At 71.9% G+C, this 56,533-nt stretch carries 51 protein-coding genes and 3 pseudogenes; 31 read left to right on the plus strand and 23 right to left on the minus strand.

Annotation, left to right across the window (positions count from 1 at the left end; genetic code table 11):
* Positions 1-7: 7 nt before the first annotated feature.
* The 3 genes from E4N62_RS10185 to E4N62_RS10195 all read left to right on the plus strand — a co-directional run bounded on the left by E4N62_RS10185 (position 8) and on the right by E4N62_RS10195 (position 4,134).
* Complete coding sequence (locus tag E4N62_RS10185) at positions 8-1,972, plus strand: heavy metal translocating P-type ATPase (protein WP_230214077.1); 1,965 nt, start codon at positions 8-10, stop codon at positions 1,970-1,972.
* A 165-nt stretch (positions 1,973-2,137) separates the two neighbouring features.
* On the plus strand, positions 2,138-3,694 hold the full coding sequence (locus E4N62_RS10190; protein WP_308184887.1) for an AlkA N-terminal domain-containing protein: 1,557 nt from the start codon (positions 2,138-2,140) through the stop codon (positions 3,692-3,694).
* The gene (locus tag E4N62_RS10195; protein WP_184901392.1) at positions 3,643-4,134 is read left to right on the plus strand and encodes a methylated-DNA--[protein]-cysteine S-methyltransferase; all 492 of its coding nucleotides are present in this window, start codon (positions 3,643-3,645) and stop codon (positions 4,132-4,134) included. Before E4N62_RS10190 ends, E4N62_RS10195 begins: the two co-directional genes overlap by 52 nt.
* Positions 4,135-4,155: 21 nt before the next feature.
* On the opposite strand, the gene E4N62_RS10200 is transcribed toward E4N62_RS10195, so the two are convergent.
* The 4 genes from E4N62_RS10200 to E4N62_RS10215 all read right to left on the minus strand — a co-directional run bounded on the left by E4N62_RS10200 (position 4,156) and on the right by E4N62_RS10215 (position 9,468).
* Entirely contained in the window at positions 4,156-4,890 is a 735-nt protein-coding gene (locus E4N62_RS10200; RefSeq protein WP_230213605.1) for a Sir2 family NAD-dependent protein deacetylase, read from the minus strand.
* A 60-nt stretch (positions 4,891-4,950) separates the two neighbouring features.
* Positions 4,951-7,206, minus strand: coding sequence for a PQQ-binding-like beta-propeller repeat protein (locus E4N62_RS10205; RefSeq protein ID WP_308184947.1), 2,256 nt, complete (start codon positions 7,204-7,206; stop codon positions 4,951-4,953).
* A gap of 608 nt (positions 7,207-7,814) precedes the next feature.
* Positions 7,815-8,306: an NUDIX hydrolase gene (locus tag E4N62_RS10210; RefSeq protein WP_230213606.1), complete on the minus strand. Its 492-nt coding sequence runs from the start codon at positions 8,304-8,306 to the stop codon at positions 7,815-7,817.
* Between the two features lie 64 nt (positions 8,307-8,370).
* Positions 8,371-9,468, minus strand: a complete 1,098-nt coding sequence (locus tag E4N62_RS10215) for an ADP-ribosylglycohydrolase family protein (protein ID WP_230213607.1) — start codon at positions 9,466-9,468, stop codon at positions 8,371-8,373.
* 324 nt (positions 9,469-9,792) lie between these two features.
* Between E4N62_RS10215 and E4N62_RS10220 the strand changes: the two genes are divergently transcribed.
* Complete coding sequence (locus E4N62_RS10220) at positions 9,793-10,911, plus strand: glycerate kinase (protein ID WP_230214079.1); 1,119 nt, start codon at positions 9,793-9,795, stop codon at positions 10,909-10,911.
* Positions 10,912-10,914: 3 nt separating this feature from the next.
* On the opposite strand, the gene E4N62_RS48635 is transcribed toward E4N62_RS10220, so the two are convergent.
* From E4N62_RS48635 to E4N62_RS10265, 10 genes are all read right to left on the minus strand, one after another.
* Entirely contained in the window at positions 10,915-11,688 is a 774-nt protein-coding gene (locus E4N62_RS48635) for an alpha/beta hydrolase (RefSeq protein WP_308184888.1), read from the minus strand.
* Positions 11,685-12,113: a hypothetical protein gene (locus E4N62_RS48640; protein ID WP_308184889.1), complete on the minus strand. Its 429-nt coding sequence runs from the start codon at positions 12,111-12,113 to the stop codon at positions 11,685-11,687. Before E4N62_RS48640 ends, E4N62_RS48635 begins: the two co-directional genes overlap by 4 nt.
* Positions 12,114-12,323: 210 nt before the next feature.
* Positions 12,324-13,145 carry a CDP-diacylglycerol--serine O-phosphatidyltransferase gene (gene pssA / locus E4N62_RS10230; protein WP_184903917.1) on the minus strand — a complete coding sequence of 274 codons (822 nt, stop codon included), beginning with the start codon at positions 13,143-13,145 and terminating at the stop codon, positions 12,324-12,326.
* 40 nt (positions 13,146-13,185) lie between these two features.
* Positions 13,186-13,842 carry a phosphatidylserine decarboxylase gene (locus tag E4N62_RS10235; protein WP_078531507.1) on the minus strand — a complete coding sequence of 219 codons (657 nt, stop codon included), beginning with the start codon at positions 13,840-13,842 and terminating at the stop codon, positions 13,186-13,188.
* 191 nt (positions 13,843-14,033) lie between these two features.
* Complete coding sequence (locus E4N62_RS10240; protein WP_184901404.1) at positions 14,034-15,239, minus strand: acyl-CoA dehydrogenase family protein; 1,206 nt, start codon at positions 15,237-15,239, stop codon at positions 14,034-14,036.
* Between the two features lie 2 nt (positions 15,240-15,241).
* Positions 15,242-15,754 (minus strand): MaoC family dehydratase, encoded by a 513-nt coding sequence (locus tag E4N62_RS10245; protein ID WP_230213608.1) that lies wholly within the window; start codon positions 15,752-15,754, stop codon positions 15,242-15,244.
* A 4-nt stretch (positions 15,755-15,758) separates the two neighbouring features.
* Positions 15,759-16,718 (minus strand): CoA ester lyase, encoded by a 960-nt coding sequence (locus E4N62_RS10250; protein ID WP_230213609.1) that lies wholly within the window; start codon positions 16,716-16,718, stop codon positions 15,759-15,761.
* Entirely contained in the window at positions 16,715-18,763 is a 2,049-nt protein-coding gene (locus E4N62_RS10255) for a protein meaA (RefSeq protein ID WP_230213610.1), read from the minus strand. Before E4N62_RS10255 ends, E4N62_RS10250 begins: the two co-directional genes overlap by 4 nt.
* An 8-nt stretch (positions 18,764-18,771) precedes the next feature.
* The gene (gene ccrA, locus E4N62_RS10260; RefSeq protein WP_184901410.1) at positions 18,772-20,109 is read right to left on the minus strand and encodes a crotonyl-CoA carboxylase/reductase; all 1,338 of its coding nucleotides are present in this window, start codon (positions 20,107-20,109) and stop codon (positions 18,772-18,774) included.
* A gap of 435 nt (positions 20,110-20,544) precedes the next feature.
* Complete coding sequence (locus tag E4N62_RS10265) at positions 20,545-21,354, minus strand: TetR family transcriptional regulator (RefSeq protein WP_230213611.1); 810 nt, start codon at positions 21,352-21,354, stop codon at positions 20,545-20,547.
* Between the two features lie 36 nt (positions 21,355-21,390).
* Between E4N62_RS10265 and E4N62_RS10270 the strand changes: the two genes are divergently transcribed.
* Positions 21,391-21,570 carry a hypothetical protein gene (locus E4N62_RS10270; RefSeq protein WP_230213612.1) on the plus strand — a complete coding sequence of 60 codons (180 nt, stop codon included), beginning with the start codon at positions 21,391-21,393 and terminating at the stop codon, positions 21,568-21,570.
* Positions 21,571-21,828: 258 nt separating this feature from the next.
* Here the strand turns inward: E4N62_RS10270 and E4N62_RS10275 are convergent, their stop codons facing one another.
* Complete coding sequence (locus E4N62_RS10275; protein WP_230213613.1) at positions 21,829-23,652, minus strand: 3-hydroxyacyl-CoA dehydrogenase family protein; 1,824 nt, start codon at positions 23,650-23,652, stop codon at positions 21,829-21,831.
* A gap of 399 nt (positions 23,653-24,051) precedes the next feature.
* Between E4N62_RS10275 and E4N62_RS10280 the strand changes: the two genes are divergently transcribed.
* A complete protein-coding gene (locus E4N62_RS10280; protein ID WP_184901415.1) occupies positions 24,052-24,627 on the plus strand; it encodes an adenylosuccinate lyase in 576 nt (191 codons plus the stop codon).
* A gap of 82 nt (positions 24,628-24,709) precedes the next feature.
* Here E4N62_RS10280 and E4N62_RS10285 read toward each other — a convergent pair whose 3' ends face one another.
* The 3 genes from E4N62_RS10285 to E4N62_RS10295 all read right to left on the minus strand — a co-directional run bounded on the left by E4N62_RS10285 (position 24,710) and on the right by E4N62_RS10295 (position 28,072).
* On the minus strand, positions 24,710-25,240 hold the full coding sequence (locus E4N62_RS10285) for a GNAT family N-acetyltransferase (protein WP_230213614.1): 531 nt from the start codon (positions 25,238-25,240) through the stop codon (positions 24,710-24,712).
* Positions 25,241-25,307: 67 nt separating this feature from the next.
* On the minus strand, positions 25,308-26,879 hold the full coding sequence (locus E4N62_RS10290) for an alpha/beta hydrolase (protein ID WP_230213615.1): 1,572 nt from the start codon (positions 26,877-26,879) through the stop codon (positions 25,308-25,310).
* A gap of 149 nt (positions 26,880-27,028) precedes the next feature.
* Positions 27,029-28,072, minus strand: a complete 1,044-nt coding sequence (locus tag E4N62_RS10295; RefSeq protein WP_230213616.1) for an Rv2578c family radical SAM protein — start codon at positions 28,070-28,072, stop codon at positions 27,029-27,031.
* Between the two features lie 254 nt (positions 28,073-28,326).
* Here E4N62_RS10295 and E4N62_RS10300 point away from each other — a divergent pair, with 254 nt between their 5' ends.
* From E4N62_RS10300 to E4N62_RS10350, 11 genes and pseudogenes are all read left to right on the plus strand, one after another.
* Positions 28,327-28,770 (plus strand): SRPBCC family protein, encoded by a 444-nt coding sequence (locus E4N62_RS10300; RefSeq protein ID WP_012999610.1) that lies wholly within the window; start codon positions 28,327-28,329, stop codon positions 28,768-28,770.
* Between the two features lie 177 nt (positions 28,771-28,947).
* Positions 28,948-31,339 (plus strand): annotated as a pseudogene (locus E4N62_RS10305) (MFS transporter).
* A 175-nt stretch (positions 31,340-31,514) separates the two neighbouring features.
* Positions 31,515-33,977: a SpoIIE family protein phosphatase gene (locus E4N62_RS10310; RefSeq protein WP_230213617.1), complete on the plus strand. Its 2,463-nt coding sequence runs from the start codon at positions 31,515-31,517 to the stop codon at positions 33,975-33,977.
* A 110-nt stretch (positions 33,978-34,087) separates the two neighbouring features.
* Positions 34,088-34,813 (plus strand): class I SAM-dependent methyltransferase, encoded by a 726-nt coding sequence (locus E4N62_RS10315; RefSeq protein WP_230213618.1) that lies wholly within the window; start codon positions 34,088-34,090, stop codon positions 34,811-34,813.
* Between the two features lie 124 nt (positions 34,814-34,937).
* Positions 34,938-35,771 (plus strand): M55 family metallopeptidase, encoded by an 834-nt coding sequence (locus tag E4N62_RS10320; RefSeq protein WP_230213619.1) that lies wholly within the window; start codon positions 34,938-34,940, stop codon positions 35,769-35,771.
* Positions 35,764-37,095, plus strand: coding sequence for a M20/M25/M40 family metallo-hydrolase (locus tag E4N62_RS10325; RefSeq protein WP_230213620.1), 1,332 nt, complete (start codon positions 35,764-35,766; stop codon positions 37,093-37,095). The genes E4N62_RS10320 and E4N62_RS10325 overlap by 8 nt, the downstream gene beginning before the upstream one ends.
* 27 nt (positions 37,096-37,122) lie before the next feature.
* Complete coding sequence (locus tag E4N62_RS10330) at positions 37,123-39,105, plus strand: LpqB family beta-propeller domain-containing protein (RefSeq protein ID WP_230213621.1); 1,983 nt, start codon at positions 37,123-37,125, stop codon at positions 39,103-39,105.
* Between the two features lie 32 nt (positions 39,106-39,137).
* A complete protein-coding gene (locus E4N62_RS10335) occupies positions 39,138-40,067 on the plus strand; it encodes an LD-carboxypeptidase (protein ID WP_230214080.1) in 930 nt (309 codons plus the stop codon).
* Between the two features lie 79 nt (positions 40,068-40,146).
* A complete protein-coding gene (locus tag E4N62_RS10340) occupies positions 40,147-40,395 on the plus strand; it encodes a lipopolysaccharide assembly protein LapA domain-containing protein (protein WP_230213622.1) in 249 nt (82 codons plus the stop codon).
* A gap of 26 nt (positions 40,396-40,421) precedes the next feature.
* Positions 40,422-40,993: pseudogene (locus E4N62_RS10345) on the plus strand (GNAT family N-acetyltransferase).
* A gap of 46 nt (positions 40,994-41,039) precedes the next feature.
* Positions 41,040-41,936: an arginase family protein gene (locus tag E4N62_RS10350; protein ID WP_230213623.1), complete on the plus strand. Its 897-nt coding sequence runs from the start codon at positions 41,040-41,042 to the stop codon at positions 41,934-41,936.
* A 3-nt stretch (positions 41,937-41,939) separates the two neighbouring features.
* Here E4N62_RS10350 and E4N62_RS10355 read toward each other — a convergent pair whose 3' ends face one another.
* Positions 41,940-42,293, minus strand: a complete 354-nt coding sequence (locus E4N62_RS10355; RefSeq protein WP_230213624.1) for a VOC family protein — start codon at positions 42,291-42,293, stop codon at positions 41,940-41,942.
* Positions 42,294-42,382: 89 nt separating this feature from the next.
* Here E4N62_RS10355 and E4N62_RS10360 point away from each other — a divergent pair, with 89 nt between their 5' ends.
* Complete coding sequence (locus tag E4N62_RS10360) at positions 42,383-42,871, plus strand: phage holin family protein (protein ID WP_230213625.1); 489 nt, start codon at positions 42,383-42,385, stop codon at positions 42,869-42,871.
* A 180-nt stretch (positions 42,872-43,051) separates the two neighbouring features.
* Here E4N62_RS10360 and E4N62_RS10365 read toward each other — a convergent pair whose 3' ends face one another.
* Positions 43,052-44,008 carry an LLM class F420-dependent oxidoreductase gene (locus E4N62_RS10365; protein WP_230213626.1) on the minus strand — a complete coding sequence of 319 codons (957 nt, stop codon included), beginning with the start codon at positions 44,006-44,008 and terminating at the stop codon, positions 43,052-43,054.
* A 166-nt stretch (positions 44,009-44,174) separates the two neighbouring features.
* On the opposite strand from E4N62_RS10365, the gene E4N62_RS10370 reads away from it, so the two are divergent.
* The 13 genes and pseudogenes from E4N62_RS10370 (at position 44,175) to E4N62_RS10430 (ending at position 53,860) form a co-directional block, all read left to right on the plus strand.
* Positions 44,175-45,596 carry an NAD(P)/FAD-dependent oxidoreductase gene (locus E4N62_RS10370; RefSeq protein WP_230213627.1) on the plus strand — a complete coding sequence of 474 codons (1,422 nt, stop codon included), beginning with the start codon at positions 44,175-44,177 and terminating at the stop codon, positions 45,594-45,596.
* Complete coding sequence (locus tag E4N62_RS10375; RefSeq protein WP_230213628.1) at positions 45,593-47,440, plus strand: transketolase; 1,848 nt, start codon at positions 45,593-45,595, stop codon at positions 47,438-47,440. The genes E4N62_RS10370 and E4N62_RS10375 overlap by 4 nt, the downstream gene beginning before the upstream one ends.
* Before the next feature lie 74 nt (positions 47,441-47,514).
* On the plus strand, positions 47,515-48,435 hold the full coding sequence (gene ligD, locus E4N62_RS10380) for a non-homologous end-joining DNA ligase (RefSeq protein WP_230213629.1): 921 nt from the start codon (positions 47,515-47,517) through the stop codon (positions 48,433-48,435).
* Between the two features lie 69 nt (positions 48,436-48,504).
* The gene (locus tag E4N62_RS10385; RefSeq protein WP_230214081.1) at positions 48,505-48,870 is read left to right on the plus strand and encodes a gas vesicle protein; all 366 of its coding nucleotides are present in this window, start codon (positions 48,505-48,507) and stop codon (positions 48,868-48,870) included.
* Between the two features lie 47 nt (positions 48,871-48,917).
* A complete protein-coding gene (locus E4N62_RS10390; protein ID WP_230213630.1) occupies positions 48,918-49,343 on the plus strand; it encodes a gas vesicle structural protein GvpA in 426 nt (141 codons plus the stop codon).
* Positions 49,340-50,098, plus strand: coding sequence for a GvpL/GvpF family gas vesicle protein (locus E4N62_RS10395; protein ID WP_230213631.1), 759 nt, complete (start codon positions 49,340-49,342; stop codon positions 50,096-50,098). Before E4N62_RS10390 ends, E4N62_RS10395 begins: the two co-directional genes overlap by 4 nt.
* A 29-nt stretch (positions 50,099-50,127) precedes the next feature.
* Positions 50,128-50,391: a gas vesicle protein GvpG gene (locus E4N62_RS10400; protein WP_230213632.1), complete on the plus strand. Its 264-nt coding sequence runs from the start codon at positions 50,128-50,130 to the stop codon at positions 50,389-50,391.
* The gene (locus E4N62_RS10405; RefSeq protein WP_230213633.1) at positions 50,388-51,005 is read left to right on the plus strand and encodes a DNA primase; all 618 of its coding nucleotides are present in this window, start codon (positions 50,388-50,390) and stop codon (positions 51,003-51,005) included. Before E4N62_RS10400 ends, E4N62_RS10405 begins: the two co-directional genes overlap by 4 nt.
* Positions 50,998-52,265 (plus strand): annotated as a pseudogene (locus E4N62_RS10410) (SRPBCC family protein). The gene E4N62_RS10405 and the pseudogene E4N62_RS10410 overlap by 8 nt, the downstream one beginning before the upstream one ends.
* Positions 52,262-52,627: a gas vesicle protein gene (locus tag E4N62_RS10415; protein ID WP_045556595.1), complete on the plus strand. Its 366-nt coding sequence runs from the start codon at positions 52,262-52,264 to the stop codon at positions 52,625-52,627. The pseudogene E4N62_RS10410 and the gene E4N62_RS10415 overlap by 4 nt, the downstream one beginning before the upstream one ends.
* Positions 52,624-53,397 (plus strand): GvpL/GvpF family gas vesicle protein, encoded by a 774-nt coding sequence (locus E4N62_RS10420; RefSeq protein WP_230213634.1) that lies wholly within the window; start codon positions 52,624-52,626, stop codon positions 53,395-53,397. The genes E4N62_RS10415 and E4N62_RS10420 overlap by 4 nt, the downstream gene beginning before the upstream one ends.
* A complete protein-coding gene (locus E4N62_RS10425) occupies positions 53,394-53,582 on the plus strand; it encodes a gas vesicle protein (protein ID WP_033529791.1) in 189 nt (62 codons plus the stop codon). Before E4N62_RS10420 ends, E4N62_RS10425 begins: the two co-directional genes overlap by 4 nt.
* Positions 53,579-53,860 carry a gas vesicle protein K gene (locus E4N62_RS10430; RefSeq protein ID WP_045556598.1) on the plus strand — a complete coding sequence of 94 codons (282 nt, stop codon included), beginning with the start codon at positions 53,579-53,581 and terminating at the stop codon, positions 53,858-53,860. The genes E4N62_RS10425 and E4N62_RS10430 overlap by 4 nt, the downstream gene beginning before the upstream one ends.
* 2 nt (positions 53,861-53,862) lie before the next feature.
* On the opposite strand, the gene E4N62_RS10435 is transcribed toward E4N62_RS10430, so the two are convergent.
* The 3 genes from E4N62_RS10435 to E4N62_RS10445 all read right to left on the minus strand — a co-directional run bounded on the left by E4N62_RS10435 (position 53,863) and on the right by E4N62_RS10445 (position 56,517).
* Positions 53,863-54,033 carry a hydrophobic protein gene (locus tag E4N62_RS10435; protein ID WP_184901459.1) on the minus strand — a complete coding sequence of 57 codons (171 nt, stop codon included), beginning with the start codon at positions 54,031-54,033 and terminating at the stop codon, positions 53,863-53,865.
* 43 nt (positions 54,034-54,076) lie between these two features.
* Positions 54,077-54,898 carry a class I SAM-dependent methyltransferase gene (locus tag E4N62_RS10440; RefSeq protein WP_230213635.1) on the minus strand — a complete coding sequence of 274 codons (822 nt, stop codon included), beginning with the start codon at positions 54,896-54,898 and terminating at the stop codon, positions 54,077-54,079.
* A 125-nt stretch (positions 54,899-55,023) separates the two neighbouring features.
* A complete protein-coding gene (locus E4N62_RS10445) occupies positions 55,024-56,517 on the minus strand; it encodes a bifunctional phosphatase PAP2/diacylglycerol kinase family protein (protein ID WP_230213636.1) in 1,494 nt (497 codons plus the stop codon).
* Positions 56,518-56,533 lie beyond the last annotated feature (16 nt).

Here is a 56,533-nt window from a genome sequence, read left to right on the forward strand (position 1 = left end):
TTCCTGTATGGTGGCCCGCGTGTCTGCCACCCTCACCCCCACCCCGGTCCGCCGTCCGTCCACGTCGACGGCTCCCCGCCGCAGCACCCGCGTCCTCGCCCTTCCCGAGGCCCGCTGGGCGCTGGCGTCCACCCTCGCCTTCCTGCTCGCGTTCCCGCTGGACCTGGCCGGGGCCTCCGCCTGGCTGTACGGCCCGCTCTACGCGATCGCCTACGCGGCCGGCGGCTGGGAGCCCGCCCTCGAAGGGCTGCGGGCACTGCGCGAGAAGAGCCTCGACGTCGACCTGCTGATGATCGTGGCGGCGCTGGGCGCGGCCGCGATCGGCCAGGTCCTCGACGGGGCCCTGCTGATCGTCATCTTCGCCACCTCCGGTGCCCTGGAGGCCCTCGCCACCGCCCGCACCGCCGACTCCGTACGGGGTCTGCTCGACCTCGCGCCCACCACGGCCACCCGCCTGTCGCCGGACGGCACCGCCGAGGAGACCGTGCCGACGGACCGACTCGCCGTCGGTGACGTGGTGCTGGTCCGCCCCGGCGAGCGCATCGGTGCCGACGGGCTGGTCGTTGCGGGGGAGAGCGAGGCCGACCAGGCCACCATCACCGGGGAACCGCTGCCGGTCCCCAAGGCCCCGGGCGACGAGGTCTTCGCGGGCACCCTCAACGGCACGGGAGCGCTGCGCGTCCGCGTCGCGCGTGACCCGGCCGACTCCGTGATCGCCCGCATCGTGAGCCTGGTCGAGGAGGCCTCCCGCACCAAGGCGCCGACCCAGCTCTTCATCGAGAAGGTCGAACAGCGGTACGCCGTCGGTGTCGTCGTCGCCACCCTCGCCGTCTTCGGTGTCCCCCTGGCCTTCGGCGAGGACCTCACGGCCGCGCTGCTCCGCGCCATGACCTTCATGATCGTCGCCTCGCCCTGCGCGGTGGTCCTCGCCACCATGCCGCCGCTGCTCTCCGCCATCGCCAACGCCGGCCGCCACGGTGTCCTCGTGAAGTCCGCCGTCGCGATGGAGCGGCTGGGCGAGATCGACGCCGTCGCGCTCGACAAGACCGGCACGCTCACCGAGGGCACGCCCGAGGTCGTCGCCGTACGACCGCTGCCGGGCTCCGGGCTCGACGAGGACGGACTGCTGGCGCTGGCCGCGGCCGCCGAGTACCCGAGCGAACACCCGCTGGCCCGCGCGGTGGTGGCCGCCGCCGGGGCGCGGGGACTGCGGCCGGCCGCCGCCGAGGACTTCGTGGCCACGCCGGGCCGAGGCGTCCGGGCGACCGTCGAGGGACACGCGGTGACCGTGGGGCGGGCGGGGGAGCACGGCGGCGACGGCGACGAGGCCGCCGTGGACGCAGCGGTCGCCCCAGGGACGACCGTTCTCGTCGAGCGGGACGGGGCCGCCGTCGGAACGCTCACCCTGGCCGACCGGTTGCGCCACGACGCGCCCGCCGCGGTGGGCGCACTGACCGTCCTGACCGCTGGGTCGCCGGTCCTGCTCACCGGGGACAACGCCCGTGCCGCCGCCCAGGTCGCGGCGGACACCGGGATCGACGACGTGCGGGCCGAGCTGTTGCCGCAGGGCAAGGTGGAGGCCGTGCGGGAGCTGCAGGGCGGGGGCGCGCGGGTCCTGTTCGTCGGGGACGGGGTCAACGACGCGCCCGCGCTCGCCGCCGCGCACGCCGGTGTCGCCATGGGCCGGGCCGGCTCCGATCTCGCGTTGGAGACCGCGGACGCGGTGGTGGTGCGCGACGAGCTGGGCGCGATCCCGGCGGTGGTGCGGCTGTCGCGGGCGGCCCGGCGGCTGGTGGTGCAGAACCTGGTGATCGCGGGGGTCTGCATCGCGGTGCTGGTGGTGTGGGACCTGGTGGGTCATCTGCCGCTGCCCCTCGGGGTGGCGGGACACGAGGGGTCCACGGTGCTGGTGGGGTTGAACGGCCTGCGGTTGCTGCGGGAAGCCGCGTGGCGGAGGGCCGCGGACGCCTGAGGGGGAGGGGCGTCCCGTCGCGTGGCGGCTGCGGGCGCGTCGTGGCCGTGGCGCAGTTCCCCGTGCCCTTGAGGGCGGCATGGGCTTCCGGAGGTCGCAGGTCACCCCACGCCGATGTCGGATTTCCGCCAGCCCTGCCCCCTCTCCCTCCCCGATGCTTGAGTCATGCGGAACGGGATGTACGCGGATACGGAACGATGTGTGCGGGCCGTGCGGTCGAAGGACGCGCGGTTCGACGGATGGTTCTTCACGGCGGTGGTGACCACGCGGATCTACTGCCGGCCCAGCTGCCCGGTGGTACCGCCCAAGGCGGAGAACATGACCTTCTACCCGAGTGCGGCGGCCTGTCAGCAGGCCGGGTTCCGGGCCTGCAAGCGGTGCCGGCCGGACACGAGCCCGGGGTCACCGGAGTGGGACCAGCGGGCGGACCTCGTGGCGCGGGCGATGCGGCTGGTCGGGGACGGCGTCGTGGACCGGGAGGGCGTGCCGGGACTGGCACGGCGGCTCGGCTACAGCGCCCGGCAGGTCGAGCGGCAGCTGCTGGCCGAGCTGGGCGCGGGCCCGCTGGCCCTCGCCCGGGCGCAGCGGGCGCAGACCGCGCGGCTGCTGATCGAGACGACCGCGCTGCCGATGGCGGAGATCGCGTTCGCCGCCGGGTTCGGGTCGATCCGGACGTTCAACGACACCGTCCGGGAGGTCTTCGCGCTGGCGCCCGGCGCCCTGCGCGAGCGGGCGACGCGGTCGGCCCGGCAGCGCTCCGACTCCGCGGGCACATCAGGGGCGTTGAGCCTCCGGCTGCCGTTCAGGGCCCCGCTCAACCCCGACAACCTCTTCGGACACCTCGCCGCGACCGCCGTACCCGGGGTGGAGGAGTGGCGCGACGGCGCGTACCGGCGCACGCTCCGGCTGCCGTACGGTCACGGCGTCGTCGCCCTCACGCCGGAGCCCGACCACATCGCCTGCCGGCTCTCCCTCGGCGATCTGCGGGACCTGCCCGTCGCCATCAGCCGCTGTCGCCGCATGCTCGATCTGGACGCCGACCCGGTCGCCGTCGACGAGCAACTGCGCACCGATCCCGTACTCGCGCCGCTGGTGGACAAGGCGCCGGGGCGCCGGGTGCCACGGACCGTCGACGAGGCCGAGTTCGCCGTACGGGCGGTGCTCGGCCAGCAGGTCTCCACGGCCGCCGCCCGGACCCACGCGGCCCGGCTGGTGGTCGCGCACGGTGAACCTGTCGACGACCCGGAAGGGGGCCTGACCCATCTCTTCCCGTCCCCCGAGTCGCTGGCGGCCGTCGATCCCGAGACCCTCGCGATGCCGCGCACCCGACGGACCACCTTCACCACCCTGGTCGGGCAACTCGCCGACGGAACACTGCACCTGGGCGTCGACAGCGACTGGGCCGAGACCCGTGACCGGCTCCTCGCGCTGCCCGGTTTCGGTCCCTGGACCGTCGAGGTCATCGCCATGCGCGCGCTCGGTGACCCGGACGCCTTCCTCGCCGGGGACCTCGGCATCCGGCGTGCGGCACGGGAGTTGGGCCTGCCGGCCACCCCGGCGGCCCTCGCCGCCCGGGCCGAGGCCTGGCGGCCGTGGCGGGCGTACGCGGTCCAGTACCTCTGGGCGACGGACAGCCACCCCATCAACTTTCTTCCTGTAGAGGACAGTTCATGCAGCAGCAGAAGCGGCACACCGTCGTCGACAGCCCCTACGGCCCCCTGACCCTCGTCGCCGACGACGGTGCCCTGTGCGGCCTCTACATGACCGAACAACGCCATCGCCCGCCGCAGGAGAGCTTCGGCGCACGCGACGACACGGCCTTCGCCGAACCACGGGAACAGCTGGAGGCCTATTTCGCGGGTGAGTTGAAGGTGTTCACCCTCGAACTCCGGCTGCGGGGGACCCCGTTCCAACGCCAGGTCTGGGAGCAGCTCGCCCGGATCCCCTACGGCGAGACCCGTTCGTACGGCGAACTCGCGGGCGCCCTGGGCAATCCCAAGGCGTCCCGCGCGGTCGGTCTGGCCAACGGCAAGAACCCCGTGGGCATCATCGTCCCCTGCCATCGTGTGGTCGGCTCCGACGGCAGCCTCACCGGATACGGCGGCGGCACGGAGCGCAAGCAGCGCCTGCTGGACTTCGAACGGGGCGCGGCCCTCTTCTGAGGGGCCGGGCCCACGGGTCCCTCAGTCGCTCGCCTCGCGGATGCCTCGCAGCACCTCCGGCAACGCCGTTCCGATCGGCTCCCGTACGATCTCGTCCGCCCGCTCGTCGTACGGGGTCGGCTCGGCGTTGACGATGATCAGACGGGCCCCGTGGTCGGCGGCGACGCCCGCGAGCCCGGCGGCGGGCTGTACCTGGAGGCTGCTGCCGACGGCGATGAAGATCTGGCAGGCCTTGCTGATCGCGACGGCCTCGCCGAGGACCACCGGGTCGAGGCGCTCGCCGAACATGACGGTGGCGGACTTCAGCACGCCCCCGCACTTCAGGCACGGCGGGTCGTCCTCACCGGCCTCGACCCGGGCGAGCGCGTCCTCCATCGGCATCCGGGCGTGGCAGCCGACGCACACCACGGACCGCACGGAGCCGTGCAGTTCCAGGACCTTGCGGGCGGGCATCCCGGCCAGCTGGTGCAGCCCGTCCACGTTCTGTGTGATCACCCGCACCGGCACCCCGGACTGCTCCAGCTCCGCCACCGCCCGGTGCGCCACGTTCGGATCGGCCTGGAGTGTCCGGTTCCGCCGCCGCATCTGCCACGAACGCCGGCGGATCTCCGGGTCACCCATGTAGTACTCGTACGTCACCAGCTTCTCGGCCTCCGGATCGCGCCGCCACAGCCCGTTGGGGCCCCGGTAGTCGGGGATGCCGGAGTCGGTGGAGATGCCTGCGCCACTGAGGAGGGCGACGAGGGGCTTGTTCATGGGGCGAGCGTAGGTGGGCCCCGTGGCCTGGGCGAGCGGATACAGGCGTGGCGTGGCGGGTCAGGGGGCGGGCAGGCCGTATGTGCGGTCGTAGTGCTGGGCGACCAGGACACCGCTGTGGTCGCAGGCGAGCTGCCAGTCGTTCACGCCGGTCTCCAGGCCGTCCGTGAAGTTCCACAGCAGCCGGCCCTTGTCGGCGCCGATCGCGTAGAAGCCGTTCTTGTTCTTGTAGGCGGGGACGTAGACCGCTTCGGGGCCCGCCGTGATCGGCTGGTCGATGTTGAGGCGCGGGGTGGGGCAGAACCAACGGCGGGTGCCGGTACCGGCGTTGAACGCGTACACGCCGGCGGGGTCCGTGCCGGTGACGTAGACGGTGTTGCCGTAGCCGCCGAGGGAGGCGAACATGCCGCGCTCGGGCTTCACCCGCCAGCGGAGTCTGCCGTCGTTGAGGTCCAGGGCCTTGAGTTCCTGGCCGACGGCGAACACCGTGCGGTTGACGACGGCGAGCCCCGGCCGCAGGTCGTAGCCGACCGGATGCCGCCACAGGACGCCGGAGCTGTCGGTGTCCCGGACCGTGACGTTGCGCAGTCCGTCGGCGTAGACGAAGTAGCCGGGGAGGATGACCGGCGCCAGCTTGATGCCGACGTCCTCCGGGCTGATGGGGATGACCTCGGCGCGGCGGGCCGCGAAATCCACCCCGAACACCGTCTCCGTGGACGTCGCCACGCCCTGCTCGACGGACTCGCGCCGGAGCCGCACGCCGATGATGGAGACGGCACGGTCGTCGGTGGCGCCGAGCAGGGTGGTGAAGCGGAAGTCCGGCCCGAAGTCGATGGTGAAACGCTCCGTTCCGTCGACCGGGTCGACCCCGATCACCGTCGCGCCCTCACCGAGCGCGACCGCGGCGTCGAAGGCCAGCACGGCCGGGGTGGGCGACTGGCTGATGCCCTCGTAGACCCACTTGGGCCGGGTGCCGTCCTTGAGGTCCAGACAGACCAGGTCACCCGGGCGGGTCTTCACCAGGGCCGTGCCGTCCTTGAAGGTGGCGGGCGCCTGGAGCAGCGGCCCGCTCCGGTAGGTCCACAGCGGCTTCGGCGCCGGGCCCGCGGGCTCCGCGGACGGTACCGTCGGCTTCTCCCGGCGGCTGAGCACCAGGCCGGCGCCGACCGCGGCCGCGGCGGAACCCGCCGACAGGGTGAGGACGGTGCGCCGCGACGGACCCGGGCGCGGTACGGCACGGCGGTGCCCGGTGGCGCGGTACGGCTCGGGCTCCTCGGGAGCGGCACCGGGCTCCGCGCCGTCGACGGCCGCGGCTGGGGCCGAGGGCTCGCGGCCGGTCCGGCCCGCGCCGTCGACGGCCCCGCTGTGCCCGCCGTCCCCGTCGGCCGACGGCACCTCGGCCGCCCGGTCCCCGGAGCCGTCGTACAGGCCGCCGGAGCCGCCGGACGCGTACGTCGACGCGGTGTCCGCGACGCCGGGCGCCTCGTCCCGCTCGAAGTCGTACGCGGCCCGCTCCCGCCGCGTGTCGTACACCGCCCGATCGGGTCGCGGTGCATAGGCGTGACGTTCCTGCTGGAAGTCGTACGCGGCCCGCTCCCGTTCGGTCTCGGTGGAGCGGTAGGCGACCGGGCCGTTCGGCCCGGTCTCCAGGGTCTGCACCGCCGCCGCGCGGAGGGCGACCGAGGAGGCCACCGACGGAGGCAGCCAGCCGTCGTCCGCCAGTTGCTCCACACCGCCGGGCGCGCAGGCGGCGGCCAGCTTGTCCGGGGTGATCCGCAGCCGTGGGTCCTTGGTGAGACAGAGGTTGATGATCTTGTCGAGAGGCTCGGGTACTCCGGTCAGATCCGGTGCGCTGTGCACCACCTGGTAGAGGAGCGTGGCCGCGGCGCTGCCGCTGAACGGGGCGTGCCCGGACGCGGCGAACGTGAGCACCGAGCCCAGCGAGAAGACGTCCCCCTCGGGGCCCAGCGGCTCGCCCGTGGCCTGCTCGGGGCACATGTACTCGAAGGAGCCGAAGAGCGCGCCGGAGCGGGTGAGGTCGTAGCCGTCGCTCGCCCGGACGATGCCGAAGTCGATCACGCGCGGACCGTCGGCGGCGAGCAGCACGTTGGAGGGCTTCAGGTCGCGGTGCACCAGTCCGGCCGCCTGCACCGAGATCAGGGCCTCGGCGATGCCGGCGCCCAGCACGAGCACCGACTCCACCGGCAGGGGCCCGTGCGCGGCGACCGCCTCGGCCAGGGTGGGCCCGGCGATGTAGTCGGTGGCCAGCCAGGGGTGGGGGCCTCGGGGTCGGCGTCCACCACGGGCGCGGTGTATCTGCCGCCGACCGCCCCCGCCGCCTCCACCTCGCGGCGGAAGCGGATACGGAAGTTCTTGTCTCCCATCAGCTCGGGCCGGATGGCCTTGACCGCGACGGTCCGCCCCTGCGGGGAGCGCGCCAGATAGACCCGCCCCATCCCTCCTGCGCCGAGCCGTGCCACGAGACGGTAGGGACCTAGCTCCTCGGGATCGTCTGAGCCCAGTGGTTCCATGACCTCAGCTGCCTGTTCGGTGAGGACGGGCGAGAAACGGCCCGCAGGTGGGGGAAGACCGACTGCCCCGGGCGGCTCCCGGTGACCGTTCCCCCAAAGGCTCCGGATCTCCCGGCGCCACGGCCGCGCCCGGGCCGCCGGTCACGGGTGTCCCGAGTGCTGCCCCGGCCACCGAGCGGGGCGACGAGGCGCGATCGCTCGGACGGGGCTGACGTCAGCCTAGAGGCTGGAGTGACGAGCGGGCAGCGTTTTCAGCCAGCGCTTTAAACTTCTATTAAGTGGAAGGTTCACCCACTTCACGTTCTGTACAAGGCGTGTTGACGTGACGTCAGCTGACTCCTGTCAACGGCGGACGGTGACCGAGCGACACCGCGGTGGCCGGTCCTCGACGGTTCAGGCCACCCGCTCGCCGTTCTCCAGCTCGACCGCCCCCGTGCCCTCCGTCAGCGCGTCCAGGGCGGCCAGCACCCGTCGGCCGAGCGGTCCCAGGAGGTACCCGGGGAGTTCGGCGCGCGGGACGAGCCGCCACGACAGCAGCTCCCCCTCCTGCAACCGGATCCGCTTCAGATCGTCCTCGTCCAGCACCCCGCCGTCGTACACGTACGCCACCAGCGGCGGCCGGCCCGCCCCGCGCACCCAGTCCACGGCGAGCAACCGCCCCGGCTCGACGTCCAGCCCGATCTCCTCCAGGGTCTCGCGCCGTGCCCCCTGCCGCGGGCCCTCGCCGTCGTCCGACTCGATCGTCCCGCCCGGAAGCGCCCATCCCTCACGGTAGTTGGGCTCGACGAGCAGCACGCGCCCCTCGGCGTCACGGAAGATCGCGGCGGCACCGGCGAGGACACGGGGCAGGCTCGCGATGTACGCGGCGAAGTCCTGAGTGGTCATCCGCCCAGGGTAGACGGCCCGCGACGGCGGGAAATCGGCGCTCGGGGAGCGGAAGGACCGGCGCTCAGGGGCCGAAGGCCCCGGCCAACCGCACCGTGCGCTCCGCGAGTTCGCTGATGCGCACCCCGTCGAAGCCGAACACGGCGCTGCGTACGGTGTCCTCCAACGGGTCCTTCCAGCGCTCCGGGATCGCCGCCGCCCCGCACAGCACACCCGCCACCGACCCGGCGGTGGCCCCGTTGGAGTCGGTGTCCAGGCCGCCTCGGACGGTCAGCGCGAGGGTGCGGGTGAAGTCGCCCTCGCCGTAGAGCAGCCCGGCCGTGAGCACGGCGGCGTTCGGCACCACGTGGATCCAGCCGAGCCCGGACGTCTCCTCGCCCACCGTCGTGAGCGTCTCCTCCCAGGCCAGTCCGGCCTCGTACAGCGACACGACCCGCCGCACCGTCCGCGCCAGCCGGCTGCTCGCCGGGACCACCGCCAGCGCCTCGTCCAGCGCGGCCCGCGCCCCCGTCGCCGTGAACGCCGCCGCGATCAGCGCCGCCGCCCACATCGACCCGTACACGCCGTTGCCGGTGTGCGACAGCACCGCGTCGCGCCGGGCCAGCGAGGCAGCACGCCGGGGCAGGCCGGGGGAGGTCCAGCCGAAGACGTCGGCGCGGATCAGGGCGCCGATCCACTCCTGGTACGGGTTGTCGTAGGTCGCCGTCAGCGGCGGCTTCAGCCCGTTCGCGAGGTTCCGGTACGCCACCCGCTCCGCCGTGAACGTCTGGAGATACGGCAGCCGCAGCAGCCACAGGTCACCGAGCTGCTCGGTGCTGAAATCGAAGCCGTGCGTCTCCAGCAGGTGCAGCCCGAGGATCGCGTAGTCCACGTCGTCGTCGCGGCAGCTGCCGTGGATCCGCCCGCGCACGCACTCGCGCCACTCCGGCCGCAGCGCGAGCCCGTCGCTCTCGGTGGGCGGTTCCGGGAGGTAGTCGGTGAGCGGCAGGGCACCGGCCAGCCGTAGATAGCGGTCGATGCGCGCCCGTGTCCACACCTCCCCCTGCTCCACCGGCTTCCCGAGCATGTTCCCCGCGATCCGGCCCAGCCAGCCCCCGAGCACACGGTCGGCGAGCTCGGCGCCGACCGGGGGCGCGAGGGAGGTGGTGGTCGTGGGCGTCATGTCCGAAGGTCTACCCGATTCCGCCCGATTCCGCGCACGCAGGCCCGGCGGGGCTCGCGCGGTGTCCGCCGGCGGTGTCCGGCGGACGGTCTTCGGTGGACGGCGGACGGTGTTCGGTGGGCGGGACGGGGCATGACGTACCGGGGCCGGGGCGGTTAGGGTCACAGCGGCGCGACTGCCTTGACGTGCGCAAGGCCCGACGAGCGAGGGGAACGCAAGGTGGCGAACGCCGCGATGGACGGGATCGACACGTCCGGCGACAGGGACATGCCTGGCGACACAGGCACGGGCACGGCCGACGGCACGGGCACGGCCGTCCCGCGGGTGCTGATCGCCGCGGACAAGTTCAAGGGCACGCTGACGGCCGTCCAGGTCGCCGAGCGGGTCACGGCGGGCCTGCGCCGGGTCCTGCCCGACCTGGAGGTCGAGGCGCTGCCGGTCGCCGACGGCGGCGACGGCACGGTGGCCGCGGCGGTCGCGGCCGGTTTCGAGCGCCGCGAGGTACGGGTCGCGGGGCCGCTCGGTGAGCCCGTCACCGCCGCCTACGCGCTGCGCGCTGACACGGCTGTCGTGGAGATGGCCGAGGCGAGCGGCCTGCAACGGCTCCCCGCCGGGGTCTTCGCACCGCTCACGGCCTCCACGTACGGCTCCGGGGAGCTCTTGCGCGCCGCGCTCGACGCGGGCGCCCGCACGATCGTGTTCGGTGTCGGCGGCAGCGCCACGACGGACGGCGGCGCCGGCATGCTGGCCGCGCTCGGGGCGCGCTTCCTGGACGCGGCGGGGGAGCCCGTCGGGCCCGGCGGCGGAGGCCTGCGCGACCTGGTGACGGCGGACCTGTCGGGCCTCGACGAGCGGCTCACGTCGGTCGACCTCGTCCTGGCGAGCGACGTCGACAACCCGCTGACGGGGCCGAAGGGCGCCCCGGCCGTGTACGGCCCGCAGAAGGGCGCGAGCCCCGAGGACGTGGCGACGCTGGACGCGGCCCTGACGCACTTCGCGGCCGTCCTGGAGAAGACGGTCGGGCCGCGCGCCGCCGAGCACGCCCTCGCCCCGGGCGCGGGCGCCGCGGGCGGCATCGGCTACGGCGCCCTCGTCCTCGGTGCCCGCTTCCGGCCCGGCATCGAGGTGATGCTCGACGTGCTGGGCTTCGCGGCGGCGCTGTCGAAGGCCACGCTCGTCATCACCGGCGAGGGCTCCCTCGACGAGCAGACCCTGCACGGCAAGGCCCCGGCGGGGGTCGCGGCGGCCGCCCGCGCCGCCGGCAAGGAGGTCGTGGCGGTCTGCGGACGCCTGGCCCTGCCACCGGAGGCCCTGGGCCGGGCCGGCATCCGCAGGGCGTACCCCCTGACGGAGGCCGAGCCGGACGTGGAGCGGTGTCTGGCGGATCCGGGGCCGATCCTGGAACGGGTGGCCGAGGGGATCGGCCGGGACTTCCTGACCTGACGGCTAGAGCATCGGGATCAGATTGCCGTCCAGTTCCCTGAAGTAGCTGCCGCTGCCGAGGCCCTCGACCTTGCCGTTCTTGAGCCAGTGCTTCGAGAAGCGGTGGATGGCCTCGGCAGTGGTCTCCCAGACGAGGGAGTGGCCCGAACCCTCGAAGCAGAACATCAGCTTCTTCGACCCCGCGATGGCCTTGTACAGGGCCGGCACGGAGAAGTTCAGATCGTCCGGCATCGGCGTCGGAGTGTTGGCCGTCCGGTCGTTCTGTCCGTAGAGGATGAGCACGGGTACACGGCCACCGAGGACGTACTTGTTCTGGTGCATGAGCGGCACGGTGTGGTTGTTCCAGCCCCACCAGTAGGTGTTGCGGTACCGCAGGACGCCCTCCGGCTCGCCGCCGTTCACCCTACGGCCCCACTTGCTGCCTTCGTGGTCGTCCCGCATACAGGCCTCCCACGCCAGCTCGTCGATGCCGGGCTCCCAGAGGGCGGCGGGACCGCTCAGCGAGGCCTTGAACCCCGACTTGCTGGCGACGTGCATCGGGAAACCGGGCCGAGGCAGCTGCGCGGCCTCGGCCGGACGCCCGAAGGGTTCGTCGACCTGCTCCGACCAGCGCCCCTTCGGCGGGAACATCGGGGCGAGCAGGAAGAGGCTCCTGACGTCGTCGGGGTTCTGGAGCGCGTAGGGGCCCATCACGAACGCGGCCGCGGACCAGCCCACGAAGTGGATCGGCTTGTCCGCGTCGGGACGGCTCCTGATGAAGTCGACGACCCTCTTCACCTCGGCCCATTCGCTCTCCGAGTTGCCCAGCTGGTAGGGGTACGGGGGTGGCGGAGTGCACGGTTCCGGCAGGGGTTGGGGACGAGCACGGGCGCCTGCTGGGCGGGATTGGCGTTGCACGGCACGTCCATCATCGGGCGGGGTGACCGTCCGGAACCCTGGAGGTCCATGATGAAGACGTCGAACCCGGCCTTCGCCAGTTCCTGTGCCCAGCTGTACCGGATCGGGTTGTCGCCGGGCACCGGTGCGAGGTCGAAGCCGGGGAGTGCCGGCACGCTCCTGCCGTGCAGCATCAGCACCGGCTCGCGGTTGTGCCCGTGGGTGCCGTCGTACTCCCGGACGGGCAGCTGCACCTCGATGTCCTCGTTCGCCGGGATCTTCGAGACGTGCCTCACCCTGTGCTCTTCGAGTTCGTACGAGGTCATGCTCTTCTCCTGACGCTTGACGCTCGAAAGGGGTCAACTGATGTGAAATCCCCCCTTTCCACCGTCCGCCTCTTCCTCACCCCCAGCAACTGGAGCCCCACACGAGGTAGTTGACCCCTCAAGGGCAAACCCCGACGCCCTTGAACGCGAAACGGGTGTGGCCCGAGCCGTATCGGCTCGGGCCACACCCCTCAGTGCTGGAGCGGAGCGTCAGGGCAGCTGGGTCGCCCGTGCCTCGCGCCGGTTGTCGCGGAAGTTGTTCACCCGGCGGGCCGTGGCGAACAGCGGGATGACCGCGCCCATGACGAGCTGCAGCGCGCAGCCGGTCTGGAGGAGGAGCTGGCCGCCGGGGGCGTCGAAGGCCCAGGCCGCCAGGAGGCCCATCGCGAGGACGATCCAGGTGAGCACCGCGCCCGCGAGGGGACCCCGCGGCTTCGGGTACTCGACGCGGCTCACCATCAGCCAGGCGACACCGACGATGGCCAGGAGTGTCGCCACGAAGGGCAGCTCCAGCAGCACGATCGAGATGACCGTCAGCGCGCCGAACGGCGACGGCATGCCCTGGAAGGTGCCGTCCTTCACCGTCACGCAGGAGAATCTCGCGAGCCTCAGCACCACGGCCAGCAGCACGACGATCGCCCCCACCGCCGCCACCCGCTGGTGCGCGTCGTCCGCGACCATGCCGTAGACGAGGACGAAGTACGCCGGCGCGAGGCCGAAGCTGATGAGGTCGGAGAGGTTGTCCAGCTCCGCGCCCATCGGCGAGGAGCGGAGCTTGCGCGCCACCAGCCCGTCGAACAGGTCGAAGATCGCCGCGCACAGCATCAGGATCACGGCCGTGGCCGCGCTGTGCCGGGCCATGCCCGACTCCTGGCTACCGGTGAGGTGCGGGATCAGGATGCCCGTGGTGGTGAAGTACACCGCCATGAAGCCGCACGTGGCGTTGCCGAGGGTGAGCGTGTCCGCTATCGACAGGCGGAGCGACAGCGGCATCTCCTCCGCGTCGTCCTCCACCTCGTCGACTTCGGGCACCCAGCCCGTCGCGGCCGTCTGGCCGGGTTGGGTCTCCGGATCAATCACGGTCAATGCGAGTCACCCCAGCCACGGTCTTCTGGCCCACCTCGACGTCGATCTCCACACCCTCGGGCAGGTAGATGTCGACGCGGGAACCGAAGCGGATCAGCCCGATCCGGTCACCCTGCTCGACCTTGGTGCCCTCGGGGATGTATGGAACGATACGGCGAGCCACGGCGCCGGCGATCTGGATCATCTCGATGTCACCGAGTTCGGTGTCGAAGTGCCAGACGACGCGCTCGTTGTTCTCGCTCTCCTTGTTGAACGCCGGTACGAACCCACCCGGGATGTGCTCCACGGACGTCACCGTGCCGGAGAGCGGCGCGCGGTTGACGTGGACGTTGAGCGGGCTCATGAAGATCGCGACGCGGGTGCGGCCGTCCTTCCACGGCATGATGCTCTGCACCACTCCGTCGGCGGGCGAGATGACCCGGCCCTGGGCGATCTCACGCTCGGGGTCGCGGAAGAACCACAGCATGCCCGCCGCCAGCGCGGTGGCGGGTACGGCCACGGCCCGGGCAGCGCCGGAGCGGCGCGAACGGGCGAGGCTGAGTGCTGCGGTGGCGACGGTCGGGAGAAGCCACGGCGATGCTCCGCGCGCAAGACGTACGCCTGCCAGGCTGTCGCGTGGTGCAGAGGTTTGGCTGTGGGGCATGGATGACCTTCGTAGCGGATGATGCCGCGCGGTGACTGGGGACGGCGGCTTTCACGGGATCGTACCGGTCGCGGACCGCAACTGGGCAAGCCAGGAAGCCGAGTCGACGGCCGAAGAGTACTGACGGGGTGTGATCTTCTTCTCGAAGAAAACACCCCGAACCAGACATCCGACCCCGGACCAACCGCGTACTAGCCCTGGAATCGATACTCTTCGAGCAGCCGACGACCGATGATCATTTTCTGGATTTCGGCGGTACCTTCGCCGATCAGCAGCATCGGCGCCTCGCGGTAGAGACGCTCGATCTCGTACTCCTTGGAGAAGCCGTAACCGCCGTGGATCCGGAAAGCGTCCTCGACGACTTCCTTGCAGTATTCGGAGGCGAGGTACTTCGCCATCCCTGCTTCGAGGTCGTTTCGTTCGCCCGAGTCCTTTTTGCGTGCTGCGTTGACCATCATGGCATGCGCGGCCTCGACCTTGGTAGCCATCTCGGCCAGCTTGAACTGGATCGCCTGGTGCTGGGCGATCTGCTTGCCGAAAGTGTGGCGCTGCTGGGCGTACTGGACACCGAGTTCGAATGCACGCTGAGCGACACCGCAGCCACGTGCGGCCACATTCACCCGGCCGACCTCGACGCCGTCCATCATTTGGTAAAACCCCCGGCCGGTGGTGCCGCCGAGTACACGATTGGCCGGAATGCGCAGTCCGTCCATGATGAGCTCGGTCGTGTCGACGCCCTTGTAGCCCATCTTGTCGATCTTCCCGGGAATGGTGAGGCCCGGGCGGACCTCTCCGAAGCCGGGCTCCTTCTCGACGAGGAAGGTCGTCATCGACTTGTGGGGCGCCGTGCCCTCGGGGTGTCCTTCGTCACTTCGGACGAGAACGGCGACCAGTGTTGACGTTCCGCCGTTCGTCAGCCACATCTTCTGACCGTTCAGGACATACTCGTCGCCGTCCTTGACCGCCTTCGATGTGATCGCCGACACATCGGAACCGAGCCCCGGCTCCGACATCGAGAAGGCGCCGCGGACGTCACCGGCCGCCATCCTCGGCAGGAAGTGGTCCTTCTGCTCCTGCGTGCCGTGCTGCTTGAGCATGTACGCCACGATGAAGTGCGTGTTGATGATCCCGGACACGGACATCCAGCCCCGGGCGATCTCCTCCACGCACAGCGCGTACGTGAGGAGGGACTCGCCCAGACCGCCGTACTCCTCGGGGATCATCAGGCCGAACAGGCCCAGCTCCTTGAGCCCGTCGACGATCTGCTGCGGGTACTCGTCCCGGTGCTCCAGCTCGGTCGCGACCGGGATGATCTCCTTGTCCACGAAGTCACGGACGGTGGAGAGGATCTCCCGCTGGACGTCCGTGAGGCCGTGGGTCTGGGCGAGTCGTGCCATGGCTACTTCTCCTGCTCCCTGAGCTCGGGGCGGCCCGGCTGCTCGCCGCCGCGCTCCTTGATGTAGGTCTCGGTGGGCACCATGACCTTGCGACGGAAGACACAGACCAGCGTGCCGTCCTGCTTGTAGCCCTTGGTCTCCACGTACACGATGCCGCGGTCGTTCTTCGACTTCGACGGCCACTTGTCGAGCACGGTCGTCTGGCCGTAGATCGTGTCGCCGTGGAAGGTCGGCGCCACGTGCCGCAGCGACTCGATCTCCAGGTTGGCGATCGCCTTGCCGGAGACGTCCGGCACGGACAGGCCCAGCAGCAGCGAGTAGATGTAGTTCCCGACGACGACGTTCTTGCCGAAGTCCGTCGTCTTCTCCGCATAGTTCGTGTCCATGTGGAGCGGGTGGTGGTTCATGGTGAGGAGACAGAACAGGTGGTCGTCGTACTCCGTGACCGTCTTGCCCGGCCAGTGCTTGTACGTCGCCCCGACCTCGAACTCCTCGTAGGTGCGTCCGAACTGCATGGCCTCACGCCTCCGGGATCTCGAACTTGCTGGTGCGCTGCATGCCGGCGGCGCGTCCCTTGCCGGAGATGACCAGTGCCATCTTGCGGCTGGCCTCGTCGATCATCTCGTCGCCGAGCATCGCCGAGCCCTTCTTGCCGCCCGCCTCGGAGGTGTAGTAGTCGTACGCGTCCAGGATCAGCTCGGCGTGGTCGTAGTCCTCCTGCGAGGGCGAGAAGATCTCGTTCGACGCCTCGACCTGACCGGGGTGCAGCACCCACTTGCCGTCGAAGCCGAGGGCGGCGGCGCGCTGGGCGACCTCGCGGTAGCCGTCGACGTTGCGGATCTGCAGGTAGGGGCCGTCGATCGCCTGGAGGTCGTTGGCGCGGGCGGCCATCAGGATCTTCATCAGGATGTAGTGGTAGGCGTCCGCCGGGTAGCCGGGCGGCTGCTCGCCCACGACCAGCGTCTTCATGTTGATGGAGGCCATGAAGTCGGCCGGGCCGAAGATGATCGTCTCCACGCGCGGGGAGGCCGTCGCGATCTCGTTGACGTTGTTCAGGCCCTGCGCGTTCTCGATCTGCGCCTCGATGCCGATCCTGCCGACCTCGAAGCCCATGGTCTTCTCGATCTGCGTCAGCAGGAGGTCGAGGGCGACGACCTGCTGGGCCGTCTGCACCTTCGGCAGCATGATGCAGTCGAGGTTCTGCCCGGCACCCTCCACGACGGTCACGACATCGCGGTACGTCCACTCCGTCGTCCAGTCGTTGACCCGCACGACCCGCGTCTTGCCGGTCCAGTCGCCCTCGTTCAGGAACTTGACGATGGTGTGCCGCGCCTCGGGCTTGGCGAGGGGGGCGCAGGCGTCCTCCAGGTCGAGGAAGACCTGGTCCGCCGGGAGCCCCTGCGCCTTCTCCAGGAAGCGGGGGTTGCTTCCGGGGACCGCGAGGCACGAGCGGCGCGGACGCAGACGGTTGACGGTCATGCGGGGACCTCCAGGGGGTCGAGCTTGTTGGCCTTGCGGATCTCGTCGACGATACGGCCGATGATCCCGGTGATGTCGAAGTCCTTCGGGGTGAACACGGCGGCCACTCCGGCGGCCCTGAGCCGGTCCGCGTCGGCGTTCGGGATGATCCCGCCGGCGATCACCGGGATGTCGCCGGCCCCCGCCTCCCGCAGCCGCTCCAGCACGTCCGGGACGAGCTGGGCGTGCGAGCCGGAGAGGATGGAGAGCCCGACCGCGTGCACGTCCTCGGCGAGGGACGCGTCCACGATCTGCTCCGGGGTGAGCCGGATGCCCTGGTAGACCACCTCGAAGCCCGCGTCACGGGCCCGCACGGCGATCTGCTCGGCCCCGTTGGAGTGCCCGTCCAGACCCGGCTTGCCGACCAGGAAGCGGAGCTTGCCGACGCCCAGGTCCTTCGCCGTCAGCTCCACCTTGCGGCGGACCTCCGCCATGGCCGAGCCCTCCTCGGCGGAGACGGCCACCGGAGCCGACGAGACACCGGTCGGCGCCCGGAACTCGCCGAACACCTCGCGCAGGGCCCCGGCCCATTCGCCGGTCGTGACCCCGGCGCGGGCGCACTCCAGGGTGGCCTCCATGAGGTTGTCGGTGCCCTTCGCGGCCTCCTTCAGCCGCTCCAGCGCCTTGCACGGGCGCGGGTGGTTGAAGGGTGGCTGGTAACGGGTGTCGCGCCAGTTCCGGAGCGACTCGATCACCCGCGCCTCGACCGCCGGGTCGACCGTCTGGATCGCCGCGTCCAGGTCGGCGGTCAGCGGGTTCGGCTCCGTCGACTCGTAGATGTTGACGCCGACGATCTTCTCCTCGCCGGACTCGATCCGGGCCCGGCGCTCGGCGTGCGAGGAGACCAGCTGCGACTTCAGGTAGCCGGACTCGACGGCGGCCATCGCGCCGCCCATCTCCTGGATCCGCTCGATCTCGGCGAAGGACGCCTCGACCAGCTCGGCCACCTTCGCCTCGATGACATGGGAGCCCTCGAAGATGTCCTCGTACTCCAGCAGGTCGCTCTCGTGCGCCAGCACCTGCTGGATGCGCAGCGACCACTGCTGGTCCCAGGGCCGGGGCAGGCCCAGTGCCTCGTTCCAGGCCGGCAGCTGCACCGCCCTGGCCCGCGCGTCCTTGGAGAGCGTCACGGCCAGCATCTCCAGCACGATCCGCTGGACGTTGTTCTCCGGCTGCGCCTCGGTCAGCCCGAGGGAGTTGACCTGGACGCCGTACCGGAAGCGCCGCTGCTTGGGGTTCTCGATGCCGTACCGCTCACGGGTGATCCGGTCCCAGATGCGGCCGAAGGCGCGCATCTTGCACATCTCCTCGACGAAGCGGACACCCGCGTTCACGAAGAAGGAGATGCGAGCGACGACATCACCCATGCGCTCCTCGGGCACCTGGCCGGAGTCGCGCACGGCGTCGAGGACCGCGATCGCCGTGGACATCGCGTACGCGATCTCCTGCACCGGCGTGGCCCCGGCCTCCTGCAGGTGGTAGCTGCAGATGTTGATCGGGTTCCACTTCGGGATGTGGGAGACCGTGTACGCGATCATGTCCGTCGTCAGCCGGAGCGAGGGTCCCGGCGGGAACACATGGGTGCCCCGCGACAGGTACTCCTTGACGATGTCGTTCTGGGTCGTGCCCTGGAGCCGGGTGATGTCCGCGCCCTGCTCCTCGGCGACGACCTGGTAGAGCGCCAGCAGCCACATGGCGGTGGCGTTGATGGTCATCGAGGTGTTCATCTGCTCCAGGGGGATGTCCTGGAACAGCCTGCGCATGTCACCGAGATGGGCCACCGGGACGCCGACCCGGCCGACCTCGCCGCGGGCGAGGATGTGGTCGGAGTCGTAGCCGGTCTGGGTCGGCAGGTCGAAGGCGACCGACAGACCCGTCTGCCCCTTGGCGAGGTTGCGCCGGTACAGCTCGTTGGACGCCTCGGCCGTGGAGTGGCCGGCGTACGTGCGCATGAGCCACGGCCGGTCCTTGGCTTGCCTGCCCTCGGCGGGCTGACGCTCGCTCATCGTGGACCTCAGATGTTCCGGAAGCGGTTGATGGCGTCGATGTGCTGGGCGCGCTTGGCGTGGTCGCGCACACCGAGGCCCTCCTCGGGGGCGAGCGCGAGGACGCCGACCTTGCCCTGGTGGAGGTTGCGGTGCACGTCGTACGCGGCCTGCCCGGTCTCCTCCAGGGAGTAGACCTTCGACAGCGTCGGGTGGATCTTGCCCTTGGCGATCAGGCGGTTGGCCTCCCAGGCCTCGCGGTAGTTCGCGAAGTGGGAGCCGATGATCCGCTTCAGCGACATCCACAGGTAGCGGTTGTCGTACTCGTGCATGTAACCCGAGGTGGAGGCGCAGGTGGTGATGGTGCCGCCCTTGCGGGTGACGAAGACGCTCGCGCCGAAGGTCTCGCGGCCCGGGTGCTCGAAGACGATGTCGATGTCCTCGCCGCCGGTCAGCTCGCGGATGCGCTTGCCGAAGCGCTTCCACTCCTTGGGGTCCTGGGTCTGCTCGTCCTTCCAGAACTTGTAGCCCTCGGCGTTGCGGTCGATGATCGCGTCGGCGCCCATGGCCCGGCAGATGTCGGCCTTCTGCTCGCTGGAGACGACACAGATCGGGTTGGCGCCGCCGGCCAGCGCGAACTGCGTGGCGTAGGAGCCGAGTCCGCCGCTGGCGCCCCAGATCAGCACGTTGTCGCCCTGCTTCATGGCGGCGCCGTTGCGGGAGACCAGCTGCCGGTACGCGGTGGAATTCACCAGACCCGGTGCGGCGGCCTCCTCCCAGCTGAGGTGGTCGGGCTTCGGCATCAGCTGGTTGGACTTGACGAGCGCGATCTCGGCGAGGCCGCCGAAGTTGGTCTCGAAGCCCCAGATCCGCTGCTCGGGGTCGAGCATCGTGTCGTTGTGGCCGTCGGAGGACTCCAGCTCGACGGAGAGGCAGTGCGCGACGACCTCGTCACCGGGCTTCCAGGAGTTGACTCCGGGGCCGGTGCGCAGCACGACGCCCGCGAGGTCGGAGCCGATGATGTGGTACGGCAGGTCGTGACGCTTGGCCAGCTCGCTGGTGCGGCCGTAGCGCTCCAGGAACCCGAAGGTGGACAGCGGCTCGAAGATCGAGGTCCACACGGAGTTGTAGTTGACCGAGGAGGCCATGACGGCCACCAGTGCCTCGCCCGGGCCGAGCTCGGGCACCGGGACCTCGTCCAGATGGATCGACTTGCGCGGGTCCTTCTCGCGGGTCGTCATGCCCGCGAACATCTCCGTCTCGTCCTTGTGCACGGTGATCGCGCGGTACGACTCGGGGAGCGGCAGAGCGGCGAAGTCGGCGGACGTGGAGTCCGGCGACTGGATCGCGTCCAGGATGTCCTTCACGGTGGTGCCTCCGGCGACGAGCGTCCTCGCGGGAAGACGCTGTTGAGGGTTACGTCGGGTGCTGCTGCTGGGTGGTGATGCCGTCGGTTCGGCGGAGGTGGTGCTTCGGCGGCGCTGTGTGTGGCGCGGAGGGTTGCCTGTGACGCAGGCGTCCGGGCGCGCGGACCGAGGTCTGCGGGGACAGCCGGCGTACGGGGTTCATCCGCACTCCGGCCGCCCGGACTCCTTCAACGTATGGCACGCCGTGTCACCCCGCAAGGCACCGAGTGCCAGAAAGTTCGCTCAGGTGAAATCTTTACGTAACACCTGAGCGATGATCGATCAAGCGAGCGTGGAAAAGGTGCTCTGACGTGCCAAAACGGCCACCCCGTGGGGTGGCCGTTCTCACAGTTACCGTTGAGTAGATCGAGGTTTCGAGCGCGGTTCCAGGACGGATCAGCGGTCGCGGAGCGCCTCTTCGATGGTCCGCATGACCTCGTCCAGCGGGGCGTCGGTGCGGGCGACGGTCACCAGGACCTCGCCGTGCGTGGACGTCGTCGCGGCGGCCGGCTCGGGCGCCAGGGTGCGGCCCGCGCCGATGCCCGTGCCGAAGGTCTTGCGGACGATGGCGAAGGCGTGGTCGAGCTGGGTCTCGACGTCGCCCTGTCCGCCGGATCTGAGCCACCGCCGCAGCACGTGGTTGTGCGCGGTGACCACGGCGGACGCGGCCACCTCGGCGAGCAGCGGGTCGTCGTTGCCGGCGTCGTGGTGGGCGTGCTCGTCGAAGTGGCCCAGCAGATAGCGGGTGAAGAGGCGCTCGTAGCGGGCCACGGAGGCGATCTCCGCCTCCCGGAGGGTGGGGACCTCACGGGTCAGCTTGTAGCGGGCGACCGAGATCTCCGGCCGGGCCGCGTACATCTTCATGACCTCCTTGATCCCGCGGCACACCGTGTCGAGCGGATGCTCGTGCGGGGGCGCCGCGTTGAGCACCGCCTCGGCGCGGATCAGGGTGTCGTCGTGGTCCGGGAAGATCGCCTCTTCCTTGGAGCGGAAGTGGCGGAAGAAGGTGCGGCGGGCGACCCCGGCCGCCGCCGCGATCTCGTCGACGGTGGTCGCCTCGTACCCCTTGGTCGAGAACAGCTCCATGGCCGCGGCCGCCAGTTCCCTGCGCATCTTCAGGCGTTGGGCGGCGGCACGACTTCCCGCGGCGCTCTCCGGAGCGTCGGGCGCAGCTGGTGTACGTGAGGACTTGGCGGGCTGGGACATGCCCCGAACGTACTGCATCCGTGCAGGAGAGTGCGCGTGAGCGGCCATCGTTCCGCCCGGCCGGGACCGGGGCGGGACCAGGTCGGCGGGGAGGGGCCGGGCGCGGAGACGGCGGACCGGGACGCCGAGGGGCGGCTGCCCGGGCCGAGCAGACCGCCCCAGTCCGCCTCGGCCGCCGGACCGACGGAACGGCTCGGACCGACCGCCGACTTTTAAGCACGGCCTGTGCCTACCGCCGACGGTGCGGGAGGGCCTGTGCCGGCCGCCGGCGTTCCGGGACGGTTTGCAGCCGTCGGCCGAGGCCCCGGTCCGGGCTCCGCCGGGCGGCGCCCCGGCCCGGTCCTTGTCGTCGGCCCGTCCGACGGCGCGCCGGTCGGCGCCGGGGACGCCCGGTCCGTCGTCGCCGGGCCCGCCCGGCGGGGCGACGGCGAGGACGCGGGGCCCCCGGCCGTGCCGAGCTCGTCGCCCGTCCCGTCAGCGCTTGGCATGTTCGCGGAAGCCGCGGCCCGTCTTGCGGCCGAGGCAGCCCGCGGCCACCAGGTGCTCCAGCAGCGGCGCCGGAGCCAGTCCCGGGTCACGGAACTCGCGGTGCAGCACCTTCTCGATGGCCAGCGAGACATCCAGCCCGACCACGTCCAACAGCTCGAACGGGCCCATCGGGTAGCCGCCGCCCAGCTTCATGGCCGCGTCGATGTCGTCCAGCGTCGCGTAGTGCTCCTGCACCATCTTGATCGCGTTGTTCAGGTACGGGAACAGCAGCGCGTTCACGATGAACCCGGCCCGGTCGCCGCAGTCCACCGGGTGCTTGCGGACCTTCGCGCACAGCTCGCGGACCGTGGCGTGCACGTCGTCGGCCGTCAGCACCGTACGGACCACCTCGACCAGCTTCATCGCCGGCGCCGGGTTGAAGAAGTGCATCCCGATCACGTCCTGCGGACGTGAGGTGGCGCGGGCGCAGGCGACGACCGGCAGCGAGGAGGTGGTGGTGGCGAGGATCGCGCCCGGCTTGCAGACCTTGTCGAAGGTCGCGAACAGCTGCCGCTTGACCTCCAGGTCCTCGGCCACCGCCTCCAGCGCCAGATCGACATCGGCGAAGGCGTCGTAGGAGCCGGCCGGAGTGATCCGGTCCAGGGTCTCGGCGGCGGCCTCGACCGTCATACGCCCCTTGTCGACGGAGCGGGCCAGCGACTTGCCGATCCGCGCCTTCGCGGCCTGCGCCTTCTCCTCGCTGCGGGCGGCGAGCACGACCTCGTACCCGGCCTTCGCGAACACCTCGGCGATCCCGGACGCCATGGTGCCGGAGCCCGCGACACCGACCGAGCGGACGGTGCGCCCGGCGACCGTGGCGACCCCGTCCCGCGGCGTCAGCGCGTCCGGCACGACCGTGGCGGAGCCGGGCGCCTCGTAGGAGTAGAAGCCGCGCCCAGACTTGCGGCCGGTCAGGCCCGCCTCGCTGAGCTGGCGGAGGATGGGCGCCGGTGCGTGCAGCCGGTCGTGCGAGGCCGCGTACATGGCCTCCAGGACCGTGCGCGCGGTGTCGACGCCGATGAGGTCCAGCAGCGCCAGGGGGCCCATCGGCAGCCCGCAGCCGAGCCGCATGGCCGCGTCGATGTCCTCGCGGGAGGCATACTTGGCCTCGTACATCGCGGCGGCCTGGTTGAGGTACCCGAACAGCAGCCCGTCGGCGACGAAACCGGGCCGGTCGCCGACCGCGACCGGCTCCTTGCCCAGGTCGAGGGCGAGATCCGTGACGGCCGCGACGGCCTGCGGCGCGGTCAGCACCGAGGAGACGACCTCGACCAGCTTCATGGCGGGCGCCGGGTTGAAGAAGTGCAGACCGAGGACACGCTCCGGACGCGCCGACTCCGCCGCCAGCCGGGTCACCGACAGGGCGTTGGTGCCGGTGGCGAGCACGGCCTCCGGCCGCACGATCGCGTCGAGTTCACGGAAGACCTGCTGCTTGATCTCGTACGACTCCGGGACCACCTCGATCACCAGGTCGGCGTCGGCCGCGGCCTGGAGGTCGGTGAAGGTGCGGAAGCGGGCGAGGGCGTCACCGCGCTCCCGCTCGGTGATCCGCCCACGGGTCACGGCGCGCTCGGTCGCGGCCTCCAGGGCCGCGACGGCACGCGCGCCGGCGGCCTCGCTGATGTCGATGCCGACGACCTCGCGGCCGGCCCGGGTCAGCACCTCGGCGATACCGGTGCCCATGGTGCCGAGACCGACCACGGCGATCGTCTGGAACGGGGATTGCGCAGACAGGGGGGACAGCGACGAGTCGGAAAGGGGAGTGGCCATCGCGGGACTCCAGGAATGAGGGTGACGACTGAGGGAAGCGCCGCGGATACGCGAAGAGCGCGCAAGCGGCGCGTGGGGCGCGGGTGTTGGTGATGCCGGGCTGATGAACGCACACGCCCGGTGCCGTCGCCGCGGGGCGTGCACACGCCCGGGGAACGGCTGAACCGACCGGCCCTGTCCCGAGGCCGAGCCGTACTGGTACGCGGACATCGAAACTCCGGGTACCGAACCGACTGTGCTCACGACGGCTGCGTCACCAAACCGTCGAGAGCGAACACGAGTGGGTAACTCGCTCGTCTGAGCTTAACCGGTGGGTAACGAGCGCGCCAGCCCTCGTGTTTGTGACGTACGTCCCGAAGGGTGTTCGCGAAGCGCGTTCACGCCCGTACGCTCGGTCGCATGGACGAGGAGTTGCGATCACTCACGGAGCGTGTGCGGGGCGAGTCGGGAGGCTCGGCGGAATGGGAGCGGCTCGTCACGACCGAGTCCACGGACGAGCTGGCGGCGGTGCTCACCGAAGCCGGGAAGCCGCTGTGGGCGCGGGAGTTGGCGGCGTTCAGGCTGGGGGTGGCGGGGGACCGCCGGGCCTTCGAGGCGCTGGTCCTGCTCCTCAATCACCGCGATCCGCCGCGGTGCGCCTCCGCCGCGTACGCGCTGGCCCGGCTCGGCGACCCGCGCACCGCGCGTGCGGCCGCCGCCCTCGCGACGAACGAACTCCGGGTCGCCTATGCCCTGCACCCCGTGCGGTTGCTCGTCGAGCTCCGGGCGCCCGAGGCGGTGCCGGCGCTGATCACCACGCTCCGGCGCCGCCTCGGTCCGCACGACCCCTACCGCCGGGTGGCGCTGGCCTGTGTGGAGGGGCTGGGGGCGTTGGGGGACAGCAGGGCCGAGCCCGTCCTGAAGGACGCCCTCGCCCATCCGAGGCTCGCGGAGGCGGCGGTGCGGGCGCTGACGCGAATCCCCCGCCAGCGGTAGCGCTCCGCTTTGGGGGCCACTTTTCAGGGCCGTGGTTCAGCTGCGGGCCGGTGGGGGCTGATCGCGCAGTTCCCCGCGCCCCTCAGCGGGGTCGTGTGTAACGAACCTCGGGAACTTCCACCCCCTCCACCTCGAAGGGTTCCTCCGTGCCGTCCGGCGTGAAGCCGTGGTGTTCGTAGAAGCGGCGGGCCCTGACGTTGTCCTTCAGCACCCACAGGAGCATCCGGTCGTGGCCGGCGGCCGCGCAGCGTTCGGCGGACGTACACAGGAGCGCCGCGCCGACCCCGCCGCCCCAGTGCCCGGGGTGGACGTAGAGCGCGTACAACTCGGCGTCCCCGGTGCGGACTTCGCCGTCGCGGTAGGGGCCGTACGCCGCCCAGCCGACGATTTCGCCGGCCCGCTCGGCGACCAGGTTCACCACCGGGTTGCCGGGCTTCAGGAGCAGCTCGCGCCGTCGTTCCGCGTCCTCGGTCACCCGCATCGCGTCGAGGTACGACTGGGGCACGAGCCCGGCGTACGCCGTCCGCCAGCCCGCCACCCGTATCTCCGCCACGGGACGGCAGTCGGTGAGGGTCATCTCGCGGATCCGCAGGTCATGGTGGGTGTCGTTCATGGCGGCACCCTAGGCCCGGCGGCCGTGGGAGTCCCGTGGTTTTCGGTGGGCCTCCCACGGCCGGGGCTCAGCCGCGGAAGCCCAGCAGGCCGTGCAGCGTCGAGCCCCGGGACGAGGCGGACGCGGCCCGCTTGCTCAGGGGCTTGGGGTCGGGGAGCTTCGCGCAGACGGCGTCGACCTCGCCCGTGCCGCGCGGCACCCTGCCGTCGGTCAGGTACGCCGCCAGGTGCTTGTCCAGACAGGTGTTGCCGCTGAGTGAGATGCCGTGGTTCCCGCCGCCCTGCTCGACCACCAGGCTGGAGTTCCGCAGCAGCTGGTGCGTGGCGACCCCGCCCTCGTACGGGGTCGCGGCGTCGTCCGTCGCCTGGAGGATCAGGACGGGCGGCAGCTCGGTGTTGGAGACGTCCACCGGATCCAGGGCCTCGGTCGGCCAGAACGCGCAGGGCGCGTTGTACCAGGCGTTGTTCCAGGTCATGAAGGGCGCCTTCTCGTACGCCGTCCAGTTGTCGTCGCGCCACTCGGCCCAGTCGCGCGGCCAGCGCGCGTCGCGGCACTGCACCGAGGTGTAGACGCTGTAGCCGTTGTCACCGGCCGCGTCCGCGGCGCCGAAGTTCTCGTAGGCCTCGACCAGCGGGTCGTCGTTCTTGTTCTTCGCGTAGGCGGCGAACGCCTCGGCGAGATGGGGCCAGTAGCCGTCGTAGTAGCCGCCGGGCATGAAGGTGTCCTCCAGTTCGGAGGGGCCCACCTTGCCGTCCGCGGGTTTGCGGGCCAGCGCCGCCCGCATGGCGTACCACTTGGCCTCGATCTTCTCCGGGTCGGTGCCGAGCCGGTACGTCTTGTCGTTCTTGGCGATCCACGCCATCAGCGCCCGGTGGCGGTCGTTGAACGCGTGGTCCTGGCGGAGGTTGTCGTCGTACCAGACGCCCGACGGGTCGACGACGGAGTCCAGCACCGCGCGCCGCACCCGGTGCGGGAACAGCTTGGCGTAGACGGCGCCCAGATAGGTGCCGTACGAGTACCCGAAGTAGTTGATCTTCTTGGCGCCGAGGGCCGCGCGGATGGCGTCCATGTCCTTGACCGAGCTGACCGTGTCGATGAACGGCAGCACGTCCGCGTACTTCTTCGCGCAGGCGTCGGCGAAGGCCTTGGCGCGCTTGAGGTTGGCCCGCTCGGTCTGCGCGTCGGCCGGCAGGGAGTCGGGGCGCACCGGCCCGAAGTGTCCGGGCCGGCAGTCGAGCGCGGGCTTGCTGGCGCCGACGCCGCGGGGGTCGAAGCCGATGACGTCGTACTGCGCCGCCACCTTCTTCGGCAGCGAGGACGCGACGAATCCGGCCAGGGTACGGCCGCTGCCGCCGGGGCCGCCAGGATTGACCACCAGGGGACCCTGGTACTTCTTCGCGGTGTGCGGGACGCGGGACAGGGCGAGCGTGATCTTCCTGCCGTCCGGCTCGCCGTGGTTCAACGGCACTTTCAGGGTGGTGCACTGGAGCGTCGGATAGTCGCCTGTGGCGCACTTCTTCCAGGCGAGCTTCGCCGTCGGCGCGGCGGCGAGGGCGCCACTCGCGCCGGCCGGGACCGCCGTGACCATTCCGGCCAGCACGGCGGCGGCACCGCACAGAGCGGCTGCGCGTTTCTTCATCAGTCAGGCCTCCCAGGACGGAGGATCGCGGGCCGTGCAGACCACGGCCTTCGTCGCATCGTCCCGGAGCGGGCCGCCGAAGGAACTCGTGCCGGTGAGAGTTGACCCGATCGGGGGCGCGAGAAGCGTCCGGATGCCCTGAGGGAGGGTCAGAGCAGCGTCAGCTGCGTGGGTTCCGGGTCCCGGACCGGCTCCGGCGCGACCGGCTCGCGCGCGGGTGCCCGTCGCGGCAGCTCCGCGCGCCGGGGTCCCATGCCGTACTCCTGTGCCAGCTCGTGGACCTGACGGGTGATCTGCCGCTGGTACCACTTGGGGGCGTAGGCGCCCTCCGCGTACAGCAGTTCGTACCGCCGTACGAGATGGGGGTGGTGGCGTTCCAGCCAGGCCATGTACCACTCGCGGGCGCCGGGCCGCAGATGCAGCACCAGGGGGGTCACCGAGGTGGCGCCGGAGGCGGCGATCGCCCGCACGGTGGCGCGCAGCCGGTCGGGGTGGTCGCTGAGGAAGGGGAGCACGGGGGCCATCAGCACGCCGCAGCCGATGCCGACGTCGGTGAAGGCCCGCACCACGTCGAGCCGGCGCTCGGGGGCGGGGGTGCCCGGCTCGACCGTGCGCCACAGCTCGGGGTCGGTGAAGCCGACGGAGACCGAGATGCCGACCTCGGTGACCTCCGCGGCCTGTCGGATCACATCCAGGTCGCGCAGGATCAGCGTGCCCTTCGTCAGGATCGAGAAGGGGTTCGCGTGATCGCGCAGGGCGGCGATGATGCCCGGCATCAGACGGTAACGGCCTTCGGCCCGCTGGTAGCAGTCCACGTTGGTGCCCATGGCGATGTGCTCGCCGTGCCAGCGCGGTGAGGCGAGCTGCCGGCGCAGCAGGTCGGGGGCGTTGATCTTCACCACGATCTGGGAGTCGAAGTCGAGGCCCGTGTCGAGGTCCAGATAGCTGTGGGTCTTGCGGGCGAAGCAGTAGACGCACGCGTGCGTGCAGCCCCGGTAGGGGTTCACCGTCCATTCGAACGGCATCCGGGAGGCGCCCGGCACCCGGTTCACGATCGTCCTGGCCCGGACCTCGTGGAATGTCATGCCGCGGAACTCGGGAGTGTCGAAGGTGCGGCTCGTCACCATGTCCGCGCCGAACAGCGCGGCGTCCCGGGCCGGGGCGGGGTTCTCGGCCAGATGGTCCCAGCGCATGGACGCCTCCTCGGTTGCTCTCGCCTCAGAATAGAACACATGTTCCCTTGATCGTGCGAACTGGTTTTCGAACATCGTGTGGAGGTCTCGTCGGGGGCCCTCGGGCCGTCCGCTCCGGGCCCTTGACGCCGTCCGCTCCGGGTCCCCGGGGCCGTCCGCCCCGGGCCCATCGGGCACCCCGATTTGGGCCCTCCGGCCGGGGGGTGGTTGGCTTTCCGCACATCCCCGAGTTACCAAGTGCTGGAGGAAGTGCAATGGCGCAGGTCGAGGCCACGACCGAACGAGTCGTAGCGGCGGACGCGGAAACGGTGTTCGACACCCTGGCCGAGTACAACGGCGCGCGCGAGAAGCTGATGCCGCAGCACTTCAGCGAGTACGAGGTGCGCGAGGGCGGCGACGGCGAGGGCACCCTCGTCCACTGGAAGCTCCAGGCCACCAGCAAGCGCGTCCGCGACTGCCTCCTGGAGGTCACCGAGCCCTCCGACGGCGAGCTCGTCGAGAAGGACCGCAACTCCTCCATGGTCACCGTCTGGCGGGTCACCCCGGCCGGTGAGGGCAGCTCCCGCGTCGTCGTCACCACCACCTGGCAGGGCGCCGGCGGCATCGGCGGCTTCTTCGAGAAGACCTTCGCCCCCAAGGGCCTCGCCCGGATCTACGACGCCCTGCTCGCCAACCTCGCCGCCGAGGTGGAGAAGTAGCACGGAGCGAGCGGTACGCCCGGCCCAACGGGCGACCGCCCGGGGCGCGTTGCCGTCCTCACCGGTTCGAGTGGATCTCCTTGACGCTCCCCGGAATGCCGTAACTCGCCGCACTTGCCGACAGTTGCCGCTTGACGCGGGAATTGTGCGGTAAGTGCGACGAGGGGAGCGGTACGCATGGGCGCGACCACACTGGTGAAGGACGAGCCGACCACCACACCCGCTCCACCGCCACCGGCGGACGGGCCTGCCCGGCTCGGCCCGTACCGCGTCCGGCTGGTCTTCTCCGCCCTGCTGCTCGTCCTGCTCCTCGCCGCGCTGGAGCAGATGGTCGTCGCCACCGCCCTCCCCGAGATCGTCGGGGAGCTGCACGGCGCGGACCGACTGGCCTGGCCGATCACGGCCTATCTGCTCACCGCCACCGTCACCCTCCCCGTCTACGGCAGGCTCGGTGAACTCCACGGCCGCAAGGGCGTCCTGCAGTGCGCGCTCACGGTCTTCGTGGCCGGCTCCGCGCTCGCCGGGTTCTCCCGGAGCATGGACCAGCTCATCGCGTTCCGCGCGCTCCAGGGCGTCGGCGCGGGCGGCCTCATGATCGGCGTGCAGGCGATCATGGCCGACATCCTGCCGACCCGGAACCGGGGGCGCCGGCTGGGCCTGGTGGGCGCCGTCTTCGGCCTCGCCTCCGTCGCGGGCCCGCTCCTGGGCGGCGTGCTCACGGATCACGTCGGCTGGCGGTGGTGCTTCCACCTCAACGTGCCCGTCGGGCTCCTCGCGCTGGCCGTCGTCACCTTCGCGCTGAGACTGCCGCCGTCCACGGCCAAGGGGCGCCTCGACGTCGTGGGGGCGGTGCTGCTGGCCACCGCCTCGACCTGCGCCGTCCTGCTGGCCGGTTGGGGCGGCACCACCTACGCCTGGACCTCACGGCCCGTCCTCGGCCTCGCCGTCGGCGCGGTCGCCGCGACCGTGCTCTTCCTGGTCGCCGAGCGGTTCGCGCCCCAACCCCTCGTCCCCCTGCGGCTGTTCAGGGACCCGGTCTTCGTCGTCACCGGCCTGGTCGGGATCGCCATCGGCACCGCCCTCTTCTGCGCCGCCGGTTACCTGCCGACCCAGCTGCGGATGGTGGGCGGGATCTCCGCCACCGAGGCCGGGGTGCTCATGCTGCCGATGACCGCCGGCATCGTCGGCGCGTCCGTGGTCTCCGGCCGGCTCATCGACCGCACCGGCCATTACCGGACCTACCCCGTCCTCGGCTGCGCCCTGACCGCGCTCGGCGTGTGGCTGCTGTCCCGTCCGGGGACGGACGCGCCCCGGCTCCAGTTCGGCATCTGGACCGCCGTCCTCGGCGCGGGCATCGGCATGGTGATGCCGGTCCTGATCCTCGCCGTGCAGAACTCCGTGCGCCCCGCCGACATCGGGCCCGCCACCGCGGCCGGCAACTACCTCCGGCAGGTCGGCGGCGGCGTGGGCGTGGCCGCCTTCGGCGCGCTCCTCACCGCCCGGCTGACCGACCGCCTCCCCCAGCGCCCGGGCGCCGTGCTCCCCGACCCCGGCTCGCTCACCCCGGACCTCGTCCACACCCTGCCGAACCCCCTGCGCGAGGCCTACGTCCAGGCGTACGCGGACGCCATGCCGGGGATCTTCCAGTACCTCACGCCGGTGCTCGTCCTCGGGCTCCTCGTCGCCTGCTTCCTCAAGCAGAGGACACCGGTGCCCGTCGACGAGGTGCCCGCCGACCCGGCCCCGAGCCCGAGCCGACGGACACGCCCCCGTCCAGATCCCGCAGGCCCGTTCGCCGTACGTCCCCGGCGTCGCCGTCCCCGTCCGCGGCACGGTCCGACACTCCGACGGCAGGGTCGTGACCCGGGCCGCGCTCACCCTCATCGACGCCGGGGGCCGGCAGACCGGGCGCGGCGGCAGCGGCGACGACGGGCGATACGCGCTGTCCACCCCGGGGCCGGGCGCGTACGTGCTGATCGCGGCCGCCGGGGGCCACCAGCCGCAGGCCGTGAGCGTCACCGTCGGGGAGGTCCCCGTCGAGGTCGACATCGTGCTCGGCGGCGCGGGCCGCCTGGCCGGGACGGTACGCACGGCGGACGGCCGGACGGTGAGCGACGCGACCGTCACGCTCACCGACGTCCACGGCGAGGTCGTCGTGACGACCCGCAGCGGGGAGCGGGGCGAGTACCTCGTCACGGAGCTGGTCGCGGGCGAGTACACCCTCGCGGCGGGCGCCCACTCCTACCGGCCGGCCGCGCTGCCCGTCACCGTCCGGGCCGCCCGCGAGACACGCCAGGACATCGAGCTCGCCGGGGGCGCCGTCCTGCGGGGCACGGTCCGCGCCGGGGGCGGTCGGCCGGTGGAGGACGCGCGCGTGACCCTCCTCGACGCCGCCGGGAACGTCGTCGACACGGCGACCACCGGCATCGACGGGACCTTCCGGTTCGTCGACCTGTCCTGCGGCGAGTACACGGTCGTCGCCACCGGCTATCCACCCGTCGCTACCGTGCTCCAGGTCGCTTCCGGCTCCAGGACGGAACAGGACCTCCACCTAGGCCACGCGGACTGAGGCGCCGGGCACTCGAGGGCGCGCGGACCATCGTGCGTCGCCCGTGTGGCCTGCGCGTGCGCCGGAGGCTCCCAGGGAGCAATTCGCGTATTGCCACACATCGCAACGCTACGCAGCCGTACGGTAGTGAGGGCGGCGCAGATCTTGCGAGCCATGGGAAGAAAGGGCCTTGGCCATGGACCGTGGCACCGACACGGGCGCGACTACCGGCCTCGTAGCCGGTGACGAGACGCCGGAACACGCCGCCGCCGGCCGGATTCCCCTGGCCGTCGTCGTGGTCGACCGCGCCGGGCTCGTGTCGCACTGGAGCTCCGGCGCACGCCGGCTCTTCGGCACGACCAAGGACGAAGCGGTGGGCCACCCCGCCCTCGACCTGCTGCCCGTCTCCGGCGCCCTCCCCGACGAGGACGACATCCCGCTCCGCGCGGCCGACGGCGCGTACGACGTCCTCGGCCACGACCTGGGGACCTCGCTCGACGGGCAGCTCTCCTACCCGGCGGCCGGCCGCGCCCGGCTCACCGTGCCCGGCCGCGGCAGGATCGACGTCCTGTGGTGGGCGTACCCCCTGGTCGGCCCCGGCCGGGAACGGCTGCTGGTGCTGGCCGCCGACGCGGAGACCCTGCGGCGCGAGGACGGGGCGGACGTCGCCGTCGAGCGCATCGCCCCTGGCTTCGCCCTGCACACCGACTTCCCCGGCGCCGAGGAACTCGCCCGCAGGCTCCCCGAGATCCTGCCCAGCATGAGCGTCGGCGAGGGCGCCCGCATCGTCGCCCAGGTCCTCGAACTGGGCTATCCGGTCCTGGAGTTCAGCCAGAACGACCGGGTGCCCGTGACCCCCGACTGGGGCGTGCCCCGGCGTGCGGAGCGACACGCCCGCCGTGAACGGGCCGCGCGCGCCGTCGCGGAGGGGCTCCCGGTACCGCAGGACACGCCGGACGACGGCGAGGACCTCGAACACGCGGCCGTGCGCGAGCGCCTGGAGTTCCTCAACGAGGTCAGCGGGCGCATCGGCACCTCCCTCGACCTCTCCCGGACCATCGTCGAGGTCAGCAGGGCGGTCGTGCCCCGCTTCACCGACGTCGCCGGCACGTACCTGCGCGAACAGGTCGTCGCCGGTGAGGGGTTCCCGGACGGGGTGCCCGACACGACGACCATATGGCACCGGGTGGCCGTGGAGCACACGGACGAGCCGGGCCGCTGGGACGACGTCGTACCCGTCGGCGAGGCCATGCCGTTCCCGGCGCACACCCCGTTCTTCCAGTGCATGACCACCGGCGAGCCCGTCCTCGTGCCGCGCATCAGCGAGCAGATGGGACACGCGATCGCCGCGCAGTTCGAGAAGCGCGACATCCGGCCGCTGATCACGGGCCGCTCCATGCTGGTCGTGCCCCTGAAGGCCCGCAACGTCGTGCTCGGCTTCATGATCCTGCTGCGCCACCCGGAGCGCGAGGTCTTCGACGACATGGACCGCGTCACCGGCGCCGAACTCGCCGCCCGGGCGGGCCTCGTCCTCGACAACGCCCGCATGTACACCTACCAGGAGAACGTCGCCGAGACGCTCCAGGACAGCATGCTCCCGCAGATCGAGGCCCACATGGCGGGCTGCGACATCGCCACCCGCTATCTGCCGGGCACCCTGCTCGGGCGGGTCGGCGGCGACTGGTTCGACTCGGTGAAGCTGCCGGGCGCCCGCACCGCCCTGGTCGTCGGCGACGTCATGGGCCACGGCCTCAACTCCGCCGCGATGATGGGCCAGTTGCGCACGGCCGTGCAGACCATGGCCGCCCTCGACCTGCCGCCCGCGCAGCTCCTGCGCAACCTCGACGACCTCGCCCAGCGCCTCGGCGAGCACTATCTCGCGACCTGCCTCTACGCCGTCTACGACCCCATCGCGAGCGAACTGCACCTCGCCAACGCGGGCCACATCCCACCCGTGCTGGTCCGCGCGGCGGACGGCCGCAGCGAACTGCTCGACCTGCCCACGGGCGCGCCCATCGGCGTCGGCGGGGTGGCGTTCGAGGCGGTACGCGTGCGCGTGGAGCCGGGTGACCGGCTCGTGATGTGCACCGACGGGCTGGTCGAGATGCGCGGCGAGGACATCGGCGTGGGCCTCGCGACGCTCTGCGAGTCCGCCGCCCACCCGGCCGCCTCCATGGACGACGCCTGCGACACGATCATCCGCGCCCTCAACACACGCGGCGGCCGCAAGGACGACGTCGCCCTGCTGATGGCGCGGCTGAGCGGCATCGAGCCCGAGGACGTCGCCGAGTGGCGTCTCGCCCCCGACCCGGTCGAGGCGGCCCGCGCTCGCGCCGCCGTCCGCGAACAGCTGTCCGTCTGGGGCCTCGACGCCCTCACGGACACCACCGCGCTCCTGGCCGGCGAACTCGTCACCAACGCCGTACGGCACGCGCGCGGGCGCCGGATCGAACTGCGTCTGGTCCGCGGCGACACCCTGCTGTGCGAGGTCTACGACGACGACCCCACCCTGCCGAGCCTGCTCAGCGCGGCACCGACGGACGAGTCCGGCCGTGGACTGCGTGTCCTGACCGCCCTGGCCCGCGAGTGGGGGACCAGCCGGACAGGCGCGGGCAAGACCGTCTGGTTCGAACTGACCCTGCCGAGGCGGCGCGCGTGATCCGAACGCGTGGTGAAGGTACGCGCACGATGCTTGTCTCCGGCTGCCGGGCAGGGTAGACCGAACTGGGCCGTCACAGCGGCGGCCGTGTCGCTGGTCGGGGGTAGGACATGAGCGTGACGAGTCGGTACCGGGACGCCTGGGAGGGGTTCTGGCGGGAGGCCCCCGACGAACCGGGCGCCGTCTTCTGGGACGCGGGACCCGAACGGACCGCCGCCGTCCATCTGGCGCTCTTCGAGCCCTACCTGACCGCGGCGGACCTCCCTCTCGTCGACCTGGGCTGCGGCAACGGCACCCAGACCCGCTTCCTGGCCGACCGCTTCCCCCGCGTCATAGGCGTCGACCTCTCCGGCGCCGCCCTCGACCGGGCCCGCGCGGCCGACCCGGACGGCCGGGCCGCCTACCGTGTGCTCGACGCGGCCGACAAGACGGACGCCGAAGCCCTCCACGCCGACCTCGGCGACGCCAACGTCTATGTGCGCGGGGTCCTCCACCAGTGCGAGCCCGACGACCGTCAACGCCTCGTCGACACCGTCGCCACGCTGCTGGGCGAACGTGGCCGGGTCTGCCTCGTCGAACTGGCCGAGGCCGCGAAGCCCGTTCTCATGGGCCTCGCGGCCGACCCGGCCGGCCCTCCCGCCAAGCTCGCCCCGATCTTCCGGCACGGCATCGCCCCCGGCGCGGTCACCGACGCCGCGGTCCCGGAGCACCTGCGCGCCGCCGGTCTCACCGTGGTGACCAGCGGTGAACTCCCGCTGGTCACCACGGAACACACCGCGGACGGCACCCGGATCGAACTGCCGTCGAGGTGGTACGTGGCGGGCCGCACGGCCTGAGGCCGTGCGTCGCGGGCGGACGGCGAGGTGACGACAGGCCCCGGTCCACGCCTCGGTGGGCCGGGCCGGTGAGAGTTATCCACAGGTCTGCCACGGATCGTCGTGAGCGCGTACGGTTCGAGCCATGAAGATCCTCATCAGCGCCGACATGGAGGGCGCCACCGGTGTCACTTGGCCGGCCGACGTGCTGCCGGGGACACCGCAGTGGGAGCGGTGCCGTTCGCTGTTCACCTCGGACGTGAACGCGGCCGTGCTCGGGTTCCTCGACGGCGGGGCCGACGAGGTGCTGATCAACGAGGCGCACTGGACGATGCGCAACCTGCTGCTGGAGGAGCTGGACGAGCGCGCCCAGATGCTCACCGGCCGCCACAAGGCGCTGTCCATGGTGGAGGGCGTCCAGCACGGGGACGTGGACGGTATCGCGTTCGTGGGCTATCACGCGGGCGCCGGGATGGAGGGAGTCCTCGCCCACACCTACCTGGCGAACTCCATCACCGGGGTGTGGGTGAACGACGAGCGGGCCAGCGAAGGGCTGCTCAACTCGCATGTGGTGGCCGAGTACGGGGTACCGGTGGTGCTGGTGACCGGCGACGACGTGGCGTGCGAGGACGCCCTGGGCTATGCGCCCGAGGCGCTCAAAGTGGCGGTCAAGGACCATGTGTCGCGGTACGCGGCGGTGTGCCGCACCCCGGCGAGAACGGCCGCCGACATCCGCGCGGCGGCGAAGGAGGCCGCGGCGCTCGCCGTACGGCACGCACCGGTCAGGGGCGGCCCGTTCACCGTGGCGCTGGAGTTCGACGCCGAGCATCTGGCGATGGCCGCGACCGTGGTGCCCGGGGTGGTCCGTACCGGTGAACGCAAGGTCGCGTACACCAGCCCGACGATGTACGAGGGAATCCGCACCTTCAAGGCGGTCACCACGATCGTCTCGGCCGCGGTGGAGGAGACATATGGCTGAGCAGACGGCACCCGCGGACCAGCGGGCGCTGGACGAGGTGGTCCGCTTCACCTCCGACCTCATCCGCATCGACACCACCAACCGTGGCGGCGGGGACTGCCGGGAGCGGCCGGCCGCCGAGTACGCCGCCGCCCTGCTGGCCGAGGCCGGCCTGGAGCCCACACTGCTGGAGCGCACCGAGGGCCGGACCAACGTGGTGGCGCGGATCGAGGGCACCGACCCGTCGGCGGACGCCCTGCTGGTCCACGGTCATCTGGACGTCGTGCCCGCCCAGGCCGCCGACTGGACCGTGCACCCGTTCTCCGGGGAGATCCGCGACGGTGTGGTCTGGGGGCGGGGCGCGGTCGACATGAAGAACATGGACGCGATGATCCTCGCTGTCGTACGCCAGTGGGGGCGCACCGGCGTGCGCCCCCGCCGGGACCTCGTGATCGCGTTCACCGCCGACGAGGAGGCGAGCGCCGAGGACGGCTCCGGGTTCCTCGCCGACCGGCACGCCGCTCTCTTCGAGGGCTGCACCGAGGGCATCAGCGAATCGGGGGCCTTCACCTTCCACGACGGCGGCGGCCGGCAGATCTATCCGATCGCGGCGGGGGAGCGCGGCACGGGCTGGCTGAAGCTCACCGCGCGCGGCCGGGCCGGCCACGGCTCCAAGGTGAACCGGGCCAACGCCGTGACCCGGCTGGCGGCGGCCGTCGCCCGGATCGGCGCGCACGAGTGGCCCCTGCGGCTCACCCCGACCGTCCGCGCCGCCCTCACCGAACTCGCCGCGCTGTACGGCGTCGAGGCCGACCTCGACGGCCCGGGCGGCGTCGACCGGCTGCTCGACAAGCTCGGCCCGGCCGCCGCCCTGGTCGAGGCGACCGTCCGCAACAGCGCCAACCCGACCATGCTGGACGCCGGTTACAAGATCAACGTGATCCCGGGGGAGGCCGCCGCACGTGTGGACGGACGGTATCTGCCCGGCGGCGAGGACGAGTTCCGGGAGACCCTCGACCTGCTCACCGGACCGGACGTGGAGTGGGAGTACGAACACCGGGAGGTGGCGCTCCAGGCGCCGGTGGACTCCACGACGTACGCGCGGATGCGGGCAGCCGTCGAGGAGTTCGCGCCCGAAGGGCACGTGGTGCCGTACTGCATGCCGGGCGGCACCGACGCCAAGCAGTTCTCGCGGCTCGGCATCACCGGCTACGGCTTCTCGCCGCTGAAGCTCCCCGAGGGCTTCGACTACGCGGCGCTCTTCCACGGCGTCGACGAGCGCGTCCCCGTGGAGGCGCTCCACTTCGGCGTCCGTGTGCTCGACCGCTTCCTGCGGACGGCCTGACCGATGAGACTCGGGGGACGAAGGGACATGGGGGACAAGGTGCAGACCCTGGCGTACGGTTCGTGGCCCTCGCCGATCGACGCGGCGCTCGCCGCAGCGCACGACGGGCATCCCGAGTTCGTGGGCTTCGTCGGCGACGAGGCCTGGTGGACCGAGCCACGGCCCGCCGAGGGCGGCCGGCGCACCCTGGTGCGGCGCACGGCCGACGGCACGGAGGAGTCGGTCCTGTCGGCCCCGTGGAACGTGCGCAGCCGCGTCATGGAGTACGGCGGGCAGGCCTGGACCGCGGTCCCGCGGGACACCGGCCACCTCGTGGTGTTCGTGAACTTCGCCGACCAGCGCCTCTACGGGTTCGAGCCGGGCGGCGAGCCCCGCCCGCTCACCCCGGTGTCGCCGGTCGGCGGCGGCCTGCGCTGGGTGGACCCGAGACCGCACCCGGAGCGGGACGAGGTGTGGTGCGTCCTGGAGGAGTTCACCGGCGAGGGGCCCACCGACGTCCGCCGGGTCGTCGCCGCCGTACCGCTGGACGGCTCGGCGGCCGAGGACCGGGGTGCAGTACGGGAAGTCGCCGACGACAGCCGGCGGTTCGTCACCTGCCCCCGGCTCTCGCCCGACGGCCACCGTGCCGCCTGGCTCGCCTGGGACCACCCCAGGATGCCCTGGGACGGCACGTCGCTGCTGGTCGCCGAGGTGACCGAGGACGGCGTGCTCGGCACGCCCCGGACCGTCGCGGGCGGTCCGGAGGAGTCCGTCGCCCAGGTCGACTGGGCCGCCGACGGCACCCTCGTGTATTCCAGCGACACCACCGGCTACTGGAACCTCTACCGCCTCGACCCCGACGGCGGCGACCGCACGGCCCTCTGTGCCCGGGAGGAGGAGTTCGGCGGCCCGCTGTGGAAGGTCGGCTGGCGCTGGTTCGCGCTGCTGGAGGGCGGGCTGGTCGCCGTGATCCACGGGCGGGGCGCCACCGCGCTCGGCGTCCTCGACCTGGAGACCGGCCAGGTCGTGGACGCGGCCGGACCATGGACGGAGTTCGCGCCCTCGCTCGCCGTGCGCGGCGGCCGGGTCCTCGGCATCGGCGCCAGCCCCCGCAGCGCCTACGAGGTGGTCGAACTGGACGCCGCCACCGGCGACGCCCGGGTGGTCGGAGCCGCGCACGACGACCCGGTGGACCCCTCCTACTACCCCGAACCCCAGATCCGCAGCTTCCTCGGCCCCGCCGGACGCGAGATCCACGCCCACGTCTACCCGCCCCACAACCCCGGCGCCGTCGCCTTCAGCACCGAGCTGCCGCCCTACGTCGTCTGGGCCCACGGTGGGCCCACCAGCCGTGCGCCGCTGGTCCTGGACCTCGCGATCGCCTACTTCACCTCACGCGGCATCGGCGTCGCCGAGGTCAACTACGGCGGGTCCACCGGATACGGACGGGAGTACCGCAACCGGCTGCGCGAGCAGTGGGGCGTCGTCGACGTCGAGGACTGCGCGGCCGTCGCGCTCGCCCTCGCCGACGAGGGCACCGCCGACCGGACCAGGCTCGCCATCAGGGGCGGCAGCGCGGGCGGCTGGACCGCTGCCGTGTCCCTCACCGCGACCGATGTATACGCCTGCGGAACCATCCTGTACCCCATCCTCGACCTCGCGAACTGGGGATCGGGGGAGACGCACGACTTCGAATCCCAGTATCTGGAGACTCTGGTGGGTCCCCTGGCCGAGGAGCCGATGCGGTACGCGGAGCGGTCGCCCACCGAGCACGCCGACCGGATCAAGGCGCCGTTCCTGCTGCTCCAGGGCCTCGACGACGTGATCTGCCCGCCCGCGCAGTGCGAGCGGTTCCTCGCCCGGCTGGACGGGCGGCGGGTGCCGCACGCCTACCTCGCCTTCGAGGGCGAGGGGCACGGCTTCCGGCGGGCGGAGACGATGGTGCGGGCCCTGGAGGCGGAGCTTTCGCTGTATGCACGGGTCTTCGGGTTGAATCCTCCGGGTATCCCAACTCTGGAGCTCGCCAAGTGACACCCGTGATACCAGTGACATCCGTGACATCAGTGACGCCGCTGACCAGACCGGCTCGCCTCGTCCCCGGCGCCCGGGTGGCCGTCGTCGCGCCCAGCGGACCGGTCGCCGAGGAACGGCTCAGCGCCGGGCTGGACCTGCTGCGCGGCTGGGACCTCGACCCCGTCGTCGCACCCCACGCACTGGACCGGCACCCCGAGTTCTCCTACCTCGCCGGCACGGACGCCGACCGGGCCGCCGACCTCCAGAGCGCCTGGTGCGACCCCTCCGTGTCCGCCGTGCTGTGCGCCCGCGGCGGCTACGGCGTCCAGCGGATGGTCGACCTGCTCGACTGGGACGCGATCCGGGCCGCGGGCCCCAAGACACTCGTCGGGTTCAGCGACATCACGGCGCTGCACGAGGCGTTCGCCACCCGCGCCGGACTGGTCACCCTGCACGGCCCCATGGTCGCGGGGGTCGACTTCCTGAAGAACACCCGGGCCCAGGAACATCTGCGCGCCACCCTGTTCTCCCCCGAGTCGGTCCGCACGATCCGGGCCGTCGAAGGCAGCACCGCCCTCGTACCGGGCCGGGCGCGGGGCGTGCTCCTCGGCGGTTGCCTCTGTCTGCTCGCGGCCGAGCTGGGCAGTCCCCACGCCCGGCCGTCGGCCCGGGGCGCGCTGCTCTGCCTGGAGGACGTCGGTGAGGAGACCTACCGCCTCGACCGCTATCTCACCCAGCTCCTGCGCGCGGGCTGGCTCGACGGGGTCGCCGGCATCGTCCTCGGCTCCTGGGCGGAGTGCGAACCGTACGAGAAGGTGCGGGCACTGCTCGTCGACCGGATCGGCGGGGCCGGGGTGCCGGTGGTGGAAGAGTTCGGTTTCGGACATGGGGAAGGGGCGCTGACGATCCCCTTCGGGGTGACGGCGGAGCTGGACGCGGAGGCGGGGACGCTGACGCTGGACGAGCCGGCGCTGACCTGACGACCCGCGCCGCCCCCGGCCGACTGCCCGAGACCCCTCCCACCAGGCGCGTCGGGGGCGCCCGCGTCATTCTGGAGGTATGAGCGCGAAGAAGACGCCACGAGTCGGGACGCACGGGCGGAAGCGATGGAGCGAGACGCTGACCCCCGGCCGGGTCGTCGTGGGCTTGCTCGCCGTCCTCGCGCTCGTCTTCGTCTTCCAGAACACGCAGAGCACCGACATCCAGCTGCTGGTCTCCGAGGTCACCATGCCCCTGTGGCTGGCGCTCCTCGGGACGGGCCTGGTCGGAGCGGTGTGCGGGGCGTACTTCATGAGACGGCGCAGGTGACATCCGCCCCGACGTACCGTGGCGGGGTGTCCGAGAACGTTCGTCATCTCATCGAAGGCCCCCGCGTCGTGATCCGGCGCTTCACACCCGAGGACGGTCCCGAGTTCGTCCGACGGGTGCGGGAGAGCGGGGAGCTGCACCGGCCGTGGCTGTTCCCCCCGGCGACCGAGGCCGCGTACCGCGCCTACGCGGGACGGCTGATCGAGGATCCGACCAAGGCCGGGTTCCTGGTGTGCGAGAGGGGCGGCGGGGGCATCGCCGGCTTCATCAACATCAACAACATCGTGGAGGGCGGCTTCCAGAGCGGCGCCCTCGGCTACGGGGCCTTCGCCCACGCCGCCGGGCGGGGCCTGATGGGGAGGGGCTCGCGCTGGTCGTGGAGTACGCGTTCACCTTCATGGGGCTGCACCGGCTGGAGATCAACGTACAGCCCCAGAACGCCGCATCCATCGCCCTCGCCCGGCGGTGCGGGTTCCGGCTGGAGGGGTTCTCGCCGGACTTCCTGTTCATCGACGGTGCTTGGCGGGACCACCAGAGGTGGGCGCTCACCACGGAGATGGAGCGCCCGGCGCCGGGCGGGGACCGCCTGCCGGAATGATCCGTTCCCGTCCCGGTGGGCGACCGCGTCGCGCAGGATGGGAGCCATGCGGAACATCGTCGTCGTGGACGCTCCCTCCAACCTCGGCCTGCGGCCCCCCGCCCCGGGAACCGTGCCCGGCTGCCACAAGCTCGCCGGCGCGCTGCGCGAACAGGGCATCGTGCGGCGGCTCGGCGCGCTGGAGGGCGGGGTGGTCGTGCCGCCGCGCTACGACCGGGGCGACTGGCAGGAGGGCGACGGCGTCTTCAACGCCGGGGCGATCGCCTCGTACACGCGCAGGCTGGCCGACCGGATCGAGCGGCACGTCCGGGCCGGTGAGCTGCCCGTCGTCCTCGGCGGGGACTGTTCGATCCAGCTCGGCGCCGCGCTCGCGCTGCGCCGGATCGGGCGGTACGGGCTGGTCGCCGTCGACGCCTCCGCCGACTTCCGGCACCCGGGGAACTCCGACCGGCTCGGGGCGGCCGGCGGCGAGGAGCTGGCGCTCGCCACGGGGCGCGGCCAGCCGGACCTGACCGATCTGGAAGGGCTCGGGCCCTATCTGTGCGACGAGGACGTACGGCTCTTCGGCATCCGGGACGCGTTCGAGGACGACCGCACCGAGCTGGCCGCCCTGAAGATCCCCGTCGTGACCGTCGGCGAGCTGCGCACCTGGGGCGCGGACGATCTCGCCCGGGTCACCGCGCTGAGCTTCGAGACGCCCGAACTGGACGGCTTCTGGGTCCACCTGGACGCCGACGTCCTCGACCCGTCCGTCATGCCGGCCGTCGACAGCCCCGACCCCGACGGGCTCCTCCCCGACGAACTGACCGCGCTGCTGCGCCCGTTGGTCCGCTCACCGCACTGCGTGGGCCTCAACGTGACCATCTACGACCCGGATCTGGACCCCGACGGCACGGCGGGCGCGCTGCTCACGGACCTCGTGGTGGCCGCGTTCGCCGCCTGAGGCTCACCCGGCCGTCCGGCGGTCCGCGTACTCGTAGACCGAGCCGTCGGGGTGGACCGCGATCAGATTGCGGCCGACGGGGGTCGGGACGGGGCCGGCCAGCACCCGGGCGCCGGAGGCGGTGAGGACGCGGTTCGCCTCGTCGACGTCCTCGACCGCGATGGTCGCGGCGACCTTGCGCAGGACCTCCAGCTCCGACTCCGGGCCGCTCATCAGCAGGAAGCAGCCGACGGCTGCGACCTGGACGCCACCGCGTTCGAAGCGCATCGCCGGTCCGCCCGAGAGTCTCTCGTAGAACGGGACCGCTGCTTCCAGGTCGTCGACGCAGATGCGGAGCGTGGTGCCGAGAATCTCCATGGTACAGAGCCTAGTTGGGGATCCGCCCCCGGCGCATGCCGCGTTACCGGCCCGCGTTACGCGGACACGGGCGGGGGTACCCGGGCGCAATGGACCGCTTGGATCATCTCGAACATCTGGACAAGCACCTGGTCGACGAGCTGGCGCTGGTGGCCCGCGAGACCATCCGCGACGAGCTGCGGCAGCAGACCCGCAAGCAGCGCCGCAAGGCCGCGCTGTACGCCGCGTCCGGGGCGCTCGCCCTCTACGCGGGTGCCGCCCTCGCGCTGGCCCTCGGGCTGGCCCTGTCGCTGGGCCTGCCGGACTGGGCCGCCGCGCTGATCACGGCCGTGGTGCTCGGTGTGGCGGCGTATGTGCTGCGAAGCGCGGCGCGTCCCTCGGCGTCCCGGCCGACGGCCGAGCACGAGGGCGAGATCGCCGGGGGCCGTGACCGGGTGGTCGGCGGCACGGCGCCGGGGATGCCCCCGGGCAGTACGGGGCCGGCCGGATATCCGCCGGTGCCGCCCGTCGCACCCGGCGGCGCGACCGGTGCGCCGCCCCCGGCCGGCGTCGACCCCGAGGACCCGCGTCACCGGTAGCGGTGAGCGGAGGAAAGAGCAGGAAAGCCGAGAGGAAAGCCGAGTAGAAAAGAGCCGCCGAAGGAGCGGGGCCCGGACGGCAAGGACGTTCCGGGCCCCGCTCCTTGCGCACGTGCACTCGGCCCAGACGATGGGGAGAGGGAAACACCATCTGGGCCGAGAACTCGGGGGCGGTGCGGATCAGCGCCGGAGCTGCGGCAGCACCTTCGTGCGGTAGAAGTCGAAGAAGCCACGCTGGTCGGGGCCGATCTGGCTGACGTACACACGGTCGAAGCCCGCGTCGGCGAAGGCGGTCAGCTCGGCGACGTGCTCGTCGACGTCGTCGCCGCACACCGTGTTCTCGCCGACCATCTGCTCGGTGACCAGCGGCTCCAGCTGCTCGAAGTGGCTGGGCGTGGGCAGGATCTGCCCCATCTCGCCTGGCAGCAGCTGGCTCGACCACAGATGGCGGACGAGCCGGACCGCGGCGTCCCGGTCGGGGCCCCAGCACACCTTCGTGCCGCCGCTGACGGGGTTCGCGCCCCCGCCGCCCTTGCGGTACTGGGTCACCAGTTCCTCGTCGGGGCTCATGGTGATGAAGCCGTCGGCGACGCGGGCGGCGAGCGCGGTGGCCTTGGGGCCGAAGCCGGAGATGTCGATGGGGACGGGCGCCTCGGGGAGCGTGTAGAGGCGGGCGTTCTCCACCGTGTAGTGGGTGCCGCGATGGGTGACCTCCTCGCCGGTGAACAGGCGACGCATCACCTGGACCGACTCCTCCAGCATCTCCAGACGGACGTCCGCCGGGGGCCAACGGGTGCCGAGGACATGCTCGTTGAGCGCCTCGCCCGAGCCGATGCCGAGCCGGAAACGGCCGCCCGTCATCACCGAGCTCGTCGCCGCGGCCTGGGCGACGACCGCCGGGTGGATCCGGACGGTCGGGCAGGTCACCGCCGTCTCGATCGGCAGCGACACGGCCTCGGAGAGCGCGCCGATCACCGACCAGACGAACGGGCTCTGGCCCTGGGCGTCGTTCCACGGGTGGAAGTGGTCCGAGATCCACAGGCAGTCGAATCCGGCCTGCTCGGCCATCCGTGCCTGCTCGATCAGCTCGGCTGGACCGAACTCCTCGGTCGCCAGGAAGTATCCGTACTCGGGCATGGGGGGTACCTCCGCGACAGGTGCGCTCGGGACGGGCCGGGACGTGGTCCGAGTACCCGTGGATCACGGCGGAAACCCGCGCACGAGCGGGCGGACCACCGGTTTGGGCCCGCTGACCAGGGGGACGCGGAAGGTTCGTACGCACGCGACCCGCCGGAGGCGAACCGTGAGTCGACCCCGCATCGTGATCGTCGGTGCCGGTTTCGCCGGCTACCGGACGGCCCGCACCCTCGCGCGGCTGACCCGGAACAAGGCCGACATCACCCTGCTGAACCCGACCGACTACTTCCTGTATCTGCCCCTGCTGCCCCAGGTCGCCGCCGGCATCCTGGAACCACGCCGGGTCACCGTCTCCCTCACCGGCACCCTGCCCCATGTGCGGCTGGTGCTGGGCGAGGCCGACGACATCGACCTCGACGCGCGCACCGTGCGCTACTCGGATCCCGAGGGCGGCGTCGGCACCCTCACCTACGACCGGCTGGTGCTCGCGGCCGGCAGCGTCAACAAGCTGCTGCCCATCCCCGGCGTCGCCGAGCACGCCCACGGCTTCCGGGGGCTGCCCGAGGCGCTGTACCTCAGGGACCACGTGACCCGGCAGGTGGAGCTGGCCGCCGGGAGCGAGGACCCCAAGAGCTGCGACGCGCGCTGCACCTTCGTGGTGGTCGGCGCCGGTTACACCGGGACCGAGGTCGCCGCCCATGGCCAGATCTTCACCGACGCGCTGGTGCGCAAGCAACCGCTGCGGGAGGGCATGCGACCGCGCTGGATGCTGCTCGACATCGCCGACCGCGTGCTGCCCGAGATGGACGAGAAGCTGTCGCGGACCGCCGACAAGGTGCTGCGGCAGCGGGGTGTCGACGTGCGGATGGGGACCTCCGTGAAGGAGGCCACACCGAACGGAGTGCTGCTGACCGACGGGGAGTTCGTCGACACCCGCACGCTCGTGTGGTGCGTGGGCGTACGGCCCGATCCGCTCGCCGAGTCGCTGGGGCTGCCGATGGAACGCGGCCGGCTGCTCGTCGAGCCCACGCTGCAGGTGCCGGGCCGGCCGGACGTGTTCGCCTGCGGCGACGCGGCCGCCGTACCCGACCTGACCAAGCCCGGCCAGTACACCCCGATGACCGCCCAGCACGCCTGGCGGCAGGGCAAGGTGGCCGCGTACAACGTCGCCGCCTCGCTCGGCCGGGGCGAGCCCGAGCCCTACCGCCACAGCGACCTCGGCTTCGTCGTGGACCTCGGCGGGGTCAAGGCCGCCGCCAACCCGCTGGGCGTCCCGCTGTCCGGGCCGGTCGCCGGGGCCGTCGCGCGCGGCTACCATCTCGCCGCCATGCCCGGCAACCGAGTCCGGGTCGCCGCCGACTGGCTCCTCGACGCCGTACTGCCCCGCCAGGGCGTCCAGTTGGGCCTCGTCCGGTCCTGGTCGGTCCCCCTGGACACGGCGTCACCGGAGCTGGCCAAGGTGCCCGGCGCCCCCCGGAAGGCGAAGACGGGCGCCGACGAGTCCCCGGCCACGTCACCGGGTCAGGAGCGCGGCCCGGCGTCCGATAACCCGCCGAAGCCCGCCGAGGGTTCGAAAGGAGAGTCATGAACAGCCGTCAACTCACTGAGCTGGCCCAGCAGTTGCGGGTCGACAGCGTCCGCGCTTCGGATGCCGCGGGCTCCGGGCACCCGACGTCGTCCATGTCGGCCGCCGAGCTGATGGCGGTGCTGCTCGCGAAGTATCTGCGGTACGACTTCGAACGCCCCCAGCACCCCGCCAACGACCGGTTCGTGCTGTCCAAGGGGCATGCCTCGCCCCTGCTGTACTCCGCGTACAAGGCGGCGGGCGCGATCAGCGAGACCGAGCTGATGACCTTCCGCAAGCTGGGCAGCCGGCTGGAGGGACACCCCACGCCACGGCGGCTGCCGTGGGTGGAGACGGCCACCGGGTCGCTCGGCCAGGGACTGCCCGTCGGCGTCGGCGTCGCGCTGGCCGGGAAGCGGCTGGACCGCACCGGCTACCGGGTGTGGGTGCTGTGCGGCGACAGCGAGCTCGCCGAGGGCTCGGTGTGGGAGGCCGCCGAGCACGCCGCGTACGAGCATCTCGACAATCTGACGGCGATCGTCGACGTCAACCGACTCGGACAGCGCGGACCCACCCGGCACGGCCACGACCTGGACGCCTACGCCCGCCGCTTCGCGGCCTTCGGCTGGCACACCATCGAGATCGACGGACACGACGTGGACGCCGTCGACCGCGCCTACGGCGAGGCCGCCTCCACCAAGGGCCAGCCCACCGTGATCCTGGCCCGCACCCTCAAGGGCAAGGGCGTCGAGGCCGTCCAGGACCGGGAGGGCCTGCACGGCAAGCCGCTCAAGGACGCCGACGAGGCGATCGCGGAACTCGGCGGGGTGCGCGACCTCCGCGTCGAGGTCACCCCGCCGCCCGCCGCCCGGATGCTGCACGCCGTACGCACCGGGCACCTGGAACTGCCGCGCTACGAGACCGGTGACGAGGTCGCCACCCGGGACGCCTACGGGCAGGCCCTCGCCGCGCTCGGCTCCGCCCGCGGGGACGTCGTCGCCCTGGACGGCGAGGTCGGCGACTCCACCCGCTCCGAGTACTTCGCCAAGGAGCACCCCGACCGCTACTTCGAGTGCTACATCGCCGAACAGCAGCTCGTGGCCGCCTCGGTGGGCCTCGCGGCCCGCGGCTGGGTGCCGTACGCCGCCACGTTCGCGGCGTTCCTCACCCGTGCCCACGACTTCATCCGCATGGCGTCGGTCAGCGGCTCAGGCATCAATCTCGTCGGTTCCCACGCGGGCGTCGCCATCGGCCAGGACGGGCCCTCGCAGATGGGTCTGGAGGACCTGGCGATGATGCGCTCGGTGCACGGTTCCACCGTGCTGTACCCGTGCGACGCCAACCAGACCGCCAAACTCGTCGGCACCATGGCCGGCCTCGACGGCGTCCGCTACCTCCGCACCTCCAGGGGCGCCTCGCCCGTCCTCTACAGCCCGACCGAGGAGTTCCCGGTCGGCGGCAGCAAGGTGCTGCGCGCCTCGGACACCGACCGGCTGACGGTCGTCGCGGCCGGGGTCACCGTCCACGAGGCCCTCAAGGCCGCCGACGCGCTGGACCGCGAGGGCATCCAGGTCCGGGTGATCGACCTCTACTCGGTCAAGCCCGTCGACCGCCGCACCCTGCGGGAGGCCGCCGAACGCACCGGCTGCATCCTCACCGTCGAGGACCACCACGAGGAGGGCGGCCTCGGCGACGCGGTCCTCGACGCCTTCCTCGACGGCCGCCCGGTGCCCCGCCTGGTGCGCCTGGCCGTCCGTACGATGCCGGGCTCGGCCTCGCCCGAGGAGCAGCTGCGCGAGGCGGGGATCGACGCGGAAGCCATCGCGTTGGCCGGACGGCTGCTGGTGGAGCACGCGATCACGCCCTGAGAGCACCGAGAAGGCACTGACGGACCCTGAAGGCCCCGAGAGGTCTGACGATCGCGATCCGAGAGGAGCAGGCGATGGGGGACAGCCACACGATGCGGGTCGGCCGCCGTACCGTCGAGATCCACCGGCCGGACAAGGTGCTGTTCCCCGCCGACGGCGGCGGCAAGGAGTACACCAAGGGCGATCTCGTCGCCTACCACCGTGCCGTCGCCCCCTTCATGCTGCCCCATCTGCGCGGGCGCCCGCTGATGCTGGAACGGCACCCCGACGGGCTCGACGGGCCCATGTTCATGCAGAAGAACACCCCCGAGCACTGTCCGGACTGGATCGAACGCGTCGAGGTGCCCAAGGAGGGCGGCACGGTCGTCCACCCGGTCTGCGACGACGCGGCCACCCTCGTCCACCTGGCCGACCAGGCCTGCCTCACCCTGCACCGCTGGCTCTCCCGGGCCGGGGACGTCGACCGACCCGACCGGCTCGTCATCGACCTCGACCCGTCGGTGGACGACTTCGCGCAGGTCCGGGAGGCCGCCCGGGACGTACGGGACCTGCTCGACGCGCTGAACCTGCCGTCCGTACCGATGACCACCGGCTCCCGGGGCGTCCACGTCGTCGTACCGCTGAACGGGCACGACGACTTCGACGCGGTGCGCGACTTCGCCCGGGAACTCGCCGGGGAACTCGTCCGCGCCCATCCCGAGCGGCTCACCGTCGAACCCCGCAAGAAGGACCGGGGCGACCGGCTCTACCTCGACATCCAGCGCAACGCCTACGCCCAGACCGCCGTAGCCCCCTACACCGTGCGCGCCCGCCCCGGCGCGCCCGTGGCCACCCCCCTGACCTGGGAACAGCTCGACGACCCGGCCGTCGACGCCCGCCGCTGGACCCTGGCGGACGCTGTCGACCAGGCCCGTACCGACCCCTGGGCGGGAGCCATGAGGCGGGGTCGCGCGCTCGCTCCGGCACGGCGTCGGCTGGCCGCGCTGCGCGGTTGACGGCGCTGCGCGGCCGTCCCGAGGAGGTTTGGCCAACGGACGTGTGGCCACTCGGTGTTCGAGGTGGCCATGTCGAACACATCGAACACATCAAGAGCTCAGAATTCGCGCACAAAGCGTGAATCGGATGAAACCGAAGAGGTGCGGGAATCGGCGGACGAGCGCCCCAGCCCCATGCAGGTGCTGCGCCATGCGCGGACCCAGCTCGCGGAGCTGACCGGCATGGCGCCCGAGTCCGTGTCGTCGTTCGAACAGTCCGAGGACGGCTGGACGCTGGAGGTCGAGGTCCTGGAGATCGCCAGGGTCCCGGACACGATGAGCCTGCTCGCGAGCTACCGGGTGGAACTCGACCCGCAGGGCGAGCTCACCGGCTATCGGCGTGTCCGTCGTTACGAACGCGGCCGGGCGGACCCGCATCGCCCCGGCGGCCGGTAGGTCGCCGTCCCGCTCAAGCACCCAACAGACAAGGAGGATCGGCCGGCATGACCGTAGTCCCGGCACAGCAGTCCGGCGGCGGAGGCGGCAGCAGCGGCCTGTACGACGTCCTGGAACTCATTCTCGACAGGGGGCTCGTCATCGACGCCTTCGTGAGGGTCTCCCTGGTCGGCATCGAGATTCTGAAGATCGACGTCCGGGTCGTGGTGGCCAGCGTCGACACCTACCTGCGCTTCGCCGAGGCGTGCAACCGGCTCGACCTGGAGGCCGGGCCGCGCAAGAACCCCGGCCTGCCGGACCTCGTCGGTGAGATCACCGAGTCCGGTGCGCGCGGCAAGTCCAAGGGGGCGCTGTCCGGCGCCGCCGAGACCATCTCCGACGCGTTCAAGCAGGCCCGCGAGGAGGGTGAGTCCGAGTCGCGGCCGCGGGCCCGCAAGACCACGAGCTCGCGCAAGAGGGAGGAACAGGAGTGAGCACGTACGTCTACGGCATCACCGCGAGCTCGCACCCCGGCCTCCCCGAGGGCATGGGCGGAGTGGGGGATCCCGCGCGGCCGGTGCGCATCCTGAAGGAGGGCGAGCTGGCGGCGATCGTCAGCGAGGCTCCCGAAGGGCTGCGTCCCAAGCGCAAGGATCTGCTGGCCCACCAGAACGTCCTGAGCGAGGCGGGTGCGGGCGGCCCCCTGCTGCCCATGCGGTTCGGCAGTGTCGCCCCGGACGACGCGTCCGTCACCGGGGTGCTCGCCGAACGCGCGGAGCACTACCGGGAGCGGCTCGGCGCCCTCGACGGCAAGGTCGAGTACAACGTGAAGGCCAGCCACGACGAAGAGGCCGTGCTGCACCGTGTGATGGGGGAGAACCCCGAGCTGCGCGCCATGACCGAGGCCAACCGGCAGGCGGGCGGCGGTACTCACGAGGACCGGCTGCGGCTCGGCGAGATGGTCGTCGCCGCCGTGCAGGCCCGGGAGGCCGACGACGCGGCGGAGTTGCGGCAGGCGCTGGAGCCGGCCGCCGAGGCCGTCAGCGCGGGCCCCGAGTCGACCGGCTGGCTGGCCAATCTGTCGTTCCTCGTGGGCCGGGACTCGGCGGCGGTCTTCCTCGACGCCGTGGAGGAGGTCCGCAAGAGCCATCCGCACATCGAGGTACGGGTGAACGGGCCGCTGCCGCCGTACAGCTTCGTCGAGCCGGGGCCGGCGCAGCCCGCGGAACCCGCGGAGACGACGCACTGACAGCGCGCGACGGCCGAGGAGGCGAGTGCATGGGACTGATCACCGAGGTACTGCTGCTGCCGTTCGCACCGGTGCGCGGCAGCCTCTGGACGGTGAGACAGGTGCTCACCGAGGCCGAGCGCCAGTACTACGACCCGGCGGCCGTCCGCGCCGATCTCGCCCGCCTTGAGCAGCGGCTCGAAGCGGGCGAGATCGATGAGGAGGAGTTCGACCGCCTGGAGGACGAGCTCCTCGACCGGCTGGAGATCAGCGCGCAGAGGGGCACAGGAGCCGGCAACGGGACGACACAATGAATCGAATCGGACTGGGCCTCGCGGTAGGGGCCGGATACGTCCTCGGGCGTACCAAGAAGATGAAACTCGCGTTCGCCGTCGGCACCATGGTGGCCGGCAAGCGGATGCACCTCAACCCACGGGCGCTCGCGGAGCTGGTGTCCCAGCAGCTGCAGAACAACCCGCAGTTCAAGGAGCTCGGGGACCAGCTCCGCGAGGACCTGCGCGGTGCGGGCAAGGCGGCCACCGGCGCGCTCGTGGAGCGGCAGATCGAGGGGCTCGCCGGCCGGCTGCACGGGCGTACCTCGCAGGTGCGCGACCGGCTCGCCGGGGTGACGCCGGATGCGCCGGGGCGCGACGAGGACGAGGAGCGGGAGCCCGAGGAGCGCGAGCCCGACGACTCGGGACCCGACCGCGAGTCGGACGAGCGGTCCCGGCGCCCCTCGCGCGGGCAGACGGCGAAGAAGGCCCCGGCCAAGAAGGCCCCGGCCAAGAAGGCCCCGGACCGGAAGCCTGCAGCAAAGAAGACGGCGGCCAAGAAGACCGCCCCCGCGAAGAAGACCGCTCCGGCGAAGAAGACCGCGCGCAAGGCCACGCGGTCACGGACGACGAGGGGAGGCGGCGGCGATGACTGAGACCCTCGGATCGGCGACCGGCCGCGCGACCGGCGGGGCCGCGGGCCGGGCGAAGGACGCGACGAAGAGCAACCCGCTCTCCGACGTCGCCCACAGCGAGGCCGTCGACCACCTCAAGGCCGAGGCCAAGGAGTACCTGGCCGCGCAGGCCCAGCGGCTGGTCGTCGGCGCCGGCCGCAAACTCGGCGAGACGACCGGCAAGCTCAACGACATCGCCGAGGGCAACAGCCCCGGCTTCGCCAAGCTCGCCCTCGACGGCGGCCGCAAGCTCGCCGAGGGCAAGGGGCCGCTGCGCACCGCCCTGGAGGTGGGCGCCGGCCGGGCCAAGGACAACGTGCTCGGCGCGCTCAAGAACCTCGGCGGCGGCAAGGGCAAACGCAAGGGCGGCTCGGGCAACAAGCCGACCGTGATCATCGAGTCCATCGACGTCGGGGTGCCGGTGCGGACCGCGTACGACCAGTGGACGCAGTTCCAGAGCTTCAGCACCTTCGCCAAGGGGGTGAAGAACGCCGACCAGGCCGACGACACCCACTCCGACTGGCAGATGAAGGTGTTCTGGTCCAACCGGAGCTGGAAGGCGCACACCACCGAACAGGTGCCCGACGAGCGGATCACCTGGACGTCGGAGGGCGCCAAGGGCACCACGAAGGGCGCGGTCACCTTCCACGCCCTCGCCGACAGTCTCACCCGGGTCCTGCTGGTCATCGAGTACTACCCGAAGGGCCTCTTCGAGAAGACCGGCAACATCTGGCGCGCCCAGGGACGCCGGGCCCGGCTCGACCTCAAGAACTTCGCCCGCTTCATCACCCTCAGGGGAGAGGCCGAGGAGGGCTGGCGCGGCGAGATCCGCGACGGCGAGGTCGTCGTCAGCCACGAGGACGCCCCTCGCCGAGGAGGAGCGGGAGGACGAGGAGGGCGGGAGGACGAGGAGGGCGGGAGGACGAGAGCCGGGACGAGCTGTACGACGGCGAGGCCGAGGAGGACGGCGAGGCCGAGGGCGAGTACGAGGAGGAGCCCGAGCCGGACGAGGAGCCGCGCGACTCCGACGAGCCGGCCGACGACGAAACCGAGGCCGACGACGAGGCCGAAGGGTACGTCGACGAGGACGAGGACGGCGACCTGGAGGACCCGGACGAGGTACCGGAGGAGGCGTACGAGGACGTTCCCGAGGCCGAGGACGAGGCCGAGGAGGACATCGAGGAGGAACCGTACGAGGATGAGGACGAGGAGCGGGCCGCCGTGGGCGGGAGTCGACGATGACGTTCCCGAGCCGAGTCCCCGAGCCGTACGGGCAGAACGGGAGTGCCAACCTGGCCGACATCCTGGAGCGTGTCCTCGACAAGGGCCTGGTGATCGCGGGTGACATCCGCATCAACCTGCTCGACATCGAACTGCTCACCATCAAGCTGCGCCTGATCGTCGCCTCCGTCGACAAGGCCAAGGAGATGGGGATCGACTGGTGGGAGACCGACCCGGCGCTGTCGTCCAACGCCCGCCGCGACGAACTCTCCCGTGAGAACGCCGAGTTGCGCGCCCGGCTCGCGGAGCTGGACGACGGCGGGTACCGGCGGGAGCCGGAGCCGGCCATCGAACGCGGCCGCGCCAGAGAGGAGCCCTCATGACCGGACTGCGGTATGTGTACGCCGTCTGCCGCCCCTTCGACGCGGCGCTCCAGTCCCAGCTCAAAGGGGTCGCGGGCGCACCGCCCCGGCAGCTGCGCCACCACGATCTGATCGCCGTGGTCAGCGAGGTGCCGGAGCGCGACTTCGCGGAGCAGCCGCTCCGCGCCCATCTGGAGGACCTGGACTGGCTGACCGAGACCGCCCGGGCCCACCAGAGCGTGATCGACGCCCTCACCGTGGTCACCACGCCCCTGCCGCTCCGGCTCGGCACCGTCTTCCGCGACGACAGCGGCGTACGGGTCATGCTGGAGGCCCGCGAGGAGGGCTTCCGGCGCACTCTGGACCGGCTCTCGGGCCGGGTGGAGTGGGGCGTCAAGGTCTACGCGGAGTCCGAGGAGCGGGAGGAGGCCCAGGCGCCCGCGAAGGTCTCCAGCGGGCGTGACTATCTGCGGCAGCGGCGGCGGAGCCACCGGGCCCACGAGGAGATGTGGGAGAACGCCGACCGGTTCGCCCGCCGGCTGCACGAAACTCTCGCGCAATTCGCCGAGGACACCCGGCTGCACGCCCCGCAGAATTCCGCGCTCTCCGGAGTTCCCGGACGCAATGTGCTGAACGCGGCCTATCTGGTGCCGCGCGCGCATTCCGAGGAGTTCGTGGAACTGGTGGACCGCACGAAGGGCGAGGAACCGGGACTGCGGGTGGAACTGACCGGGCCGTGGGCCGCCTATTCCTTCAGCGGGGAGACCGGCACGGGGGAGGAGAGCACGTGACCGTGATCGAACGTCGTGAGGTCGCCCTCGTCGACCTCCTCGACCGGCTGCTGGCCGGCGGGGTCGTCATCACCGGGGACCTCACCCTGCGCATCGCGGACGTCGACCTCGTCCGCATCGATCTGAACGCGCTGATCAGCTCCGTGAACGCACAGGTCCCGTCGCCTTGGGGAGGAATCGAGTGAGCGGCCGCAACCGTCTCGAACTGGAGCCCGACACGGTCGAGAGGGACCTGGTCAAGCTGGTCCTGACCGTCGTCGAGCTGCTCCGTCAGCTCATGGAGCGGCAGGCGCTGCGGCGCTTCGACACCGGTGAGCTGTCGGAGGACCAGGAGGAGCGCATCGGGCTCACGCTGATGCTGCTGGACGACCGTATGACCGAGCTGCGCGAGCGCTACGGGCTGCGGCCCGAGGACCTGAATCTGGACCTCGGGCCGCTCGGACCGTTGCTACCGCGGGAGTGACGTCACCACCTGTACCAGCGGCTCCTTCCTCCGGAGGCGGACGTGCCGCGCACCAGGAAGCCGAGGAGCCACAGCACCAGGACGGCCAGGGCGATGTACCAGAGAACCTTCACCGCGAATCCGGCGCCGAAGAGCACCAGAATCAGAAGCAGTACCAACAGGATGGGAACCATTATGCGAACCTCCTGATGGTCCGGGTTACCAGAATTCCCGCTTTCAGGCCGCCTTACGGCAGAGAATTTCTCCGTGGAGTACGGCGAACCAGCCGTCCTCCTGCTCTCCCCATTCCCGCCAGGAATCCGCGATCGCCCGCAATTGCCCGGCCGTGGCATGGCCGCCCTCGGTGGCCCGGTCGGCGTAGGCGGAGGCGACCGTCCGGTCCGCCCACAGCCCGCTCCACCACGCCCGTTCCTGAGCCGTGGCGTAGGTCCAGGTGGCGGAGGTGGCCGTGATGTCGGTGAGCCCGGCGCGCAGCGCCCAGGACTTCAGCCGGCGCCCCGCGTCGGGCTCGCCGCCGTTGGCGCGCGCGACCCGGCGGTACAGGTCCAGCCAGTCGTCCATGCCGGCCGACTCGGGGTACCAGGTCATCGCGGCGTAGTCCGAGTCGCGGACGGCGATGATCCCGCCGGGCGCGGTCACCCGGCGCATCTCGCGCAGTGCCTGCACCGGATCGCCGACGTGCTGGAGCACCTGGTGGGCGTGGACCACGCAGAAGCTGTCGTCCGGGAAGTCCAGGGCGTGGACGTCCGCGACGGCGAAGTCCACGTTCTCCAGGCCGCGTTCGGCGGCCGCGGCCCGGGCCTGGTCCAGGATGCCGGGCGCGTGGTCGACACCGGTGACCTGGCCGTCCGGGACCAGGGCGGCCAGGTCCGCGGTGATGGTGCCCGGACCGCAGCCGATGTCCAGGACCTTCATGTGCGGCTTCAGCGAACCGAGGAGGTAGGCCGCCGAGTTGGCGGCCGTGCGCCAGGTGTGCGAGCGCAGCACCGACTCGTGGTGCCCGTGCGTGTAGACGGCGGTCTCCTGTGCCTTCGGCATGGCCGTTCCCCTTCCCCGAGGGCCGCGACAACCGCGGGTTCGTCATCGAACCGTACGCGAGGACGCCGAATAATGAGACCGCCGTCTTGAATTATGGACACACCGCGCCTGGGTGGCGGAGGGGGTCAGCGCATCGGTACGGGCCGGTACACCGTCAGCGCCTCCGGGATCTTCCGGAGCGTCAGATCGCCCTTCACCTCGGTGACTTCGCCGTCGTACGCGAGGAGGGTGCCCGGCGCGATCCCGTCCACCCGGAGCCGCCGCACGCGGACCGCCGCGTGGGCCGGGCTCCGGGTCAGCGGGCCCGCGGCGGCCGCGGCCAGAAGTCGCAGGGCCGGGCGGCGGCCGCCGTGCACGACACGGACGTCCAGCAGCCCGTCGGCCAGGTCGAAGCGCCGGGCCGGGGCGAGGCCCAGCCGGCGGTAGGTGCCGTTGCCCGCGAAGAGCAGCCAGATCGGACGGGGCCGGCCCTCGAAGGTGGCCTGCAGCGGATGCCGGTCGGAGCGCAGGACCCGCAGGGCCGCGATGACCCCCGCCGGCCAGCCGCCGAGCGCCTTCTCCCAGCGCTCGCGCTCGCGCACCAGCTCGGGGTAGACGCCGAGGCTGAAGGTGTTGAGGAAGTGGCCCTCCGTGTCGCCGGTGGTGAAGTGCCCGAGGTCCACCCGGACGGCCTCGCCCTGGCGCACCGCGCGGCCCAGGTCGCGGACGTCCTCCACGCCGAGGTCGTACGCGAAGTGGTTGAGGGTGCCGCCGGGCAGGACGGCGAGGGGGAGTCCATGGCGCAGGGCCACCTCGGCGGCGGAGTTCACCGTGCCGTCGCCGCCGCACACGCCGAGCACCCGGGCACGGGTGGCGGCCTTCTCCAGCTCGGCGCGCACGTCCTCCGGCTCGCACTCCACGGTCTCGGCCCCGGGCAGCACGTCCCGCAGGGCGCGCACCCGGTCCGACGTGCCGGAGGCGCGGTTGGCGACCACGACCAGGCCCTCGCCGTCCGGCAGGGCGGGCGCGTCCACGTAGGGGCGGCCGGGCGGCGGCAGCTGGTCGCGGGTGGGCACCATGCCCCGCACGGCGTAGGCGGCGCCCACGCCCAGGGCGGCGCCCACCAGGACGTCGCTCGGGAAGTGCACGCCGGTGTACACGCGGGACAGCGCCACCGCGGTGGCCAGCGGGGCGACCGCGGCGCCCCAGCCGCGCGACTCCAGGGCGACACCGGCGGCGAAGGCGGCGGCGGAGGCGGAGTGGCCCGACGGGAACGACGTGGTGATCGGCTGACGCTTCAGCTGACGGGTCAGCGGCACGTTGTGCAGGGCCGGGCGGGGGCGGCGGATCGAGCGCTTGCCGAGGGTGTTGATGGTCGCCGAGGCGAGCGCGAGCGAGGCGACGCCCCGGACGGCCGCCCTGCGGGCCCGCGGACTCCGGGTCGCCGCGATCGCCGCCGCCGTGGCGAACCACAGCACCCCGTGGTTCGCGGCCCGGCTCAGCTTCGGCAGGAGGGGATGGGCACCCGGCCAGTCGCGGGTCGCCACCGCGTCGAAGAGGCGGCTGTCCGCGGCGAGGAAACGGTCGCGGAGGATGTGGTGGCCCGGGGGGCGGACGGTGAGGTCGACGTCTGGGGTCATGGGTCCACGGGTACCC

Source organism: Streptomyces sp. MNU76, assembly GCF_020982545.1.
In the GTDB taxonomy this organism is placed as follows: domain Bacteria; phylum Actinomycetota; class Actinomycetes; order Streptomycetales; family Streptomycetaceae; genus Streptomyces.

Bases quoted from the DNA above. Each gene is read 5' to 3' on its own strand.
- E4N62_RS10185 (WP_230214077.1), top strand. From the start codon at position 8: ATGGTGGCCCGCGTGTCTGCCACCCTCACCCCCACCCCGGTCCGCCGT.
- E4N62_RS10190 (WP_308184887.1), top strand. From the start codon at position 2,138: ATGCGGAACGGGATGTACGCGGATACGGAACGATGTGTGCGGGCCGTG.
- E4N62_RS10195 (WP_184901392.1), top strand. From the start codon at position 3,643: ATGCAGCAGCAGAAGCGGCACACCGTCGTCGACAGCCCCTACGGCCCC.
- E4N62_RS10200 (WP_230213605.1), bottom strand. From the start codon at position 4,890: ATGAACAAGCCCCTCGTCGCCCTCCTCAGTGGCGCAGGCATCTCCACC.
- E4N62_RS10210 (WP_230213606.1), bottom strand. From the start codon at position 8,306: ATGACCACTCAGGACTTCGCCGCGTACATCGCGAGCCTGCCCCGTGTC.
- E4N62_RS10215 (WP_230213607.1), bottom strand. From the start codon at position 9,468: ATGACGCCCACGACCACCACCTCCCTCGCGCCCCCGGTCGGCGCCGAG.
- E4N62_RS48640 (WP_308184889.1), bottom strand. From the start codon at position 12,113: ATGACCTCGTACGAACTCGAAGAGCACAGGGTGAGGCACGTCTCGAAG.
- E4N62_RS10235 (WP_078531507.1), bottom strand. From the start codon at position 13,842: ATGCCCCACAGCCAAACCTCTGCACCACGCGACAGCCTGGCAGGCGTA.
- E4N62_RS10240 (WP_184901404.1), bottom strand. From the start codon at position 15,239: ATGGCACGACTCGCCCAGACCCACGGCCTCACGGACGTCCAGCGGGAG.
- E4N62_RS10245 (WP_230213608.1), bottom strand. From the start codon at position 15,754: ATGCAGTTCGGACGCACCTACGAGGAGTTCGAGGTCGGGGCGACGTAC.
- E4N62_RS10250 (WP_230213609.1), bottom strand. From the start codon at position 16,718: ATGACCGTCAACCGTCTGCGTCCGCGCCGCTCGTGCCTCGCGGTCCCC.
- E4N62_RS10255 (WP_230213610.1), bottom strand. From the start codon at position 18,763: ATGAGCGAGCGTCAGCCCGCCGAGGGCAGGCAAGCCAAGGACCGGCCG.
- E4N62_RS10265 (WP_230213611.1), bottom strand. From the start codon at position 21,354: ATGTCCCAGCCCGCCAAGTCCTCACGTACACCAGCTGCGCCCGACGCT.
- E4N62_RS10275 (WP_230213613.1), bottom strand. From the start codon at position 23,652: ATGGCCACTCCCCTTTCCGACTCGTCGCTGTCCCCCCTGTCTGCGCAA.
- E4N62_RS10280 (WP_184901415.1), top strand. From the start codon at position 24,052: ATGGACGAGGAGTTGCGATCACTCACGGAGCGTGTGCGGGGCGAGTCG.
- E4N62_RS10285 (WP_230213614.1), bottom strand. From the start codon at position 25,240: ATGAACGACACCCACCATGACCTGCGGATCCGCGAGATGACCCTCACC.
- E4N62_RS10290 (WP_230213615.1), bottom strand. From the start codon at position 26,879: ATGAAGAAACGCGCAGCCGCTCTGTGCGGTGCCGCCGCCGTGCTGGCC.
- E4N62_RS10295 (WP_230213616.1), bottom strand. From the start codon at position 28,072: ATGCGCTGGGACCATCTGGCCGAGAACCCCGCCCCGGCCCGGGACGCC.
- E4N62_RS10300 (WP_012999610.1), top strand. From the start codon at position 28,327: ATGGCGCAGGTCGAGGCCACGACCGAACGAGTCGTAGCGGCGGACGCG.
- E4N62_RS10310 (WP_230213617.1), top strand. From the start codon at position 31,515: ATGGACCGTGGCACCGACACGGGCGCGACTACCGGCCTCGTAGCCGGT.
- E4N62_RS10315 (WP_230213618.1), top strand. From the start codon at position 34,088: ATGAGCGTGACGAGTCGGTACCGGGACGCCTGGGAGGGGTTCTGGCGG.
- E4N62_RS10320 (WP_230213619.1), top strand. From the start codon at position 34,938: ATGAAGATCCTCATCAGCGCCGACATGGAGGGCGCCACCGGTGTCACT.
- E4N62_RS10325 (WP_230213620.1), top strand. From the start codon at position 35,764: ATGGCTGAGCAGACGGCACCCGCGGACCAGCGGGCGCTGGACGAGGTG.
- E4N62_RS10330 (WP_230213621.1), top strand. From the start codon at position 37,123: ATGGGGGACAAGGTGCAGACCCTGGCGTACGGTTCGTGGCCCTCGCCG.
- E4N62_RS10340 (WP_230213622.1), top strand. From the start codon at position 40,147: ATGAGCGCGAAGAAGACGCCACGAGTCGGGACGCACGGGCGGAAGCGA.
- E4N62_RS10350 (WP_230213623.1), top strand. From the start codon at position 41,040: ATGCGGAACATCGTCGTCGTGGACGCTCCCTCCAACCTCGGCCTGCGG.
- E4N62_RS10355 (WP_230213624.1), bottom strand. From the start codon at position 42,293: ATGGAGATTCTCGGCACCACGCTCCGCATCTGCGTCGACGACCTGGAA.
- E4N62_RS10360 (WP_230213625.1), top strand. From the start codon at position 42,383: ATGGACCGCTTGGATCATCTCGAACATCTGGACAAGCACCTGGTCGAC.
- E4N62_RS10365 (WP_230213626.1), bottom strand. From the start codon at position 44,008: ATGCCCGAGTACGGATACTTCCTGGCGACCGAGGAGTTCGGTCCAGCC.
- E4N62_RS10375 (WP_230213628.1), top strand. From the start codon at position 45,593: ATGAACAGCCGTCAACTCACTGAGCTGGCCCAGCAGTTGCGGGTCGAC.
- ligD (WP_230213629.1), top strand. From the start codon at position 47,515: ATGGGGGACAGCCACACGATGCGGGTCGGCCGCCGTACCGTCGAGATC.
- E4N62_RS10385 (WP_230214081.1), top strand. From the start codon at position 48,505: ATGTCGAACACATCGAACACATCAAGAGCTCAGAATTCGCGCACAAAG.
- E4N62_RS10390 (WP_230213630.1), top strand. From the start codon at position 48,918: ATGACCGTAGTCCCGGCACAGCAGTCCGGCGGCGGAGGCGGCAGCAGC.
- E4N62_RS10400 (WP_230213632.1), top strand. From the start codon at position 50,128: ATGGGACTGATCACCGAGGTACTGCTGCTGCCGTTCGCACCGGTGCGC.
- E4N62_RS10405 (WP_230213633.1), top strand. From the start codon at position 50,388: ATGAATCGAATCGGACTGGGCCTCGCGGTAGGGGCCGGATACGTCCTC.
- E4N62_RS10415 (WP_045556595.1), top strand. From the start codon at position 52,262: ATGACGTTCCCGAGCCGAGTCCCCGAGCCGTACGGGCAGAACGGGAGT.
- E4N62_RS10420 (WP_230213634.1), top strand. From the start codon at position 52,624: ATGACCGGACTGCGGTATGTGTACGCCGTCTGCCGCCCCTTCGACGCG.
- E4N62_RS10435 (WP_184901459.1), bottom strand. From the start codon at position 54,033: ATGGTTCCCATCCTGTTGGTACTGCTTCTGATTCTGGTGCTCTTCGGC.
- E4N62_RS10440 (WP_230213635.1), bottom strand. From the start codon at position 54,898: ATGCCGAAGGCACAGGAGACCGCCGTCTACACGCACGGGCACCACGAG.
- E4N62_RS10445 (WP_230213636.1), bottom strand. From the start codon at position 56,517: ATGACCCCAGACGTCGACCTCACCGTCCGCCCCCCGGGCCACCACATC.